Origin of the sequence: Sphingobacterium sp. UBA7625 (assembly GCF_002484085.1) — a bacterium.
GTDB lineage: Bacteria > Bacteroidota > Bacteroidia > Sphingobacteriales > Sphingobacteriaceae > Sphingobacterium > Sphingobacterium athyrii.
This window is the reverse complement of sequence record NZ_DLJD01000006.1, coordinates 57,672-98,512: the sequence shown is the minus strand read 5'-3', so window position 1 is coordinate 98,512 and position 40,841 is coordinate 57,672. Positions and strand designations below refer to the sequence as shown.

General features: G+C 40.4%; 21 protein-coding genes and 4 tRNA genes (1 of these 25 only partly in view). 15 read left to right on the top strand and 10 right to left on the bottom strand.

The window, feature by feature from the left end; genetic code table 11:
* The 5 genes from tuf to B4G94_RS03330 all read right to left on the bottom strand — a co-directional run.
* Window positions 1-965, bottom strand: a 965-nt coding sequence (gene tuf, locus B4G94_RS03350; protein ID WP_286857145.1) for an elongation factor Tu, incomplete at its 3' end; no start/stop codon positions are given.
* A gap of 72 nt (window positions 966-1,037) precedes the next feature.
* Window positions 1,038-1,109: transfer RNA gene (locus tag B4G94_RS03345), tRNA-Thr, on the bottom strand.
* Between the two features lie 95 nt (window positions 1,110-1,204).
* Window positions 1,205-1,277: transfer RNA gene (locus B4G94_RS03340), tRNA-Gly, on the bottom strand.
* 48 nt (window positions 1,278-1,325) lie between these two features.
* Window positions 1,326-1,406: transfer RNA gene (locus B4G94_RS03335), tRNA-Tyr, on the bottom strand.
* Window positions 1,407-1,432: 26 nt separating this feature from the next.
* Window positions 1,433-1,505, bottom strand: a tRNA-Thr gene (locus B4G94_RS03330).
* 325 nt (window positions 1,506-1,830) lie between these two features.
* On the opposite strand from B4G94_RS03330, the gene B4G94_RS03325 reads away from it, so the two are divergent.
* Complete coding sequence (locus B4G94_RS03325) at window positions 1,831-2,994, top strand: BamA/TamA family outer membrane protein (protein ID WP_286857143.1); 1,164 nt, start codon at window positions 1,831-1,833, stop codon at window positions 2,992-2,994.
* Between the two features lie 255 nt (window positions 2,995-3,249).
* On the opposite strand, the gene B4G94_RS03320 is transcribed toward B4G94_RS03325, so the two are convergent.
* From B4G94_RS03320 to B4G94_RS03305, 4 genes are all read right to left on the bottom strand, one after another.
* On the bottom strand, window positions 3,250-3,693 hold the full coding sequence (locus B4G94_RS03320) for a hypothetical protein (protein ID WP_286857142.1): 444 nt from the start codon (window positions 3,691-3,693) through the stop codon (window positions 3,250-3,252).
* Window positions 3,694-4,044: 351 nt separating this feature from the next.
* Window positions 4,045-5,364 carry a sensor histidine kinase gene (locus B4G94_RS03315; RefSeq protein WP_286857141.1) on the bottom strand — a complete coding sequence of 440 codons (1,320 nt, stop codon included), beginning with the start codon at window positions 5,362-5,364 and terminating at the stop codon, window positions 4,045-4,047.
* A 3-nt stretch (window positions 5,365-5,367) separates the two neighbouring features.
* Window positions 5,368-6,729, bottom strand: coding sequence for a sigma-54-dependent transcriptional regulator (locus tag B4G94_RS03310; protein WP_108635856.1), 1,362 nt, complete (start codon window positions 6,727-6,729; stop codon window positions 5,368-5,370).
* Window positions 6,730-6,760: 31 nt separating this feature from the next.
* Window positions 6,761-8,143 (bottom strand): TolC family protein, encoded by a 1,383-nt coding sequence (locus B4G94_RS03305; protein ID WP_286857140.1) that lies wholly within the window; start codon window positions 8,141-8,143, stop codon window positions 6,761-6,763.
* A 323-nt stretch (window positions 8,144-8,466) separates the two neighbouring features.
* On the opposite strand from B4G94_RS03305, the gene B4G94_RS03300 reads away from it, so the two are divergent.
* From B4G94_RS03300 to B4G94_RS03235, 14 genes are all read left to right on the top strand, one after another.
* The gene (locus B4G94_RS03300; RefSeq protein WP_108635859.1) at window positions 8,467-9,720 is read left to right on the top strand and encodes an efflux RND transporter periplasmic adaptor subunit; all 1,254 of its coding nucleotides are present in this window, start codon (window positions 8,467-8,469) and stop codon (window positions 9,718-9,720) included.
* Window positions 9,721-9,808: 88 nt separating this feature from the next.
* Complete coding sequence (locus tag B4G94_RS03295) at window positions 9,809-12,175, top strand: ABC transporter permease (protein WP_286857139.1); 2,367 nt, start codon at window positions 9,809-9,811, stop codon at window positions 12,173-12,175.
* 101 nt (window positions 12,176-12,276) lie between these two features.
* Window positions 12,277-12,960, top strand: a complete 684-nt coding sequence (locus B4G94_RS03290) for an ABC transporter ATP-binding protein (RefSeq protein ID WP_104385115.1) — start codon at window positions 12,277-12,279, stop codon at window positions 12,958-12,960.
* A 103-nt stretch (window positions 12,961-13,063) separates the two neighbouring features.
* The gene (locus B4G94_RS03285) at window positions 13,064-15,481 is read left to right on the top strand and encodes an ABC transporter permease (RefSeq protein ID WP_286857138.1); all 2,418 of its coding nucleotides are present in this window, start codon (window positions 13,064-13,066) and stop codon (window positions 15,479-15,481) included.
* Window positions 15,482-15,515: 34 nt separating this feature from the next.
* The gene (locus tag B4G94_RS03280) at window positions 15,516-17,921 is read left to right on the top strand and encodes an ABC transporter permease (protein WP_286857137.1); all 2,406 of its coding nucleotides are present in this window, start codon (window positions 15,516-15,518) and stop codon (window positions 17,919-17,921) included.
* A 48-nt stretch (window positions 17,922-17,969) separates the two neighbouring features.
* Window positions 17,970-20,345, top strand: a complete 2,376-nt coding sequence (locus tag B4G94_RS03275) for an ABC transporter permease (RefSeq protein WP_286857135.1) — start codon at window positions 17,970-17,972, stop codon at window positions 20,343-20,345.
* Window positions 20,346-20,565: 220 nt separating this feature from the next.
* A complete protein-coding gene (locus B4G94_RS03270; protein WP_286857133.1) occupies window positions 20,566-22,983 on the top strand; it encodes an ABC transporter permease in 2,418 nt (805 codons plus the stop codon).
* A 53-nt stretch (window positions 22,984-23,036) separates the two neighbouring features.
* A complete protein-coding gene (locus B4G94_RS03265) occupies window positions 23,037-25,439 on the top strand; it encodes an ABC transporter permease (protein ID WP_286857132.1) in 2,403 nt (800 codons plus the stop codon).
* 336 nt (window positions 25,440-25,775) lie between these two features.
* Window positions 25,776-28,157 (top strand): ABC transporter permease, encoded by a 2,382-nt coding sequence (locus B4G94_RS03260; protein WP_286857130.1) that lies wholly within the window; start codon window positions 25,776-25,778, stop codon window positions 28,155-28,157.
* A 33-nt stretch (window positions 28,158-28,190) separates the two neighbouring features.
* On the top strand, window positions 28,191-30,557 hold the full coding sequence (locus B4G94_RS03255; protein WP_286857128.1) for an ABC transporter permease: 2,367 nt from the start codon (window positions 28,191-28,193) through the stop codon (window positions 30,555-30,557).
* 215 nt (window positions 30,558-30,772) lie between these two features.
* Window positions 30,773-33,136, top strand: coding sequence for an ABC transporter permease (locus tag B4G94_RS03250; protein WP_286857127.1), 2,364 nt, complete (start codon window positions 30,773-30,775; stop codon window positions 33,134-33,136).
* 30 nt (window positions 33,137-33,166) lie between these two features.
* Complete coding sequence (locus B4G94_RS03245; RefSeq protein WP_286857126.1) at window positions 33,167-35,560, top strand: ABC transporter permease; 2,394 nt, start codon at window positions 33,167-33,169, stop codon at window positions 35,558-35,560.
* Window positions 35,561-35,591: 31 nt separating this feature from the next.
* Window positions 35,592-37,997, top strand: coding sequence for an ABC transporter permease (locus B4G94_RS03240; RefSeq protein WP_286857125.1), 2,406 nt, complete (start codon window positions 35,592-35,594; stop codon window positions 37,995-37,997).
* Between the two features lie 50 nt (window positions 37,998-38,047).
* Window positions 38,048-40,432, top strand: coding sequence for an ABC transporter permease (locus B4G94_RS03235; protein ID WP_286857124.1), 2,385 nt, complete (start codon window positions 38,048-38,050; stop codon window positions 40,430-40,432).
* An 88-nt stretch (window positions 40,433-40,520) separates the two neighbouring features.
* On the opposite strand, the gene B4G94_RS03230 is transcribed toward B4G94_RS03235, so the two are convergent.
* On the bottom strand, window positions 40,521-40,841 hold the 3' portion of the coding sequence (locus B4G94_RS03230) for a hypothetical protein (RefSeq protein ID WP_108635874.1). 297 nt of this gene lie beyond the right edge of the window; only the last 321 of its 618 coding nucleotides appear in the window; its start codon lies off the right edge, out of view — the gene reads right to left on this strand; it ends in the stop codon at window positions 40,521-40,523.

The following is a 40,841-nucleotide window of genomic DNA, read 5'->3' as shown; positions in this document are numbered from 1 at the left end:
GTGTGACGACCACCTTCAGCTTTTGACAATACGTAAACCTCAGCTTTGAAATGATCGTGAGGAGTTACTGAACCTGGTTTACAGATAACCATACCACGTTTGATATCAGTTTTCTCAATACCACGTAACAATAAACCTACGTTATCACCAGCTTCACCGTAATCTAAGATTTTACGGAACATCTCAACACCTGTTACTGTAGATTTCAAGTTCTCAGCACCCATACCTAAGATCTCAACTGGATCACCAGAGTTGATTACACCTCTTTCGATACGACCTGTAGCAACTGTACCACGACCAGTGATTGAGAATACGTCCTCGATAGGCATCAAGAAAGGTAAATCAGTCAAACGTGGAGGAATTGGAATGTAGTTATCTACAGCATCCATTAATTCCATGATTTTCTCAACCCACTCAGGCTCACCGTTCAATGCACCTAAAGCAGATCCTTTGATTACAGGGATATCATCACCTGGGAATTCGTAGAATGATAATAACTCACGAACTTCCATTTCTACTAAGTCTAACAACTCAGGGTCATCAACTAAGTCAGTTTTGTTCATGAATACTACTAACGCAGGAACACCTACCTGGCGAGCCAACAAGATGTGCTCACGAGTTTGAGGCATAGGACCATCAGTCGCAGCAACTACGATGATAGCACCGTCCATTTGAGCAGCACCAGTTACCATGTTCTTAACGTAGTCAGCGTGACCCGGACAGTCAACGTGTGCATAGTGACGGTTAGCTGTAGAATATTCTACGTGTGCAGTATTGATTGTGATACCACGCTCTTTTTCTTCAGGAGCAGAGTCAATTGAATCAAATGAACGAGCTTCTGACAAACCTTTATCAGCCAACACTTTAGTGATAGCAGCTGTAGTTGTAGTTTTACCGTGGTCAACGTGACCGATAGTACCAATGTTTAAGTGTGGTTTACTACGGTCAAATTTCTCTTTTGCCATGTTTATGCGAATTAGTAATTATAAATTATTTCTATTTGTTATATACTCTTGCTTAACTTTTACACAAGTACGAGCCAAAGATGGGATTTGAACCCACGACCTCTTCCTTACCAAGGAAGTGCTCTACCCCTGAGCTACTTCGGCTTACTAAAAAACCTTATTTACGTATTAATGCCCCCACCTTTAGATACATTATTATCAAAGAAGATAGAGACTAAATTTAATACTTGAAAAATTTGAGCGGAAGACGAGGTTCGAACTCGCGACCTATAGCTTGGAAGGCTATCGCTCTACCAACTGAGCTACTTCCGCTTAATAACTAGAAACTAGAGTAAATCTAAACTCCAATTAAAAAAAGTGTGGAGGGAGAAGGATTCGAACCTTCGAAGCCGAAGCAACGGATTTACAGTCCGTCCCATTTGACCGCTCTGGAACCCCTCCAGACCTGTAACTTTCGTTACATTTAGAGCCTCTTATCGGGATCGAACCAATGACCTACTGATTACAAGTCAGTTGCTCTACCAGCTGAGCTAAAGAGGCTTCTAATATTTTTAAAACAACTTACGTTCTATCAACGCCAATCCGATAACTTTATCTTTTCAGCGAGTGCAAATATCGAATTTACTTTTGATTTTTGCAAGTTTATTTTTTACTTTTTTTTCATTTAAAGAACTAAGCAAACTTCGTTATTATGAACCGTTGTTCCCTTGTTTGCTGATGCAAAGATAGACACAAAACTCACTTTACAAAAATAATTGTCAAAAAAAAACAACACTTTTTGTCAATTATACTGATATGCAGCACAATAATTTTTAATTGACTATTTGCCTATTTTGGTTATTTGCCTAATGTGCTATCTTTGGGCATGCAAATTTTACCGCAATCACTTTCAAAACTTACCCGCTATACAGCGCTACTTGCACTATTTATAGCTGGTAAAGGCGATTTGAAAGCTCAAAATATTATTCAAAAATTGAGTAAAAAATTTCTTTCGGCTGAAAAAGATTCTACCCGATCAGGCAGTTTTATGGTTTTACCGGCCGTTGGTTACGCCCAGGAAACGGGAGTAGAATATGGATTAGCAAGTTCATACAACTTTTACTTGGACAAGTCTGATCCCCATATCCGTACCTCCACAATGACGCTCATGGGGACGTTTACATCCAAACATCAGTCAAATTTTAAATTTCAAACTGATCTTTGGACAAAAAATAACGATTACCATTTCGTCAGTGAAATCCGATACCGCAACTGGCCATTTAATTACTATGGCATAGGCATGGATACCTGGAAGAAGGACGAAGAAAGGGTTGATCAAAAGCTATTTCGATTAAAACTGGAAGCTGAGAAAAAAGTCGGCAACCATCTTTATTCGGGCATCAATATACAGTACGATAATTTTTCAATCCGTAGCGATAGCAGCGACCATATATTCAATCAATCGGGTCTTATCGGAAAAGAGGGCGGTCAACAATTGCTGCTTGGCGTATCTCAATTATTTGACAACCGAGACAATGTTTCCTATAGCACCCGTGGTTATTATGCCAAATTACGCCTGGCTTACGCGCCTAAGTTATGGACCAGCACAGACTTCAACGGGGCAAACTTGGACATAGACCTTCGCGGCTTTATTCCATTGCATAAAAAAGTCACACTGGCACTTCAGGGGATCTTTCGCTCGACATTCGGGAAAACAGTTCCTTTCTATAATTACCGTGAACTGGGTGGTGACATGATGATGCGCGGGTATTACCTCGGTCGTTATCGTGACAAAAATTACCTTGCTTCCCAAGCGGAATTACGTTACCGCTTTCATCCTCGTTTTGGTATTGTCGGTTTTTCGGGAATTGGATCAACCTTTTCAAAAGAAAACAGCAGCAGATATGTACCGAGTTACGGTGGTGGCTTGCGCTACTTCTTTAGCTTAGAGCACAATAGCAGTATCCGATTTGATTATTCCTATGGTGAACAGAGGACGGGTGAGAAAAGACAGTCTGGTTTTTATCTATCTTTAAGCGAAGCTTTTTAATTAAAAACGGGGGAGCCTCAGCTGATGGCCTCCCTCTTTAGACCGCCTCCCCTTTCTTAAATAGCAATAAAAGCATCTGATTGATGCTATTTTCGTTCTGTGACCACAATAAGTTTGACCCCACCTCAAGTCCGCCTTTTTATAGTGAGCGTATTATGCTGATAAGATGTCCGCATTCCAGTCATAAAACGAAACGGAAAACTTCAGAGACCTATTAAACTTTACGCAAAGCTTGTCGGAAGTAAAGAGAACAAACTAAAACCTGATCAGAAAATTTTCCTTTCGTTGTCCGGCCCTAAAAAAGACCAAACCAATTCGATACAGATCTATCGTGACAACCACGCGATCATCATCCCTAAGTTTGTTCCAATACTCTTCCCGTTCGACCGACAAATGGGGCTCGTTTACAATCAGCATATCGCGTTCACCGACAACAGCCAGAAAATCCAGATCAAGATTTGTTTGGTCAATATATAAGATCTTCCTAAAAGAATAACTTCCTGCCTTCTGTTTAAATAGCTCCTCATAACTCGCTGGAGGCTCATCAGTCAAAAACATAAACTGATCATAGGCAAAAGCTTTTAGTAGACGGTCGACCAGCAGATATTTTTTTATCTCCACCTTGCCCCCCATGCTGACCTCGCGGGGCAAGTTTAAGATCCTATCAGGATCATCCTGCTGATAAATTACTTCATCCACTAATTTATAAACAAACGGAGAATGTGTCCCATGACGGCTATGGGATATGAAATAATGGCGCCAGTACTTCAGGTGGTAGTTCATTGGCTGCAAACATCGAAAAATTTACGTTGATATACAATTTAATTCGTTCGCTTTACCGCACATTTCATCATCTACAGCCTTATAAAAGCACTTTTCGGATTCAAATTCCGGCAATAGTTGATCGTAGTTTTACATCTAGCAATTTCGCTTTTACGAATTATTTCACATGGAACATTCAATTACAAAGACAGGAACAAGCCATTTAAGTCCCACCTGGAGCACAGGAAAATTTTACAGGTAAGAATATATTGTATTTGTGATAGTACGTTAAAATTGAAGTATAAAAGCACTACCTTCTCCCTCCACACTGTTAAGAAAAATGGTGCCCTTATGCAGCAACATAATTTGCTTACTCAGCGTTAGGCCAACCCCAGTACCTGTTTTCTTTGTCGTAAAAAAGGGGGTGAATATCTGTTCCTGGAGATCAGCGGGAATTCCCGAACCATTATCTTCGATGCGAACCTGCACCTTCCCGTCTATTTCCAATGCGGACAAACTAATGTATGCGTCTTCCCTGGTCTTTACCGCATCGATGGCATTTAGCATCAAATTGATAATAACTTGTTCAATCAGATTGACATCAGCATAAAGTATCAAACGCGTATTCTTTAAGATAATATCGACATCAATATTTTTTTGAATCAATGTCGGCTCGAGCAGCTGATAGATATGTTCAAATAGCTGGGAAACCTGAATTGGTGCCAGCTGTGGCTGATCCACTTTGTTGATCATGCGGTAGCTTTTTGCAAAATGCAGCAGTCCTTCACTACGGCGTTTGATGGTGGATATACCTGTTTTTAGATCTTCAATATCCTCATGTCCTCTAAAATGATCCAAACGCCCATTGAGCGTTTCGGCCAACGAACTGATCGGCGCAATAGAATTCATGATCTCGTGCGTAAGCACACGTAATAATTTATGCCAGGCTTTTGTCTCAGTCTCGTCGATAGCTTCATTGATATTTTGATAAACGACAATACGGAATACAGCATCCTGGGTCTCAAAACTAGAGCTCTGGATCAACAATTTTATCTTCCCTTTGCTTGATTGAATGGGTTCCATCTGCTGTTGGCCATTGTCCAGCAGCATCGTTTTTTCATAGAGGTCAGGATTCTTCTTTTTTAACCCCGCGATATTCCCGAGGTGTGGCAGATGAAACAGCTGTTTAAAGGCATCGTTCACCCACATTACTTTTCCCGTATCCATTTCATAGAAGATAATGGCCGAGTTAAGCATATTGATAACACGATCGAGGTACTGATGCTGTATTTCCTGCTTAATGCTAATTTCCTTATACGTTTCGTTAATCTGATTAAAAGCGCGGAAAAGCTGCCCTTCTACCGATTTTGGATTTTTAACCAAAAAACGTCGTGTGAAGTCTCGATATTTGACTGCTTCGGCAAATTCCACAAGCTGCCTTTCCAAAAAATTATATTGGGCATACAGATTGAAACCAAGATACAGCATTATGCAAAAGATCAATGCAGCCTGCACGTACTCATGCTTCATCAGCAGGTAGGCACCGACAACCGAAGCCGTCAAAAGCAAAATAATCTTAATTACATTTAAAACTTTTCCATGTCTCATAGACTAGATATCGTATTTCTCCAAACGTCTGTAGAGTGCGGCACGTGTTAGCCCCAGTTCCTTTGCGGCTTTGCTGATATTACCGTTATAACGTTCGATGGCTGATTTGATGGCTTTCCGTTCCAATTCTTCCAGATTTTGGCTACTGGATACGGATTCAACAGCGACCTGCTCCACCTGTTGTTCAATGGGTGAGAAAAATAGATCATTTCCTGCAATGCTTACCTGATCAGCCATAATGACCGCCCGTTCGATACTATATTGTAACTCACGAACATTTCCCGGAAAATGGTAAGCAAAAAGCTTTTTTATGGCATCAGGTTCAAACCCCTCGATCCGCTTATTATATTTTTTGGCATAGATATCCAGAAAATGTATGGCCAATAGTCTAATATCTTCTCCTCTTTCACGTAATGGTGGCACCTGAATCTCCACGGTATTGATCCGATAAATCAAATCCTTTCGAAAACGACTTTCGTCAGCCAGGTGTTTCAGGGATACATTTGTCGCCGAGATGAGTCGTATATCCACAGGGATCGGTTGGTAAGAACCCAGCGGTGTAACCTGTCGGTTTTGCAATACAGTCAATAATTTGGCCTGTTGCTGCAAAGAAATATTTCCAATTTCATCCAGGAACAATGTGCCGCCATTTGCAGCTTCGAAACGTCCCTGACGATCCTCCCGAGCATCTGTGAACGCCCCTTTTTTATAACCGAAAAGCTCACTTTCAAATAACGTTTCTGTCAGCGCTCCCACATCAACTTTCACATACACCTGATCCGAGCGTAACGAGCGCCGTTGAATCGCCTGAGCAATCAAATCCTTACCTGTACCGTTTTCACCCAAAATCAAGATATTGGCGTCCGTTGGCGCTATTTTCTCCAGCTTATATTGCAGTTCGTCCATGACCGGGGAGTTACCGATCAGATCCGGAGTATTGCTTGAACGTAAAAGCGAATTTTTATTTTTCTTCTCTCTATTTTTCGATTCCGCCAGCACGCTTTCAATTGTGGCCAGCAACTGCTCATTTTCCCAGGGCTTGACCACAAAATCAGCAGCCCCCTGTTTCAGCGATTTTACGGCCAGATCTACGGCGCCATAAGCTGTGATCATAATCACATGAACCTGTGGAAACTTTTCCTTGATCCGCGACAACCAATATAATCCTTCATTTCCGGTGTTGATGGTACTTTTGAAATTCATATCCAGAAGCACAAGGTCATAAGGCATTTTCTCCAAATGTCCAATCAGGTTTTCTGGATTAGATTCGACTTGAACATGGTTAACTTTAGGTTTTAGCAAAATCCTTGCTGCTGTGAGTAAATCTTGGTCATCGTCGACAACTAAAATAGATGCTTTTTTCATATTCCCTGGCTTCTTTCAGACACTAAGATAACTATAAATTTAACGAGCCTGCGTAATAATCATTGATATATTTTTGTAGCAACCATTCATACTGCTTGACAACCAACTGGATCTGGCTATTATCATACTTGGTCTTCGCCGTTAAAAATATAACTGAATTGCTGTTCCCCAGTTCGAATACAACTTTGGCAATGCGAAATGATTCGGCAAAGTTTATGTTCTGCTCATGCAATTGCACAATATTATTACTGGCATTCTTAAGATTAAAAACCGCATTTGATGTTTCAGCTCTTAAATTATTTAGGGCAATCTCCCGTTGGAATTTAGTTGATTCTAAATCTAGTTTAGCTAATTTAACATCATTCCTTACTTTAAATCTATTGAATAAAGGGATTGAAAGATTGAGCGAAACGTATTTCCCAACGTTGTTTTTCATTTGGTACCAATAATCCCCTTCCATTCCATTTTTGGAATAATTCGAATTCAATCCACCACTTAATGATAAAGAAGGCCAATAGGATGATTGTGCTATTTTGATATTCTTTTCGGCTGCTTTAATTTTCCAATCCAGTGCCGGAATATCCGGCAGGTTTTCCGTAGCCAATTTATAAAGTGTTGTAGCATCTACTTTTTGCGCGTCAGTTGTCAATTCCAATGCTTGTAGATCGCCCAGCTGTGCTTCGTCAATATTTAAAAAACCAGCCATTTTAACACGATTCATATAAAGAATCTGTTTATTGTTTTCGATAGAATTGATATCATTGGCAAGTTGCCCCTTCAGATCATAATAATCTCCAGGATTAATGGCCCCTTCCCTGTGCATTGCTTCGGCACGACGCACCTGTTCACGTGTCACCTCAGTCTGCAATTCAGATTGCTTCAAAACATCTTGTGCGGTCAGTACCTGGATGTAAGCCGTAATAACATCAAGTTTCAAAGCATTAACCTGAGAATCAAATTCAAGTTTTCCGGCCGTCTTCGCATCAGCTCGCATCCGGATATCATTTAAAATCCGAAATCCGTTAAATACCGGCACGCTAGCATCTAACGAGAAATTTCCAGAAGAGTTATTTCTGGTAATGTACTGATTTGTAGAGTTATCAACCGAACGTCCGGAGGTAAGACTGTGACCTAATCGTCCATTTAAATCAGGTAATCGGTTAGCCTTTGCTTGCGAAAGATTCACTTCTGCACGTTTAACAGCTAATTCATTCTGTAATAAAGTTGGATTGGCTTTTATTGCCAATTGGATACATTCAGTCAAACTACGTTTTGGTCGCTGATTTTCACTATTGACGGTTGATTCCTTGTTGAAGACAGCCTTCTCTTCTATTCCCTGCTCACTTTGTTGTGCGTCAACATTCGCGTAAGCCAGCAAAAAACACAATGTACTATATATATAGATTCTCTTCATATCCACTTTTTGTTTCCAAACAGACCATCGCCATGCCAAACAATAAAATTTCTGATTATCAACAACATATACAAAACCATCATACATCAATGTCCAAGTTCGTACAATCAACTGTCCGATATTGAACACCCACACAGTCTTATTAAAATACAATAAAAATAAACTGTAAAAATCGCAGATAAGACTGCGGATGTACGCCATCGTACATGAAGTGTCCGCTATCGAACACCGGATAGCAACGCAAACAAAATAAATAACTAAAAATCAATACGTTAAATTATTGGCACAGCTTTCATAGTTAGATAGCAAATTGATATTAAATTATGGACAGACCTTTAGAAAAGAAGAAGTGGAATAGCAAACGTATACTGACCATCGTAGGGGTTGCTGGCATCGTTGGATTAATCGGTGCTAGCTTTTATTTTACCTCGGGCAAAAGCAAACTCAATGTAGAGGCTGACCGCATCTCCATAGTCGAAATAAAAAATGGAAACTTTCAGGAATTCATTCCGATAAATGGTACAGTGCTTCCGATCAGCAGCATCTATCTTGATGCTTCTGTGGGTGGTCGTGTGGAGGAAAAATTTGTTGAGGATGGTACTGTCTTAAAAAAAGGCGACCCGATTATGCGTCTATCCAATACAGATCAAGAGCTCACATTAGTTCAACAGGAAACTCAGGTATTGAACCTATTAACACAGTCGCAAATCGCCCAGACGAATGCGCAACAGGCATCTATCAACAATCGTAATCAAATGGCTGATGTAGAACAGGCCTATAGAGAAGCTGAACGTGTCTATAATCTGAATAAAAAATTACTTGCAGAAAAAGCGATAGGTACACAAGAATTCGAGAAATCGAAGAACGAATATAATTATCAAAAGGAACGTGTCCACTTGACCAAACAGATCCTAAAACAGGACGAGATCTCCAATGCGCAAAAGACCAATCAGGACAAGCAGACTTACCAGCGTACACAGAGTGCATTGGAGTTAATGAAAAGAAAAATTGGTGACCTGATTGTCCGGGCACCTGTCGATGGCCAGTTAACAGCTTTTGATGCCGAAATTGGACAGAATAAAAATGCTGGCGAGCGTTTAGGTCAAATTGACGTTTTGACCGGATTTAAAGTGCGTGCTGATATCGACGAGCATTACATTAACCGCATTTTTCCAGATCTCCAAGGTGAGTTCTCCATTGGTGACAAGACCTACAAACTTCGCATTAAAAAGGTTTATACACAGGTAACCAACGGCCGTTTTCAAGTCGATATGGAATTTATCAATGACGTTCCCAAAGGGATCCGCCGCGGACAGACTTTACAGATCCGTCTTGCCTTAAGTGATGAAACGAAAGCATTATTATTAGCTAAAGGTGGTTTCTATCAGCAGACTGGTGGCAACTGGATCTTCAAATTGGATAAAAATGGAGGCACAGCCTATCGTGTGGATATCCAACTGGGCAGACAGAACCCCGAATATTATGAGGTGATCAAAGGATTGCAACCTGGAGACAAGGTTGTCGTATCAAGTTACGAGACCTATGACAAGGTACAGGAATTAAGTATCAAGAGGTAAAATTGAAATAACAAAAATAAGCCAGTGGATTACCACTGGCTTATTTAACCAAAATCTGAATAAGCAACACCAATTACGCAATACCACGATGATAAAGAACTTTATAAAAACAGCCTTTCGTAACCTTTGGAAAACCAAAGGTTATAGCTTCCTCAACATTTTTGGGTTAGCAATTGGCATTGCTGCGGCAGCACTGATTTTTTTATGGGTGGAAAATCAGTTGAGTTATAATGATAACTTTCCCAATAAAAAGGATATTTACATCGTTAAGTCAAAACAGACCTATGATGGTGCAACCTTTGTGTTCGAATCAACCCCAGGTCCCCTGGCGCAAAATATAGCGAAAGAGATTCCGGGCATTAAACATGCTGTACGTATGACATGGATTAACCCAATGTTATTCTCTGTTGGTGACAACATTTTATTTCAAAATGGGTTATATGCTGACGCCACCGTTGCAGACTTGCTTTCCCTTGAATTTACGGAGGGAGATCGTAAGACCGCATTTGACAAAGTAGATAACATCATTTTATCGGAATCTGGTGCGAAAAAATTATTTGGTAATCAACCAGCTCTAGGCAAAACAGTGAAGACTAATAACAAAGACCTTTACATCGTTTCAGCCATTACAAAGGACCTTCCTAAAAATAGTAGTTACGAATTTCAATGGTTAATTCCATTCAAAAAATTTGAATCTACCCAAGACTGGCTGACCAGATGGGACAATAATGGCATCCAGACTTTAATTCAGGTTGAAGACAATGCAAATGTTGATCAAATCAACAAACAGCTAATGAACTATGTCAAAAACAGAACCAATGGTGAGGTTACTTTTTCACAAAACTTCCTCTATCCAATGGAAAGATGGATTACGCATAACCGTTTTGATAACAGTGGAAATGAAATAGAAGGAAGCTTAAAAAATATTCGTCTTTTCACCATTATTGCGTGGATCGTTTTGCTGATTGCATGTATCAATTTTATGAATCTCGCTACTGCAAGATCCGAAAAAAGAGCAAAAGAAGTCGGTATGCGCAAAGTTGTTGGCGCAAGCCGTCAATCGTTGATCGGTCAATTTCTCGCAGAATCATTGGTCCTAGCCTCTATCTCCTCTTTAGTCGCTATTTTATTGGTCTATATCTGTATTCGGCCATTTAATACCATGATTGGCCAAGACCTTCAGGTCGATTTATTAAAACCGATGCATCTTGCCTTTGTCATCACAATTACTTTAATATGCGGACTATTTGCAGGAAGCTATCCCGCATTCTTTCTGTCCGCTTTTAAACCACTGTCTACAATCAAAGGAGCAAAGCAGAAAGCCGGGACCGGAAGTCTTATCCGCAAGGGATTAGTTGTGCTACAGTATACCGCATCAGTTGTACTGATCATTTGTACAATCATCATTTATCAGCAAATACAACACAACAAAAATAAAGACCTGGGTTTTGACAAGAGCCAGGTACTGACCACCGCATTGCAAGGGGACATGGCCAAACATCTTCCTCTGATCAAAAACCAGCTCATCGCAACTGGACTGGTGGAGCAGGTCGGTGTCAGTGATGTGAGTATTCTCAACATTTACAATAATACCTCTGGTTTCAATTGGGAAGGAAAAGATCCCAACAAGAGTATTCTGATCGGCATGTTGCGCGCAGATGAAGGATTAGTACCAGCATTAGATCTTAAAATGTTTGATGGAAGAAACTTCCACACCAACTTACTAGGAGACAGCACTTCGGTTCTTATTAATGAAACTCTGGCTAAATTAATCCGCAAAGATGGGCATGTAGTGGGTAGTATCCTTAATTACGGCGAAGAAAATTATACTATTGCTGGAGTCGTCAAAAACTTTGTTTATAACAACGTATATGCCGATCCAGATCCGATGTTATTTATTCCCTTGGTCAGAGAGAGCGGCCTATTAAATATCCGGACAAAAGCCGGAATTGATCTACCACAAGCTATTCAGCAAATTGAAAAGATTATTGTAAAAAATAATCCCGGATTTCCTTTCGATTACAAATTTTTGGATGAAACCTTCAATAGCAAATTTCAGGCTGAACTTTTTATACAACAGCTATCCAGCGTATTTGCCATCATATCTATTATTATTTCATGCTTAGGCCTATTTGGTTTAGCCGCCTTTGCTACAGAACAACGTGCCAAGGAAATCAGTATCCGCAAAGTACTAGGAGCGTCAGTTTCTGGGCTTATCCAAATGCTCAATCGCGAATTTATTATCCTTATTGGTATCTCCTGTATTATTGCTTTTCCAATTGCCTGGATTTTTATGCACAAATGGCTGGCAGACTACGCGCATCATATCACAATTTCCTGGACAGTTTTTGTATTGAGCGGACTAGCCGCAATAGTAATAGCTTTATTGACGATCAGTTCACAGGCCTTTAAAGCTGCAATTGCCAATCCGACCAAAACACTCCGAGACGAATAAACAGAAAAATAAACACTATAAAGAATATTTTTAAACAGAATAATAACTGCCCAAAGCTATTGCCAAGGGCCCAAAAACATAAAACCATGAGCGCAAAAAATATGATTAAAATAACCAATCTTCAAAAGTATTACCGCACGGAAGAAGTGGAGACTGTGGCATTGAACAATTTGAACATTCACGTAAAAGAGGGTGAATTTGTCGCCGTGATGGGGCCATCTGGTTGCGGCAAATCCACCCTGCTGAATATTATTGGTTTATTGGATGATTTGGATGAGGGAAGCTACCTGTTCAACGAGATTGAAGTCGCCAAATTCAAGGAACGTGGCCGTTCGGATTTGCGTAAGCACAATATTGGTTTTGTATTTCAGAGTTTTAATCTGATCGATGAGCTGACCGTATTTGAAAACGTGGAACTTCCTCTTGTCTATACCAACGTACCTGCGGCAGAACGCAAGAAACGTGTCGAGGAAGTATTGGAGAAAGTACAGATCATGCACCGTCGCAACCACTTTCCGCAACAGCTTTCCGGGGGACAGCAACAGCGTGTGGCCGTTGCCCGTGCGGTCGTCAATAATCCGAAATTAATTCTTGCCGATGAGCCTACCGGTAACCTGGATTCCAACAACGGTAATGAAGTGATGCAACTCTTAACCGAATTGAACGAAGCCGGCACAACCATCGTGATGGTAACCCACAGTGAGCACGACGCCAAATTTTCGGATCGTGTCATTCGCATGCTGGATGGACAGGTTATTATGGAAACAACATCATTAGGATCCTAGTAAAGCTAGTGGCCCATTTTAAGGACAAGAAATGTTCTTAAAGATCTAAAGCGCTTACCAATACAGGATCAAGTGCTATTAAACGAGTTTAAAGTATAAAACGATGAAAGGTTTAAAATTAATTTTAAGACAATGGGGACGTAACCGTCTGTTTACCTTCCTTAATATCATCGGTCTAGCGATCGGGATCAGCGCAAGCTGGATTGTATTTCGGATTGTCAACTACGAATTCAGTTTTAACCAGAATCATCCCGGCAAGGAACGGATTTATAAGCTTTACTCCGCCTTTAAGGAAGGTGAAAATATCCATCGTTTTGATGGGACTCCCTACCCGCTTGGTACTTACCTCGGGAATAATTTAAAGAAAGATCTGACCGGATTGGAATTGGTTGCACCGATCGCTAATCGATCATTTGAAAGCATCAAGGTTAAGCGCTCCAACAATGAAACCTTGGAGTTCAATGAGCAGGACCAAATTATTTCTGCTACTGCGGACTATTTTAAACTTGTTCCCTACAAATGGATTGTTGGTAATCCGAATACCGCACTCAAAAACAACAATGAGATCATCCTGACGGCCTCACGTGCAAAACAATATTTCCCCGATGCAGACTTAAAATCCCTTCTCGGCAAGACAATGCAATACGATGATCAGCTCCTTACCGTGACCGGAGTTGTCGCCGACTTAGACTACCCGAGCAGTTTTATCTCCAAAGAATTTATCCGTGTAAACCCCAATCCTCAGGAAGCAGAGAATTGGGAAAATTCAAGTTCAAATTTCCATGTTTATGTTAAATTAACTGAAAACGGAAGTCCCGCGCAAGTAATTGGCGCTGCAACCAAAAAGTTCAATGAGATGGTCGGAGAAAAATTCAAACAGTACAATATAACGGCCGGTTACGAATTGGCTCCGCTTACTGAATTACATTTCAATAAATTCGTCTTAAACAGCAGTGACAAGCAGGTCATGTATGGACTTATTGGCATTGCGGCATTTTTGCTCATACTGGCCAGCATTAATTACATCAACTTGACGACAGCCCGTGTTCCCGCCAGGGCCAGGGAAATCGGCATCCGAAAAACATTGGGTGAGCAACCCCGGCACCTGACATTGTCTTTTATCAAAGAAACATTTTTTACCTGTCTATTTGGGCTATTATTCTCCTGGCCATTGGTCAAGATATTTGAACTTACCTTTAGTTCATATCTCCCGCAAAATATAAATGCCTATTCAGATGGTTTATCTATTTTTATCTTTCTATTGGGTCTTATTATCCTACTTACGTTGATTTCCAGTCTGTATCCAGCCTACCTTATTAATAAAGTCCATGTCGTCGAAGCCATAAAAATACATGCAACCGATAAAATTTCCTTTGGTGGTATTTCACTCCGCAAGATTCTCATTGTATTTCAATTTGTGATCGCCCAGGCTTTTGTCGTACTGACAGTGATCATGGGTTTACAGTTACAGCATGCTTTACACAGTGATGTTGGCTTTCAGGATGATGCTGTTATTACCCTCAAACTGCCCTATAAAAAAGCAGAAGATTCAGGCAAAAGTCCGTTTCTTTTGAAAGAACTTCTCCAAAAATATCCTGAAATCGACCAGGTTTCGCTAGGACACCTCCCAATGAATAACGACCAATGGGGAAATAATATCATGATGCAGAGCGATACCGGTCAGATCTTGGTCAATATGCCTTTTAAATATATTGAAGAAAATTACCTGGATGTATTCCAAATGAAATTACTGGCCGGGCGGCCCCTCAAACTTTCGGATACAACATCAGGAATACTGGTCAATCAAAAGGCCATTAGTAAGTTTGGATTTAAAACTCCGGTGGAAGCACTCGGAAAAACCGTAACTGTAAACGATCGTCCAACCACAATTGTAGGCATACTGGCCGATTTCCACAGCTTTAATCTCCATGCTTCATTAGAACCCCTTGCTATGCAAATCTCAACCAACAAGGGCACGCTGCAGAATATTAATATCAAATTAAATGGAGACCCTAAAAAATGGCATCAGGCGATTGCATCCATAAAAAATGAATGGGAAAACGTATATCCAAATGCACCATTTGCCTACCAATTTTATGATCAGCGGATCAAAGAGCTGTATGAGAAAGATTATCGCTTTTATAAAATAATCAATTTGTCAACATCCATTACCATTTTGCTAAGTTGCCTGGGATTGATCGGATTAGTGACACTTACTACGCATCAGCGGACAAAAGAAATCGGTATACGGAAAATTCTGGGCAGCACGATCAGTGGGATCGTGTTATTGTTATCCAAAGATTATATCAAACTTATTATAATTTCAATACTCATCGCCACGCCGATTGCCTGGCTGGCGATTGACAAATGGTTAACAGACTTTGCTTTTAAAATAGAGCTCAGCTGGTGGATGTTTATCGTTCCGGCGATAGTAACTATTGGCGTAGCATTTTTAGCCATGAGCTATCAATCCATCAGTGCTGCCCGCGCAAATCCGGTGGATAGTTTAAGGGATGAATAAAAAGCATTTTATAAAGAATAAAAACTGAATTGTAATGAGTAACGTGAAATTGATTTTTAGACAACTCTGGCGACATCGTCTTTTTACATTTCTGAATGTATTGGGACTTGCCATTGGTATAAGCGCCTGTTGGTTTATCTTTCGTATTGCCAATTATGAATTTAGTTTTGACCGAGAACATCCAGACAAAGAGCAGATATATAAAGTATACTCGCATACTCAAAGCGAAAATGAAAGCGGGGATTTTGACGCAGTACCATTTCCCCTTCCTTATTACCTGAAAGAGAACTCGCAAGATGTCGAATTGGTTGTACCTTATTATAATCGTTATTTTGAAGTCGTAACACCGGCTTCCAAAAGTGAAACGCCCACAGAATTTTCCGGACAGGAAAAGATTTTTGCAACAACTGCCGACTATTTTAAGATGGTACCCTATAAGTGGCTTGCCGGAAGTCCGCATCAGCTTTTCAAACTCCAAAATGAAGTCGTTCTTACCGCATCACGCGCGAAAGCCTATTTTCCCAAGCTGCAAAATCAGGATATTATAGGCAAGACCATTTCTTATGATACGACACAGTTTATTGTATCTGGTATTGTAGAAGACCTGAGTTATCCAAGTACTTTTATTGGTAAGGAGTTTATCAAAATACCTGATCAGGATCCGAACCTAAACAATTGGATGATGCTGATGAACTATTATCAGCTATTCGTCAAAGTCAAATCCACCGATCATCTCAAAAATCTAGCCCATACCATCGATCAAAAAGTATTGCAGATGAATGGCGAAGAATATAAAAAAGAGAACTACAAACAAACCGTTCGTTTTTCAGCATTATCTGAGCTTCATTTTAACCCTATTATACAAAATCACAGCAATATCAAGGTGCTTTATGGACTTATCGGAATAGCTGCTTTCCTACTTGTATTAGCTGCTATCAATTACATCAATCTAAGTACGGCGATGGTACCTATGCGCGCACGCGCTATCGGTATCCGAAAAACACTGGGTGAACGGGAAATTTACCTGACCAGAAGCTTTTTGACAGAGACTTTTTTGATCGCGCTATTCGCATTATTTCTTTCCTGGCCATTGACAAAAATGATGGAATTGCTGTTCAGTGATTTTATTCCTCCAGACCTCAACAACTACAACGACCAGTTCAATCTGTTGTTATTCATCATCGGATTGCTCGTCTTAATTACATTATTTGCAGGAATATATCCATCGATACTGATCAACAAAGTAAGATTGATCGACGTGATGAAAATAAAATCACTGTCAAACAATTCCAACAAAGGGGTATTTCTCCGTAAAGGTCTGATTATCTTTCAATTTGTAATTGCACAGATTTTCCTTATTGGCACTTTTGTGATCAGCATTCAGATCAAACATATGCTCAAAAGTGATTTAGGCTTTAATCAAGATGCAATTGTCACCATATCAATTCCAAATAGAAATGCTGATAAAGCGACAACAGATCCATTTGTTTTCAAGCAGGCATTAGCTAAATATCCCGAAATCAGCCGTGTTTCCTTGGGGCATTTTCCTATGGACAATAGTTATTGGGGCAATCCGATTCGCAAACATGGCGAAGAGGAAAGTAAAAATCAGTTTATGCAGTACAAATTTGTGGATCAGGATTACATTGACCTTTACCATATTAGGTTACTCGCCGGTCGTAAACTGTCGATGTCCGACACAAGTTCGGGTATTGTAATCAATGAAAAAGCCATGAAAGAATTAGGATTTAAAAACGCTGACGAAGCACTTGGACAGGCTGTTGTATCCCGCGACAAAAACGTTAAAATTGTTGGTATCATAGCCAATTTTCACAGCAAAGATCTCCACCAGCAATTGAATCCCATTGTGATGGAGGTTTCGACCAATAGAAGCCCACTCGGACATATTAACGTTCGCTTGGACAATGATCCTAAAAAATGGCCAACTGCATTGGCAAACCTCGAAAAAGAATGGAAAAATATCTATCCACATGCAAAATTCAGCTACCGTTTTTACGACCAGGAGATCAAGTCTCTCTACGAGACTGACATGCGATTGTCTAAGATTATCAATCTGGCAACAGCGATCACCTTATTGCTGAGCTGCCTCGGCCTCGTTGGTCTAGTCACGATAACAACTGTACAACGCACAAAAGAAATTGGAATCCGGAAAGTATTGGGAAGTTCGGTTACCGGTATTATTGGCTTACTGTCCAAAGATTACATCAAACTAATCATCATTTCAATATTGGTATCAACACCAATTGCCTGGTGGGCCATGAACGAATGGTTACGTGATATTCCATTTAAAATTGAAATACAATGGTGGTTATTTTTTATCCCGGCAATACTCACGATAATGATCGCATTTATGACATTAAGTTTCCAATCATTGCGGGCTGCCCGCGCAAATCCGGTGGATAGTTTAAGGGATGAATAAAACAGTAAAGAAGCTCAATAGTAATCAATACAATAAACACCTATCTCTATGATAAAGAATTATTTAATAACAGCAATCAGAGAATTAAGGAAAAGAAAATTCTATACCGCTATCAATATATTAGGTTTGTCGGTCAGTCTTACTGCCTCGATATTAATTATTCTCTGGGTACAGGATGAACAAAGTTTTGATAAATTCCATCCAGACTATGAGCATATCTACAAAGTCAATTCTCATTTAGATCCCGAGCATAATGGTTCTATATGGGAAAATTCTCCTGGTCCGATCGGAAATTATGCACAAAATATACCCGAGGTAGACTATGCAACGCGTATTTCACAGGACCACAATACGACGCTGGTCAATGATAAGCTAAAACGTCCCGTAACGGATATGAACATCTACTATGTTGACAGTAATTTTTTCAACATGTTTCATTTTCCGTTGCAAGAGGGTTCCCTTTCAGGTTTTCAGGCAAATTACAAACAAGCGCTTATCACCCCATCGACAGCCGAAAAACTTTTTAGTACCCAGCAGGCTATCGGAAAAACTTTCCGTTATCAGAAAGATCTCTTTACCGTGGCGGGTATCCTAAAAGATATCCCGCAAAACTCCTCAATGCAGTTCGACGTCGTTATCCCGCTAGGTTATCATGCACAGCGATTTACAAACTGGGGCGGTAATGGCAAATGGAAAACAATCGATGAAGACATGGGCAATTACAGTTTTTCAACCTATGTTAAAGTCAAACCCAACACTTCTGCAGCACTTATCGGAAAATCTATCACAGACTCCTATACCAAAGCCCGTAACGGCGAAAATTCGACTGTATTTGTTTTAGACCCGTTAAAAACCATGCATTTAATTGCTCCTGACGGTAATAAATCAACGCTTCGCATGGTGCAGATTTTTGGGATTATTGCCGTATTGCTGCTGGTCATCGGTGCGGTAAATTATGTCAATCTGAGCACCGCAAGAGCATTGGATCGGGCGAAAGATGTTGGTATCCGCAAAATAATCGGTGCCAACCGTCTCCACCTATTCTTACAATTCATCACGGAAACAATCGTTGTATTCCTTTGCTCGCTGCTGATAGCTTTTATCCTTATATTCATCCTTCATACAGGATATAATCAGATCGCACAAAAATCAATCAGCTTTTCCTTCCGTAATACGGCAATATGGCTATACATTGGGATCGCAATTATAGGGACACTGGGTCTGTCCAGCATATATCCTGCGATACAACTTTCATCATTTAATCCAATCCATTCGTTAAAAGGAAAATCCGTAAAAGGGGTTTCTTCAAATACGATGCGTAAAATATTGGTGGTTTTCCAATTTACACTCTCCGTGACACTGATTGTATGCACACTGGTGATCCGAAACCAATTGGCTTTTATCCAAAAGATCAATCTCGGCTATGACAGAGATCATGTCATGACTCTTGGTCTTCCGGAAGAAGCCTATAAACATATGGATGCGATACGGACCGAACTCAAAAACAACAACGCTATTCAGGCTGTCTCCTTGTCCGGCGTTTACAATATGACGGATTTCGGAAATGCAACCGGAGATATAGACTGGCCAGGCAAGTCCAAAGACAACAAACTGATTGTTGCTCAGGCGACCATTGATAAGGATTTTATCCCTTTGATGAATATTCAATTTCTGGAAGGAAAAAACTTTACCGGCATGCCGGCTGATTCGTCTGGATACATCATCAACGAGACTTTAGCGAAACAAATGGGTTTAAAACCGCCCTACGTGGGATCCAACATGAGTTTTCATGATGTTCCGGGACAAATTATCGGTGTGGTAAAAGACTTTCACTTCAAATCCATTAAAGACAGAATAGGACCGATGGTCTTTTGGACGCGTTATGGAGCAGGTACTTTATATGTCAAAACAAGTACGACAAAAGCACCTGAGGCGATTAAGGCATTAGAAAAAATTTATAACCGTTATCCTTCCGATACACCTTTTAACTATACATTCATCGATCAGCAGTTTGACAATTTGTATAAATCGGAGCGCCGCACTGGCCTGTTATTTAACATTTTTGCGGGCATCGCAATTTTTATATCCGCTTTGGGTCTGTTTGCACTGGCAACTCACGAAGCACAAATGCGCATAAAGGAAATCGGAATCCGCAAAGTACTCGGAGCAAGCACCTTTGGTGTCGTCAGACTACTGGGCAAAAATTTCGTGATCCTCGTTTCCATTGCCATTTTGATAGCATGCCCTATCGCAGTTTACCTGATGAAACAATGGTTGAGCAATTTTGCCTATAAAACAGATCTGGACGTGCAGACTTTTGTCCTGGGAAGTATTTTAGCCTTACTGATCGCAATTATTACCGTTAGCTATCAGGCCGTTCGCGCAGCTTTGAGCAACCCAGTAGATAGTCTAAGAGATGAATAAAAGAAGCTCAATAGTGATCAGAGAAAGTGATGGGTATCAGAAATGATCCCATTACGATCTCTACACGATTATTTCATTAACAAACAAGGGGCATTGGCCAACCTCATACATAGTTTAAAAGACGAATAAATAAATAAATAATGATATGTAAGGAGGTTATCCACGTCTCGGAAAAAGATATAAAGATAACCCCGATAAACTTTCATAAAAAACAGCAACCATGATACAAAATTATATTAAAATAGCCTGGCGCAATATTCTCAAGAATAGAGGGTATGCCACCATAAATATCATAGGCCTTGCCATTGGCCTTGCTTGTTGTTTACTAATCGTTATTTATGTACAGCATGAACTCTCCTACGATAAATATCATCTCAACAAAGACCGCATTTATCGCGTCGTACATGACTATAAAGAAGTCGGTAGCACATCGCAGCAGCAGATCTGGGGGAATGCCCCAATTGGTGAGGCGCTGAAAGCTGACTTCCCGGAGATAGACAAGATCGTTCAATTCTCTGGGCAAACGTCCATCCTACTCAAACAAGGAGAAAATAGGTTCCAGGAAGAAAATGTATTTTTCATGGATTCAACGGCCTTTGATGTATTCAGCTGGAAAGTCCTTGCCGGAAATCCACATACAGCATTAAAAAATGCATATTCTGTTGTATTGACAGAAAGCACAGCTAAAAAGTATTTCGGTAATCAGAACCCTATTGGCAAAACCATTGAAGGTGGATTAGCTGCCGGCCGCGCAGATGCAGGTTTATATACCGTAACTGCTGTGATGGCAGATGTGCCGGCCAACTCACACTTTACCTTCGATGCTCTGCTCTCAATGAGTACATTCCGAAAAGCAAGGCCAGATGTCTTTGAAAAAGAAGGCTGGGGCTATGTGGACTTTTACACCTATTTTCTCGCCTCAAAAGACTTTGATCCCGTAAAATTCAATCAAAAAATACCTGATTTTCTCAAGCGACATATCCCGGTGCAAGAAAATGCCAATTCTAGATACAATTTCCATCTCGAGCCCATGCTTCAGGCTTATATGCATTCTACGGCAGATCGTCAACCCGGAGCAACTGGCAGCTATCAAAATTTGTATATTTTTACGATCATCGGCGGGTTTATTCTACTGATTGCCTGTGTGAATTTTATGAATCTGGCTACTTCCAGATCCATGGAACGTGCCAAGGAAGTTGGTGTCCGAAAAGCAATCGGCGCTAATAAAAGTAATCTGATTCTCCAATTTATGTCCGAATCGCTGGCTCTTGTCTTTTTCAGTGGATTATTGGCAATTGTTCTAGTACTTGCTTTTCTCCCTTTTTTAGAAGCATTTTCTGGAAAACACCTGACTTATTCATCATTAATGAACGGTACTACTTGGTCAATATTTCTTTTGGCAACAACTGTCACCGGACTTTTAGCGGCAAGTTACCCAGCATTGATCCTGGCAAGCTTTCAACCAATTAAAGTCCTTAAAGGAGCTTTTAGCAGCAGTAAGGGCGGGACATTGTTACGTCGGGGTCTTGTCGTCTTCCAATTCTGTCTCTCCATCGCACTGATTGCTGGTACCGTAATCGTATTTTCACAATTGAATCAACTGCAACAGCAGGATCTTGGATTTCAAAAAGCACAACGACTAATCATCGACTATAATTTTGACGAAAAAGTCAACAACAATTTAGAGGCAATCAAAAATACACTCGCAAAAGATAAAGATGTGCAGTCGGTGACAGCTTCACGCACCGTACCGGGAGCATTTTTTCCAAATGCCGGAACAGAGATTATGTCGACAGATGGCAAAATGACCGATTTCGCACCCTCATTATATGAGGTAGATATAGACTTTATCCCCAATATGGGCATCAAGATGGTTGCGGGAAGAGCCTATTCACGTGATTTCCCAGCAGATACCGCTCATTCACTCGTTATCAACGAATCTGCGGCCAAATTATGGGGCTACTCAAACCCACAGGACATTATTGGAAAACAATTCAGACAATGGGGCAAAGAAGGTACGGTCATCGGTGTTGTAAAAGATTTCAACTACCTTTCTTTACATCGTAAAATTGAACCCCTAACCTTGCGTCTTGAACCGGGTAGCAGCCGTTATCTAGCCGTTAATTTACAACATGTCAATCAGCAAACGATCGACAGAATCGGTAAATTATGGGCTGAACTCGCTCCCCATCGCCCCTTTTTGTACAGTTTCTTAGACGATAATTTTAACCGTCAATACGAAGCCGATTATAATTTTAGAAGACTCTTTACCGCATTTTCAAGCCTTGCCCTTTTCATTGCTTGCTTAGGTTTACTTGGACTTGTGACTTATACGGCGCAACAGCGCACCAAAGAAATCGGGGTGCGGAAGGTTCTAGGTGCATCCATCTATAATTTAGTGCTATTGCTTTCTTCCGATTTTATCCGACTATTGGTCATCGCAATCTGTATAGCCACACCATTATCGTGGATAGCGATGAACAAATGGCTGGACAATTTTGCGTACCATATTGAACCAAAATGGTGGATGTTTGCTTTTGCTGGATTGTCAGCTGTATTCATTGCCCTGATCACCGTTAGCTATCAAACATTTAAAGCCGCTAAAGCTAATCCAGTAGACAGTCTGAGAGATGAATAAATAACATAATACAAAAACCGACTATATATAGCACGACACAATCACATACGATCATGATCAAGAACTACATAAAGACTGCATGGCGGAGTATCAGAGCCAACCGATTTTTCAGCATCCTTAATATTAGCGGATTAGCTATTGGCATCTGTGTTTCACTCCTTTTATTTGCTTTTATTCGTCAGGAACTGAGTTTTGATACCATGTATACAAAATCCAATAATATATATCGGTTGCACATGCAGCTGTCGGCGGAATACAATCGGGAGAAGATGATCAACCTGCCCAATGCAGTGGGCCCCGCATTGAAATCAGATATTGCGCAGGTCGATAATATGGTACGGTTGGTAAAAGATGGCTTTGGAGCAACGGCTTCCATCCGCGCTGGAGAGGAAAATTTTAATGAGAGACAATTATACCTTGCAGATTCCACACTATTCTCCATCTTTGACTTCCAATTTATTGAAGGTAGTGTACATACTGCGTTCCTGAACAAAAAGAGTATTGTGCTTTCCCAATCAACAAAAGAGAAGTTGTTCGGAAACAGTGAAGCACTCGGCAAACTCATTTCCATTAACCAAAGGGATACTGTACAGGTAACCGGAGTATTCAAGGATCTCCCTGCCAACAGTACCCTGGACTGTAATATGGTCATGAATATTATGGATTCATGGATGGGGCAAAATGTCTATTGGAGTAATGCCAGTTATGAGACTTATATATTACTAAAAAAAGGAGCTGATCCTGCTATTGTTGCGCAAGAAGCAACTAAACTCATTGACAAATATGTCGAAAAAGATCACCGATATTTTACCGAATTTTTCCTACAACCATTATTAAAGGTACATCTTTACTCATCAAATCTCGGGGAGGGCGTCACCAAGCGTATGGGAAATATTGATACCATTCGCACGCTATCTATCCTTGCGTTTCTTGTTATCGTGATTGCCTGCATCAATTACATGAACCTGGCTACCGCTAAATCACAAAAAAATGCGAAAGAAGTAGGCGTAAACAAAGTACTTGGTGCTACCCGCAGCCAGCTCGTTGTCCGTTTCTTTGTTGAAACCGCAACGATTAGCCTTTTTGCTATGATCCTTGGCGTGCTGCTGTCTGTTATTCTGATTCCGCTGTTTAATACCATAGGCAGCACAAACATTACTATCCAACAACTTCTGAATTGGGATATGCTCGGAATATTAGCCATATCTTGGTTTGTTATCACACTCGTTGCCGGCAGCTATCCAGCCTTATTTTTATCGAAAATCAAATCGATAGCCTTGATGAATAAGGGCTATAACAAACAGGGCAAAACAGTTTTGGTCAGGCAAATTTTGGTGATATGTCAATTTACCATTTCCATTATTCTGATCATAGGCATCAGTGTAATGCTTACACAGATGAATTTTATTCGGAACAAAGATCTGGGTTATCAACCTGAACAGGTGGTATCTATCCCTATCCGTTCTTTCCGGAGCCAGGAAAAACTCAACACACTGAACCAACAGGTCCAAAGCTTATCAAATACGCTATCCACCACGTTCGCACAGTCCATACCAGGAAGTAACGAAAGTGGAAAAACAACCTATAAATTAACAACGGACAAGCAAGGTCTGCCGACGTTAAGCTGCGTTACCTATGGAAAGACCGTAAATACGCTTGGATTAAAATTACTTGCGGGAACGGATTTGCCCGATATCTGGGGACGTCCAGACTCTACGTGCTACGTGTTGATTAACGAAAAGGTACTGAAATTTTTAGGGTATAAATCTCCCGGGGAGGCCATCGGAAAACATATTGTCACCGAGATGAGTCCGACCAATTCTATCATCATCGGTGTCGTCCAGGATTTCAATTATTCAAACCTTAAATCAGAAATTGGAGGTTACAGCTATTATACCATGAACGATCCTTCCGAATCGGCACGAAACTTACTGATCCGTTATAAAACAACAGATGTTAGCGGATATATTGAACAGGTAAAGAAGATATATATGGCCATTGCACCCGAAGCTGCATTCGATTTTTCGTTTTTAGATAAGCATGTACAAAATCAATATGAAAATGAAATTCGGTCATCCAATGTCATGAGCCTGTTTTCGTTTCTTACCCTTTTTATAGCCTGCCTGGGGTTGTTGGGCTTAGCAGCCTATACAACCGAGGCAAGAAGCAAAGAGATCGGTATCCGAAAAGTGCTGGGCGCAAGTGTTCCGAGCATTATTCACTTACTTTCATCAAATTACATCAAACTAATCATTCTTTCTTTTCTTATTGCTGGGCCGATTGCTTATTACCTCTTCAGTAATTGGTTAAATGATTTTGTATATCATATCGAGATGCCTTGGTGGGCATACCTGATTGCGATAATATCAGTCGCGTTGGTCGCATTTATCACAATAGGCTTCCAGACATTTAAAGCCGCACTATTGAATCCGGTAAATAGTTTAAGGGACGAATGATGATCAAAGAGTTTTGGCGCAATATAAAAAATCATATCACGCCAAAAGTAATAAAAACAACTCCTTATTTGTTCGGAAGCGAACAACATACTGTCCATTTTCGAACAACCCAACATGTGCTAAAAATAAAATTAAACACTCATATACAACACATTACACTTATGGCAAACGAATTGATCTAGCTCTTTGCATAGCAACAATTGCTTTCGCAAGCGTTGTTCTATCAGCCAAAAGTATTATGGCGGCAAAAGCTAACCCGGTAAATAGTTTGAGAGACGAATAGATCAAGTTGAACTTTCATTTATAACATGAATTAAAGACTTAAATCCTAAAACAATGATAAAGAACTTTATAAAAACCGCATGGCGTAGTATTTTTTCCAACAAGTTTTATAGCGCCATTAATATTTTAGGGTTAACAGCAGGATTAGTTGTAGGGATATTCTTAATGCTTTGGATTCAGGATGAACTATCCTATGACCGCTTCCATAAACATCATCGATCCATTTATAAAATTGGTATAGAAGGTGGCACTGGCATATCAAAACGGATCTTTGGATCCATCATTGCTCCTGTCGGAAGCTCTGCTAAGAAGGAGATTCCTGAAGTCCAAGATGCTGTACGCATATTTAAAATCGGTGATGCCGCCCTAAAATACAAGGAAAAAAGATTCAATGAAAAGAACCTTGCATTTGTGGACCCTAGCTATTTTAGTGTTTTTGACTTTTCTTTATTGCAAGGCGACCCAAAGCGACCTTTCCCCGATAACAATTCCGTTGTGATCACCCAAAGTACGGCACACCGCTATTTTGGCAATGAAAATCCTATTGGAAAAACGGTAATATTGGGCATTGAAGATCTCTGTGTTGTCTCTGGCGTCATTGCCGATTATCCGGAAAACTCTACCTTTCAATTTCAGGTCTTACTGCCGATATCGCGACTCAATGAACACGCTTATATCAAAAACAAAACGACCTATGACAATAAAACCTTTCTATCCTCCATGGATGAAGATTGGTCCAATTTTTCGTTTGAAACTTATCTACAGTTGAGACCAGATGCCAACCCGGCAACTATCGCGCAAAAATTACAATCCATACACGAACGGAATAAACCCGAAGATGCCCCTGTACCATATGTTACACAAGCGCTGGCAAAGGTACATCTGTACCAGATGGACGGTAGTGATGGGGGGATAGGCACTGTTCGAATTTTTATAGGCGTAGCCATCATGATCCTTGTCATCGCAAGCATCAATTATATCAATCTTTCTACTGCGCGTTCTTTGTCGCGCGCCAAAGAAGTGGGTATTCGTAAAATTATTGGGGCCGGAAAAAAGGAACTTTTCTTCCAATTTATATTGGAAACAACTCTGCTCTTTACCATTGCCTCAACCCTGGCATTAGCAATCGTTTTTAGTTGCCTTCCTTTGTTTAATAACTTCTCCGGAAAACATATTTCGCTGCAGCTCAGCAATCCTACGCTATGGACAAGTATATTGACCATGCTCATCGGTACATTGCTGCTCACCAGTATATATCCCGCCCTCCTTTTATCGAAATTTGATCCGATTAAGGTATTGAAAGGCCGGTTTGCCCTAAAAAATTCCAGCGCACGGAAAATACTTGTTGTCTTGCAGTTTACGGTCTCTATTATCCTGATTACGCTGACAATTGTTATCGGTCGCCAATTGGATTACATAAAACATCAAAATTTAGGCTATGAAAAAGATCATATTATTTCTATTGGCATGTCACCAAAGATGTCTAAGCATTTTGATGCAGTCAAGAGTGAACTTCTAAAAAATAAGGATATTGATGCCGTTATCCGTCTTGGTCGGGATATGGTTTATGGGGGCGGTTCCACTGGAGACAACGATTGGGATGGAAAGCCCAGCAAATCAAATCTCTGGTTCAATATTACGTATTCGGACCAGTCTGCGCTTAGCTTTTTTCAGATAAAACTTACGCAAGGTCGTAATTTTACGGGCTCAACAGCAGATTCAACACATTTTATTGTCAATGAAACGGCAGTACGCGAAATGGGACTAAAAGATCCCATTGGCACACGCCTACGGATTCGAACTGTTCCCGGAACAATTATCGGTGTGGTAAAAGACTTTAATTATGCAAGCGCGAGGCAGAAAATTGAGCCGATGGTATTCCAATACAGCCCCAAAGATTGCTGGCAGCTTTATATCAAAACAACAGCTTCCGGAGCTAAATCTGCTTTGAACTCAATGCAACAGATCTGGAAAAACTATTATGATGATATGCCTATGAACTATAGTTTCCTTGATGAAAGCTACCAAAAGCAATATACGAATGAACAGAAACAAGGTACCTTATTCAATTTCTTCGCACTGATCGCTATCCTGATCTCCTGTCTAGGACTCCTGGGATTATGTACCTATACCGCACAGGTCAAAACCAAGGAGATTGGGATCAGAAAGGTTCTTGGAGCCACCGTATTCAACATTATAAAACTATTAAACAAGGAATTTTTAGTCTTAGTAATTCTGGCCAATGTCATCGCTATACCGATCGCTTTGTATTTCAGCATAAACTGGCTCAATGGCTTTGCCTTTAGAACGACACTCCCCATGACTATATTTTTATATGCAGGTGGGATAACAATTGCTATTGCATTATTTACCGTTAGTTTCCAATCCATCAAAGCTGCTTACGCCAATCCCGTAAAAAGTCTGCACGATGAATAGCTTATATTTAAGGACCAAAAACAACACCATAAAATGATTCGATTATTCCTAAAAACAGCACTTAGAAATTTAAAACGCAACCCGCTAAATACGGCAATCAATATTCTTGGATTATCACTTGGAATTACAGTCGCATTGGTAAGTACACTGTGGATCTCGAAACAGTTTTCCTTCAACAAGCATTATGAAAACCATGATAGTATTTATCAGATGATGATGACGGGAACTTTCAATGGTGAAAAATCTACGGATGGGACTTCCACGCCCATTCCGTTAGCTAAGGTTATTGCATCAGATTTCACCGATGAAATTCAAGATTTAGCATTGGTCACCGATATGGAAAGTAATACGATCAAAGTCGGTGACAAGAAACTGAATGCCTCTGGCTTTTATGCAATGGGCAAATTTTCAGAACTATTTTCGTTCGAATCTGTACTGGGAAATACGCTCACTCCAACGGCAACCTCCAGCATCATTATCTCCGAATCATTGGCCAACGCTCTAATGGGATCGGCTGATGTGATCGGGAAAACTATTCAGCTCAACGGGAAGGAACAATATACGATACAAGGAGTTTATAAAGATATACCTGAAAACAACACTTTTCACGGGTTGCAGTATATTTTGCCGTTTGTAGATTACCTCCGTAAAAATGAAGGCATAGACGAAAAATGGTCAAACTGCTTCTTTAGTACCTTTGGTAGAATCGAAAACCCGCAAAATATCCCCGGGATAGAGCATAAACTAACCAGCATCTTTAGAACAAATCTGACGGATATCAACCCCGAGATTCTATTGCACCCCATGTCCAAATGGCATCTCTATGACGCTTTCAAAAATGGTAAAAATGTCGGTGGACAGATTCAATATGTCTGGATGTTTGCCTGGATCAGTGTGTTTATTCTTTTGTTGGCAAGTATAAACTTCATTAACCTCAGTACGGCCCGAAGTTTAAAAAGAGGAAAGGAAATTGGTATTTTAAAATCGGTCGGTGTCAACCGCCGGCAACTGATTACCGGATTTTTAGTTGAATCCATCCTGTCCGTATCCTGTGCTTTTCTGATAGCGCTTATAATAAGCACTTTGCTTCTTCCGTGGATAAATGCCATTACCAAAACCACATTAGCTATTCCATTTACGAGTATTCAATTCTACCTATACTCCTTTTTGGGAATTTTCTCTGTTGGAATCCTGGCTGGAATTTACCCTGCGCTATTCTTATCCTCTTTTAATCCGATCCTTGCGCTCAAAGGAAAGATGAACATCGGCAAAAGAGGATTCAATGCCAGAAAGGGAATGGTTGTCGTACAATTTGCGATTTCCATCTTTTTGATGATTGCAACCTATCTGGTGATCAAACAATTGCACTATACAAAAGACCGTCCGATCGGTTATAAAAGTTCAAACTTAGTAAACGTTACTAGCAGCAGTCAGTTAATTTCCAAAAACTTTGAGATCCTAAGAAAAGAATTGATTGATCAAGGCTTGATTCAGGAGGTATCACTCACTTCGAGTTTTGTCAATAAGCTCACTTTAACTGGCGGTGGTTTTAGTTGGCAAGGGAATGAAACAAAGGAAGGATCCATTATGGGCATTTTCACCGTAGATGAAAACTTTGCCAACACTGTACAATGGAATTTTTTAAAAGGCAGAAATTTCTCCAAGGATTTTAAGACAGATTCCACGGGAGTAATCATCAATGAAGCTGCGGCCAAATTTATGGGAGTTACAGATCTGACAAGCAAACAATTGTCTAAAAGAGGGATTAACTACACAATTATCGGTATTATACAGAATACCTTATCTGAATCCCCATTTAAGTCGATTACGCCAACGGCCTATTTTCTTGATTTTCTGCCAAAAAATAAAATAACACTTCGACTGAATGAACAGCAAGATATCAGTCAGACGATGAAAGCAATCGCACAACAATTCAATCGCTTTGATCCAGATCTCATCTTTGATTATGCATTCACAGATAAAGAATACGCCAAGCAATTTGAGCAAATGGAAATGATCAAAAGCCTGACCAGTATTTTTACGGGGCTCGCCATACTGATTTCCTGTCTTGGACTATATGCTTTGGTCGCATTTCTAACCGAGCAACGTGAAAAAGAAATTGGTATCCGTAAGGTTCTTGGCGCATCAGAAGTTGGTTTATGGAGATTGTTATGCACCGAATACATCTGGTTAACATTGATCGGATTTCTCGTTGCTGCCCCCTTGGCTTGTCTCCTAATGGAATCTTGGCTTGAAAATTATGTCTATCGTATATCAATTACCTGGACTGTATTTGCGGTTACAGGCTTAACAGCCTTAGTCATTACCTTGTTGACAGTTAGTTATCAAGCGATCAAAGCAACCTGGGCAAACCCCGTGAAAACATTAAGAAGCGAATAAGACCAATTTGTTCGGGGACGGACACCAAACTGTCCGTTTCCGAACATTTAGGTTTAAAAAAAACCAGAACAAAACCCTAAAAATCAAAAGATTACATTTATGGCAAACGAATTGAATTAACCATTTTCTATTGTGCACGACCATGAATACAGCTATCCATTTGGATAAATGGATTATGGACTAGTAAATTATGAAAAATTCAAAATATCAATTCGATGATAAAGAATTACCTTAAAATTGCATGGAGAAACTTGTGGAAAAGCAAAGGCTACTCTGCAATCAACATCATTGGGCTTTCCATTGGAATGGCTGCTGTACTGATTATTGGCATATGGGTGCAAAACCAGTTGCAATTCGATAATTTTTACAGCAATAAAGATCGCCTGTATAAACTTTGGAATAAATATCAAAATGATGAGGGAAAAGTAAGCATGAATGAAATTACTTCTGGACAAGCAGCGCGTGCTCTTGTAGAAGACTATCCAGAAGTCGAACATGTTGCACGTGTGTATTGGAGTACCACTAGGCTGATATCATTTGATGACAAAAAAATCAAATCCAAAGGAAATGAAGTCGATCCAGATTTTATTCGGATGTTTGATTTCAAACTCCTTAAGGGAAATAGTGAGCAAGCTTTACAGCAAATAAAAAATATTATTCTTACAGAAAGCTTAGCAAAAAGCATATTTGGTGATATCGATCCATTGAATAAAACCATCATACTTGATAACAAGGAGCCTTATCAGGTTTCTGCTGTTATGCAGGATCTTCCAAATAATACAAGTTTTGATTTCACCTACCTGATTCCTTTAGCCGATGCTAGCAAATATTCACCAAATTGGAATACAATTACATTCTCAAGCTATGTGCAGTTAAAATCGGGAACCAATATTGAGGCTTTCAATAATAAGCTCATCGATATTATCAAGAAAAAGACCGACGGCGAATTGGGAGGATCCCTATTTCTGTATCCAATGTCCAAAATGCATCTGTATTCAAAATTTGAACAAGGTATTCCAGTTGGGGGAAAGATTGATCAGGTTAAACTGGTTGCAGGAATTGGTCTATTGATATTATTGATTGCCTGCATTAATTTTATCAATCTTAGTACCGCCCGCAGCCAAAAAAGAGCAAAGGAAGTTGCTGTACGAAAAGTTGTAGGAGCCAGACGTCTCAATTTAATTGTCCAATTTCTTACAGAATCAGTCCTGATAGCATTTATATCAGGCTTAAGCGCAATAGTATTGACTAAGCTTACGCTCCCGTTATTTAATAAGATTTTAGATAGACCGTTATTCTTTTCGTTCTCAGATACAACAATATGGCTGTCGTTGATAGGCTTTATCCTCATAACGGGACTATTGGCTGGATTATATCCGGCATTTGTACTGTCCGCTTTCAAGCCCATTAAATCATTAAAAATATTTGCACGGTCAAAAAAATTTCCCTTGAGTTTTCGGGAATTATTGGTTGTTTTTCAATTTAGCATAGCTGTTATCCTGATAATTGCTACCATTGTCGTCAGGCGGCAAATTGAATATGCCGGACAACGAGATATTGGTTATAATACCGCTCAATTGCTCGAAATCGGAATGGAAGGTGATTTAGGGAAAAACTATGAGGCGATCAGATCAGAATTGATCAATAATGGAGTGGCTACAGCCGTCACAAGGATAGGATTGTCCATCACTGGTAGTTCTGGAAATTCCTGGGGTGGTTTTTCCTGGGCAGGAGCTACTCCTGAGCAAGAGAAAAAAATGGGATTTGATCTGGGAAGAGCGGAAAGTGACTTTGTCAAAACACTCGGATTAAAGCTCATAGCAGGACGTGATATCGATTATTCGAGATTAGCCGCAGATAGTACCGCTGCACTGCTGAATGAAGCTGCCGTCAAAGAAATGAAGTTGGAAAATCCAATCGGAAGTTATCTCAAATGGGGAGACAGAAACTATACCATCGTGGGCGTAATAAACGACTATATCAGCGGCTCTCCTTATAATCCGGTAAAACCCATGCTTATATATGCCAATAAGACAGCACTATTTAATCTGGTTATCCGTACAAATCCCAACGCTTCGATGAGCGACCAGCTCAAAAAAATCGAACAAATTATTAAAAAATTCAATCCCGCGTATCCCTTCGAGTATCAATTTGTCGATCAAAAATTTGCCACTAAATTCAAAGACCAACAACAAACAGCCCAGCTCGCTTTCATCTTTTCGGGGCTAGCGATCTTTATATCCTGTCTGGGTTTATTTGGATTAGCATCATATATCGCCGAGCTGAGGACCAAAGAAATTGGTATTCGTAAAGTACTGGGCGCCTCAGTAAGCGGAATTACGGCGATGCTATCCAAAGATTTTGTCAAGCTTGTTATTATTTCTATTCTAATTGCTTCACCTATTGCATGGTGGGCAATGAATAAATGGCTGCAGGATTTCTCTTATCGAATAGAAATACAGTGGTGGATTTTTGCATTAGCAGGCTTAGCAGCCTTGGCTGTCGCCTTCGTGACGGTAAGTTCGCAAGCAATTAGAGCGGCAAATCACAATCCGGTGAAAACATTAAGGGACGAATAATTATCCGTTATTATATTTAGCAGAAACAACATGATCAAGACATACATCAAAATCGCGTGGCGGAATTTGTTAAAAAACAAAGCTTTTTCGGCAATTAATATTCTCGGTTTGGCTATTGGTATGGCAGGTGCTTTACTTATCGCACTGTGGTTACAGAACATGTTAGGCATGGACCGGTTCCATGAGAAAAGTGACCGTCTTTATATTATTAGTAATCGGGATGAATTTCAGGGTGAAAAATCAGCATGGGCATACACCCCCAAGATAATGGCCCCATCAATGGCAAATGATTTCCCGGATATTGAAGCATTTACACGATATGATGAAGGCAATCAATTCTTGACCACATTCGGTGACAAAAAAATAATTGCGAAGACAGTGTTTGTCGATCCCGGATTTTTTAACATGTTTTCATTACCCCTCGTCAAAGGATCCAATAATATTCAGTTTGACAGTCCTAAAGGTCTTGTTCTCACAGAAAGTTATGCTAAAGCTTTATTTGGAGATGAAGAACCCATTGGAAAATCAGTGAAAATCGATTCTGTCAACCAAGTCACCGTACAGGCGGTACTCAAAGATTTACCCAGCAATTCAAGTTTCAAGTTTGACATACTGCTTCCTTTTGCATATGCGAAAACAATCGGTTACGTTGATGACAATTGGGGTAATAATTCGATAAGCACTTATATTTTATTAAAAAAAGGAAGCTCGCTTTCAGATTTCAATACCAAGATCAGGACATATTCGAGAGATCATATTAACACAGTCAACAGAGCCGAAGGTAACCAATCTGCAAAGTATACCGGAGAGATTTTCGCATTTCCTTTCAAGGACTCTTTCCTTTATAATAGCGGAAAAGGAGGTAATTACACTTCCGGACGTATTGATATTGTCAGGCTCTTTGTATGGATCGGTATTTTTATTTTGTTGGTTGCCAGCATCAATTTTATGAACTTAAGCACTGCCCGTTCAGAGCGTCGTGCGAAGGAAGTAGGGGTACGAAAGGTAGTTGGTGCAAATAAAATGGGATTAATAATTCAATTTCTGACGGAAAGCATACTGATTAGTATGATCGGAATGATACTAGCCACAGTGCTTGTTTTTATTGTACTACCTTTCTTTAATGAACTCGTCGGAAAGCAGCTCAACTTATCCTTATTAAACTTGTGGACTTGGTTATTTCTGATCGGATTTGCGGTATTCACTGGAATACTTGCAGGCATTTATCCTGCTTTTTTCCTTTCCTCTTTTCAACCTATCAAGACATTAAAAGGTAAATTTATTTCCAAAACCAAAGGACTTAGCGTTCGTTCGATCTTGGTCGTAATTCAATTTAGTCTAGCCATTGTATTAATTATCGCTACGGTAGTGGTTACCAAACAAATTCAATACACAAAACAACGCGAACGCGGCTATAATGAAAACGGTTTATTATATTCCAGTCTCAAAGGAGATTTGGAAAAAAATTATAAACTCCTGCGGGATGAATTGTTAGCTAGCAATGCGGTTGTTTCCGTATCAAAAAATATGTCCCCTATTACAGATATGTACAGCAATGGTTGGGGATTCACATCCGGTACACCAACCGAAGAAGACAAACGAATTTCTTACAACCGTTTTAGTACCGATGCTGATGCTGTAAAAAACCTTGGTCTTACCCTCATCCAAGGTCGCGATATCGATATCTATAAATTTGCGACCGATAGTACCGCTTTGATTTTAAATGAATCTGCAGTAAAAAGCCTGCATCTTAAAAACCCGATAAACAGCATTGTAGATGGCGACGGCACAAAATGGACCGTTGTCGGCGTCGTGAAAGATTTTATAATGGGCTCTCCATTTGGTGATAATACACCGATGGTTATCTTAGGACCACAGGCCTGGTTTACCACGATTCATTATCGTTTGAATACGAATCGCGGCATTGCAGATAATTTGAAAACAATTGAATCAATCTTTAAAAAATTCAATCCGGACTATCCTTTTGAATACCAGTTTATCGACAAAACTTATGAGCAGAAATTTAAAGAAACAAAAGCAATCGGCACGCTTTCTATGGTATTCGCAGGATTGACCATCTTTATTTCCTGTCTCGGTCTTCTCGCATTGATTGCATATATGGCCGAAACCCGGATGAAAGAAATTGCCGTGCGCAAAGTGCTCGGCGCAAGTGTTGCACAAGTAACCTCTTTGCTGTCCGTGGACTTTATTAAATTGGTGATAATTGCTATTCTGATTGCTTCACCAATCGCCTGGTGGGCCATGGACAAATGGTTGCAGGATTACAGTTACCGTATCCAGATCCAATGGCATTACTTTGTTATTGCAGGATTAATGGCAATATTAATCAGCATGGCAACCATAAGTTATCAAGCCATTAAAGCAGCGCTTAGCAATCCGGTGGATAGTTTAAGGGACGAATAAAATAAATATTACTAACCAACACAACCCGATTATGATAAAGAATAATCTAAAAATAGCGTGGCGGAATCTAAGAAGAAATTCTTCCACCTCGATCATTAATATCACTGGGTTAGCCTTGGGTATTGCAATCTGTTTGCTGATAAGCCTATATGTTGCTGATGAGTTCAGTTTTGACCGTTTCAATACAAATGCGGATCGAATTGTACGTGTGGTCTTCCGCGGTACGGTAAAAGGGGGAACGATGAATGAGGCTCATGTCATGCCACCGGTGGCGGCAACAATGAAAGCTGAACTAACCGAAGTACAGGAGACAGCACGTTTGAGACAAGGTGGGGCTCCCTTATTTTTGGTTGGTGATAAGATTTTTCGTGATGAACAGATGGCCTATGTTGATGCCTCTTTCTTTAAAATATTTACCCTGCCTCTTATCAAAGGTGATGCTAATACAGCAGTGAAGATGCCTTATACTGCGGTCATATCTGAATCCATGGCACGCAAATATTTTGGAACGACAGATGTCGTAGGTAGGGATCTCACCATAAAAGGCGACCAAAATAGGCTAAAAATTACCGGAGTAATGAAGGATATCCCCAGCAATTCGCACTTCCATTTTGATATTTTCACCTCAATGACGGCGCTGGAGGACTCCCGTTCAAACTCCTGGATGACATCCGAATATTATACCTATGCACTGCTTGCAGAAAATACCTCATTAAAAAATCTGGAAAAAAACTTAGTGACCCTATTTGACAAACATGTCGGTGCTCAATTTATGGCCGGATTCGGAATGAGTTACGAGGATTACAAAAAATCAGGCAATACAATAGGTCTCTATTTGCAGCCCCTGACCGATATCCACTTGCATTCCAATTTTGGCTACGATCTCAGTCCATCGGGTGATATCCGATATATTTATATTTTTAGTGCCATAGCATTGTTTATGTTATTGATTGCGACGATCAATTTTATGAACTTATCTACAGCCAGTGGTTTCCGTAGAAGTCGGGAAGTAGGTGTACGGAAAGTACTCGGCGCCGACAGGCAAAGCCTGATCCGTCAGTTCCTCTTCGAAGGCATTCTGCTGACCTATCTAGCTTTGTTTCTGGCAGTCGGCATTGTTTTACTGGCCCTTCCCCTATTTAATCAATTATCGGGTAAGTCCATTGCCATTCAACAGCTCGATTTTGCCCGCATAATCCCCCTCCTGCTCGCATTCGGATTATTGGTCGGTCTATTTTCGAGTACTTATTCGGCTCTATATCTAGCTGCTTTCAATCCCTTGACCGTATTAAAAGGGCGTTTGTTGCGATCTACAAAACGATTCAATCTCAGGAGCAGCCTTGTGGTCTTTCAGTTTATGATTTCCGTGGGACTCATTTTCTGCACCGTGGTTGTCATCCAACAGCTCGATTATATGCGGAATATCAAATTAGGCTATGAAAAGGAAAATGTTATTGTGATCCAGAGCTGGCCCTTGGGCAAAAATGAAAAAACTTACGTCAAGCTGCTATCCGAAGATAGCCGTGTAAAACATATCTCCCGCTCATCGTACCTGCCCGCTGGTGAAACTAACAACAATAACTTCTTTGTCTATCCGGACGGAAATACGGAAAAATGGGTCAAAACACTGCGTTATGACATAGATGAGGAATATATTGCTGCGATGGGTATGCAGCTTAACGAGGGGCGAAATTTTTCGAAAGCTTTTGGGAACGATACCTTATCCATTATCGTGAATGAAACCGCAGCAAAAGATCTGGGCTGGAAAGGGAAAAGCCTTGGCCATACATTGACCAATAAGGATAACAAAACCTATCGTGTTGTGGGTGTCGTCAAAGATTTCCACTTTAAATCGCTGCACGAACCCATTTCACCATTGGTTATGGTACTGAGCGATCAAGCTGGGAGTCTGATTGTCAAAACACAGACAAAAGATACCGAGGCCCTGATTAAAAAATTGAAAGCTGTCTACGACTCGTTCCCTTCCGATATTCCATTCAACTATTCTTTCCTCGATGATCGCTATGCCCAGACCTATCAGGCCGAAGTCAAAACAGGAAAATTGTTAAGCATATTCGCCGGACTGACGATTTTCGTCGCCTGTCTGGGTTTATTTGGATTAGCTATTTTTACGGCAAATCAGCGCCGGAAAGAAATAGGTATACGTAAAGTCATCGGCGCCTCTGTTCCCGGTATTACAGGGATGCTTTCAGCAGAATTTATCAAACTTGTCCTGATCGCCATCGTGATTTCTTCACCGATAGCCTGGTGGGCGATGTACAAATGGCTGGAAAATTTTGCTTACCGCATTGAAATGCAATGGTGGATGTTTGCCGTTGCAGGACTAATCGCTGTATTGATCGCACTGCTGACAGTTAGTTCGCAAGCCATCAAGGCGGCTGTGGCAAATCCGGTTGACAGTCTGCGGGAGGAATAATCTCCTATACGACAAAAACAATGATATTGTAAACGCAACACAATAAAATTATGATTAAAATATATTTCAGATCAGCGCTACGACAACTATTGAAACATAGCTACTATACCTTTTTAACAATTGCCGGTTTAGGTCTGGCAATTGCATGTAGTTTATTTATCTATAGCTATAATAGCTTCCAATATAGTTTTGATCGGTTTCATACCAATAAAGATCGTACCTTTTTAGTCGTACAGGATCTGAAACTAGAGCAGGTTGAGCATAGCAAAGGTGGATCCTATGCCATGTACAATGCTATTTCACGTGAAATTCCACAAGTGGAACGAACAGCATTGTATATGGATAATAAAGACCTTACGCTCCGGATAGCAGATCAGTTGTATAAAACGGAGGGCAAAGCCGCTTTTGTTTCATCGGAATATTTCAACACCTTAAATTTCCCCTGGTTAGCGGGATCCCCAAAAGATCTGGATCAGCCCAATACCGTCGCGTTGACCAAAACAATGGCCAAAACTTATTTTAATAACGATAACCCCTTGGGCAAAACGATCTTGGTCGACAGCAAATTTCCAGTGAAAGTTGTGGGTATCATAGATGACCGTAACAAAAATTCAGACTTCCGTTCAGAAATCTATTTTTCGCAAAGTTCTGTTTCTACTTTATGGCAAATCCCTCAAAACGACGGGTTCTTTAATAATTGGGGCTACTCCAACTCAAGCAATAATATCCTTGTCACCTTAAAAAACGCCGCCGATAAAAATACCGTCGAGCAAGCCATACATGCGTTGGTTGCCAAGTACTGGCACAAAGATGTACTACAGACATTCAGTTATAAACTCCTGCCCTTAACAAGTTACCATTTTGACACAGATTACGGAAAGGGAACACAACGTACACTTTTGAGTATCCTGGTCGCAATTGCCATCGGAGTCAGTATCATGGCATTGGTCAATTACAGCAACATCACCTTTGCCAGACAAATGAACCGCAGTGTAGAAATGGGCGTGAGAAAGGTACTGGGCTGTTCCAAAAGGCAACTCTACATTCAGTTTCTGATCGAAACCCTGATCCTGACCGCTGCTGCTATTATCTTCGCCTTAGTTTTATTGCTGATCTTTTCCAATTGGGCAAACCAGGCTCTTTTTCCACATGAACCTGTACAGATTGTCCATCCTCAGTCATTTATAGCTATCATTGGTATCATCTGGATCTTAACGAGCCTGTTGACCTCCATCTATCCCCTCATTTTTGTCAACAAGATGGACATCCAGCAGGCATTGAAAAAGCTGACCATAGGCCCCTGGAACTTTAGCCGCAAAACGCTTATTGTTTTTCAGAATGTGATCGCCATGACGCTGCTGATCGCCACTTTCGTTATTGTCTTACAGGTAAATCACCTCAAAAACACAGATATTGGATTCAGTAGGGAGCAGGTTATCCTGCTTCCGTTCACAAAAAAAATGATCCAATCAAAAGCGAAAATCGCTCATTTCATCAGCAATAGAACCGATGTTCAATCGTACACTTTTAGCGATAATCCACCTTCATCTGAAAAGGTATGGGGCGGAACCATCCAGTTTGACAATAGAACAGAATGGGAAAAATGGCCTGCCCGATACGCTATCGGGGATTCTGCTTATATCAGCACTTTTAACATCAAATTATTGGTAGGAAAAAATTTCAACGACAATCCCCAGAAACCTGAATTTCTGATCAATCAAAATATGGCTACCGCATTGGGCTATAAAGATCCTAATGATATTATCGGCAAGTCTTTAAACGCCGGTGGGCTGAACGAAGAGCAAGTAGGAACAATTGTAGGAGTTGTTGCGGACTTTAGCACCAATTCGCTGAACGAGCCCATCTCCCCTACCGTAATTGGGTATAATGAAACGCGGTTAAAAAATGTAGCGATTAAACTGAAGGGTACCGATCACCAACTGCTCGTGAAAGACCTGGAACAGCAATGGAAAAATTGGTATCCCGATGAAGTGTTCCAATACAAATTCTATGATCAGCAGATTGCTCAGCTCTACAAGAAAGAAGCATTACTGGAAAAACTGATCTGGATCGCCGCTATCGTAGCGATAAGCATCAGTATGCTCGGTTTTCTGGGGCTGCTCTCCATTAACATCCTGAAACGGACAAAAGAAATCGGAATCCGAAAAGTGTTAGGTTCTTCGGTAACAGGTATTATTGTATTGTTGTCACAAGATTTCTTTAAATGGATAACAATTGCTTTTTTACTTGCTACACCACTTGCGTATTATCTTATGAACCGCTGGCTGGACAATTTCCCTTTTCGGATCAGTATGGGCTGGTGGATCTTTGCATCCGCTTTCTGTGTTGGACTTATGTTAACGATTGCCGTGGTATCCCTCCAAGCAATAAAAGCGGCCACAGCCAATCCTGTTGATAGTTTACGGGACGAATAGGAAAGGAAGCTGTCAACAAATTACAGCGAAAATGCTGGGATTTGAATATACACTCCTTTCCGATGCTCCGTATTCGAATAAGGTTTGTCTAAAGTACATAACTACTGATGATATCACTATAATTTGGAGTCGGGTCTATTCCGATATAGGAGACCCTAAATTCATATTCACGAAAGGACTCCAACCCATCGATAATACAGCTGCTTTTAGAACAGAGCTGTGTGCTCCAGTCTACATTTTGACCTTTGATGCGGAATTGATACTGATACATGCGTGCCCCCCGCCATCGCTGTGTTTTTAGCTTCACGCGCCCACTACCCACCTCTTCGGGACGGGCGATTAGTCGCTCCACTTTGGGAACCACTCCTCCATAAGACGTTTTGGATTTTCTGACAGCATAACCGGCAGC

What these genes read in the sequence shown, in the direction of transcription:
- B4G94_RS03325 (WP_286857143.1), top strand. Translation starts at nt 1,831, where the DNA reads ATGCAAATTTTACCGCAATCACTTTCAAAACTTACCCGCTATACAGCG.
- B4G94_RS03315 (WP_286857141.1), bottom strand. Translation starts at nt 5,364, where the DNA reads ATGAGACATGGAAAAGTTTTAAATGTAATTAAGATTATTTTGCTTTTG.
- B4G94_RS03310 (WP_108635856.1), bottom strand. Translation starts at nt 6,729, where the DNA reads ATGAAAAAAGCATCTATTTTAGTTGTCGACGATGACCAAGATTTACTC.
- B4G94_RS03305 (WP_286857140.1), bottom strand. Translation starts at nt 8,143, where the DNA reads ATGAAGAGAATCTATATATATAGTACATTGTGTTTTTTGCTGGCTTAC.
- B4G94_RS03300 (WP_108635859.1), top strand. Translation starts at nt 8,467, where the DNA reads ATGGACAGACCTTTAGAAAAGAAGAAGTGGAATAGCAAACGTATACTG.
- B4G94_RS03295 (WP_286857139.1), top strand. Translation starts at nt 9,809, where the DNA reads ATGATAAAGAACTTTATAAAAACAGCCTTTCGTAACCTTTGGAAAACC.
- B4G94_RS03290 (WP_104385115.1), top strand. Translation starts at nt 12,277, where the DNA reads ATGATTAAAATAACCAATCTTCAAAAGTATTACCGCACGGAAGAAGTG.
- B4G94_RS03285 (WP_286857138.1), top strand. Translation starts at nt 13,064, where the DNA reads ATGAAAGGTTTAAAATTAATTTTAAGACAATGGGGACGTAACCGTCTG.
- B4G94_RS03280 (WP_286857137.1), top strand. Translation starts at nt 15,516, where the DNA reads ATGAGTAACGTGAAATTGATTTTTAGACAACTCTGGCGACATCGTCTT.
- B4G94_RS03275 (WP_286857135.1), top strand. Translation starts at nt 17,970, where the DNA reads ATGATAAAGAATTATTTAATAACAGCAATCAGAGAATTAAGGAAAAGA.
- B4G94_RS03270 (WP_286857133.1), top strand. Translation starts at nt 20,566, where the DNA reads ATGATACAAAATTATATTAAAATAGCCTGGCGCAATATTCTCAAGAAT.
- B4G94_RS03265 (WP_286857132.1), top strand. Translation starts at nt 23,037, where the DNA reads ATGATCAAGAACTACATAAAGACTGCATGGCGGAGTATCAGAGCCAAC.
- B4G94_RS03260 (WP_286857130.1), top strand. Translation starts at nt 25,776, where the DNA reads ATGATAAAGAACTTTATAAAAACCGCATGGCGTAGTATTTTTTCCAAC.
- B4G94_RS03255 (WP_286857128.1), top strand. Translation starts at nt 28,191, where the DNA reads ATGATTCGATTATTCCTAAAAACAGCACTTAGAAATTTAAAACGCAAC.
- B4G94_RS03250 (WP_286857127.1), top strand. Translation starts at nt 30,773, where the DNA reads ATGATAAAGAATTACCTTAAAATTGCATGGAGAAACTTGTGGAAAAGC.
- B4G94_RS03245 (WP_286857126.1), top strand. Translation starts at nt 33,167, where the DNA reads ATGATCAAGACATACATCAAAATCGCGTGGCGGAATTTGTTAAAAAAC.
- B4G94_RS03240 (WP_286857125.1), top strand. Translation starts at nt 35,592, where the DNA reads ATGATAAAGAATAATCTAAAAATAGCGTGGCGGAATCTAAGAAGAAAT.
- B4G94_RS03235 (WP_286857124.1), top strand. Translation starts at nt 38,048, where the DNA reads ATGATTAAAATATATTTCAGATCAGCGCTACGACAACTATTGAAACAT.